Origin of the sequence: Nocardia sp. NPDC049149 (assembly GCF_043197455.1) — a bacterium.
In the GTDB taxonomy this organism is placed as follows: domain Bacteria; phylum Actinomycetota; class Actinomycetes; order Mycobacteriales; family Mycobacteriaceae; genus Nocardia.
Genome location: NZ_JBICTD010000020.1, coordinates 1 through 57,671, shown reverse-complemented (window position 1 = coordinate 57,671; position 57,671 = coordinate 1). Strand labels below are relative to the sequence as shown.

The following is a 57,671-nucleotide window of genomic DNA, read 5'->3' as shown; positions in this document are numbered from 1 at the left end:
CCCGAGCCGCGCCTCGGCATGGTGCCCGTCACGAACAGCACGGTGGTGTGCTCGGTGCCCGACCCGGCGATCGCGGGCAACTTCCTCAAGATCGGCGCGCAGTACAGCGGCAAGGGCAGCATCGAGCAGCACGGGATCTCGACCTTCCTGGTCACCTGCAATCTGGTGGCTGCCGGTGCGATCGCGAGCGCGCTGAAGGCAGGGACCTCACCGCCGTTCACCGTCGCAAACACGCTGCAGGAGGCGTTTTACATCAACGGCGTCACGGTGCAGGTGACGGTCAATATCGCCAAGGTCTACGATTCGTTCTCCGCGGCGGTGTCGGCGGGCTCGATCTTCGGTATCTCCGATATCGAGGCCGAATACGCCTACAGCAGCTGTGTCACCAACGGCGGCATCACCACACACATCACGCAGAACGGTGCTGTGCTCGACGACGAGACCAAGAAGTGGGTCACCGAGAACGTCGAGAACATGAAGAAATCGGCGATGGAACTGGTGAAAAAGGAGATCTTCGACTGGGATCCGTCCAAGGCCGATTCGCGGGCCACCGCGGGCCGCGGCTGGTTCAGCGAACTCTTCGGCGGCGCTTCGGTTTCGCTCAAGAGCCAGCATCATCGGCGCGAGGTCGACGTCACCGACGAACTGATCCTGGACCAGACGATCGCCGTCGGCCATACGGTCAGCGGCGATCTCAACGACCTGCTGCCCGCGGTGCGTGCGCATCTGGACCGGTACCTGTTCGTGATCGATGTCGGCGAGTTCTTCAAGAAGGTTCAGGTCGCGGGCGCCTGCATGATCAACTTCGGGGAAAAACTGCCCGACGGCACCGATCTCGGCGATCCGATCAAGGCCGCACAGCTCGAGGCCGGGTACCCGGACTGGTCGCGGCCGGTGGAGGGCGGTCAGCCGAACCTGGTGATGCGCGCACAGGGCAGTCACTACGTGATCGGCCAGACCGAACCCAAAGGGCCTGCTCGACCGGCCATCTGGACGAAGGAGAATGCGAAGGACTTCGTCGACATCTCGTTCCTGCGCTTGGACAACGAGGTGCCCGGCTGGCCGACGGATCAGGTGAAGCTGCGGCGCAAGCTGATCTTCGACGGGCAGGACCCGCGGGTGAACCTGTCCCCGGCCATCGCACCGCACGATCCCGCGATCGCGGAGATCGAGGAGCTGACCACCAGCCACGGTCCGATCCTCACCGCTAGCGCGGTCGGCTACATCTTCGTCCGCTTCCTCGTGCACCCGATGAAGTTGCCGCCCAACGTCTCCGTCACGATAACGCCGACCATCGGCAGCGACACCTACCCGCCGCTGTCGGTGACTCAAGGCAATCAGACCAACGCGCTCTGGGAAGTGTTCTCGGACAAGTACGTCGGCGCGGAAAAGTTCACCTACACCGTCACCGTGGTGGTGGACGGCCCGACCTTCCTCGACGAGACGGTGATCTACTCCAGCTCGGCGCCGGTGGAAGTGCCGGTGCCGCAGGGCCGGATCAAGTATGTGCCGCAACTACATACGCCGCTGCCCGGCGCACCGGCCGACAAGGCCGCCATCATCCGCGACTACGTGAATCGGGCGGCCGCCGTCGTCGTCTGACGACGGGCCACCGGCTCGAGCGCAGGCCGGGTCGCCATCGGATCCGGCCTGCCATGGAGAAGAACCATGCCTTACGAAGAACTCATACCTCGCGGGGTCGAAGAAATGAACGCCGATATCGACAACGCGTTCGACGCCTACCTCGCGGCGGGACTTGCCCCGTGGATCGTCGAGCGCATCGGCCCGAGCGTCGCCACTACCGAGCCCGGCCACGCGCGCAGACCCGAAGGGAGCCTGGACATTCCGGATCTGTACGGCACGCTGATGCGTGACGTGCTCGGCGTCAGCAACAGCATCAAGGAGTGGTACCGGCCGGATTTCGTGCTGCCCGCCGCCGATCCGGTCTTCTCCTTCGCGGTGGTGCAGACCGGCGAGGTCGACGCGGACGGAAATCCGTTCAACCGCGCTCGGCTGACCATGACGATCAACCCGATCCTGCCCGCGCACCTGGCCAACTATTTCGACAAACCACCGGACAGCGGACCCGGCCATGAGGTTCCTGATCTCGATCCGAAGCTGGTGTTGTTGTTGCCGATCACGGATGAAAACGGCGTGCCGCACGACCTCACCGCGGACGGCACGATCTCGCGGGTCGATGCGCAGACGATGATCGCGACGTTCGATATCCTCGGCGACCGCGTCGAGGCCGCCTACGTGCACCTGGCGGCGCAAGGCGGTGCGTCGATCCTGGTCCGCAGCCGCTACAGCGCCTATCAGATCGCCCGCGTGTGGTCACCGGACTTCGGATTCCCCGTGCACGGGCCGGTTTTCGGCGATTACCAGTTCGAGCTGTACGGCGACGGCGACACCGGCGCGTGGATGCCGGTCGGCGTTCTCGGTGTCTACAAGTTCTTTCCCGTCACCGCCGCGCCCTACGAGCGCACGATCAAGGTCGGGCAGACCTTCATGACCGACGCCTATCGGAGCCGGTTCACCATCACCAGGGGCGGGCTGACCCGGCCGATCATCGACGCCGGCGATCTGTCCGACTTCGCCGGGCCCCGTTCGGAATACCGGGAGCTGACCTCGCTCGGCGTTGTGCAGGAACGCTATCCGTCGTTGCGCCGCTTGTATTTCGGGCAGGTCAGCGGCACGGTGGTCGCGGTGCCCGCTGGTTACGGCATCGTGCGAGGCGCGGGTGGGCTCGCGGCGAGCCTCGATTCGATCGTCGACGACTCGCCGGACTCGGTCACCGGCTGCCGCTTCCACTTCACCTTCACCGTTGCGCCGCTGGCGGATCCGGTGGAGCTGGCGCAGTTGTCGGCGGATCTGACCACGATCCCCGAGGCCGCGGGACGGACACTGCGGCTCACCCTCCCCGTCGCGCTCGATGCGCGCAATCCGGCAACGCTGGACGGATTTCCCGCGGCCACCGCGGTATTCGCCGATGGCGTCGTCAAGCACACTGTCCAGGTCGGGGTCGATCTCACCGACGACCACGGCACCCCGGCGACCACCAACGTCAACCTGTTCCTGCAACAACTGGCGACCAACGGCCCGGCGCCGCTGTTCGCGAACCTGGCCATCCGGCTGGATGATCCGTTCCCGCACCCGGTGCGCACCCAGATCGCGCTGAACCTGTATCAGACCGCAGGCTCCGACGAACTGGAGGTCCTGCTCGGCGCGGACGAGATACCGACCATGCAGCTCGTGAACCGGGGTCCGCACGATCTGGTGCTGCGCAAGCTCGCGGTGCTGCGTGGCGGCCAGCCCACGATCGTCGGGCTGGCGAACCAGGCGCTGCTCGCGGGCCGAACCGCAGACCTGCCAGGGTATCTCGGTGCGTTCGGGGCGGCGGTGTCGCGCAGCATGCCGCTGCCGGTTCCGCTGCCCAAGGCCGCGCTGATGCGCTACCTGACCTTCCGCACGGTCACCGTGCAGCAGGTGCAGCATCCGCTCACCGTGAACGCGGCCGGGGTGAACTTCACCGGTCTCGGTATCACGGCGATCCGGGTGCAGATCACCCTCACCGAGCTGCCCGGCATCGCGGTGCCTGCCCTGACCTTGACCGCGGCACACGCGATCGACTTCGTGCACGCGCTTATCCCGGTGGATGCCGCGGTTACCGGCATGAACTGCACTGTCGCGCTGACGCTGAGCACCGCGGCGGGCGAGCGCACGGTGACCCGCACGCACGACTTCGTCGACCAGCCGATCTTCGTGATCACCGCGCCGACCATCGCCTGAGGAACCCGGAGATGCCACCAACGCTCACCCCCGCAGGGCCGCTGTTCGGGCCCGACGCCGTCGTCTTCGACACTGCCACAATGCAACTGGGCGTCCGGGTCTACCCGGACGCACGCAACGGCGACCTCGCGGCCGCGGCTTTGCCGACCCGGTTCTACGTCGAACCGCCCGCGCTGTTCCTCGCCCGTCGCGACACCGGCGAGCTGGATTTCGCGATGTCGGCGCTCGTCAAACGAGGACCCGCACCCGAGATCGAATACGTCGGCGGGACTTGTACTTTCGCCACCACCAGCGCGTTGCCCGACGCGGTGTTCGCGGAGGTCGGCGACCGGCTCGTCGGCGGGGATCATCCCGAGCCGCCGGCTCGGCTCGCGCCATTGTTCCGGTGCGGGCGCATCGCTCCCGAGCTGCAGCCGATTCCGATCAGCCGCAGCACGATATCGTGCGTGCTGGCCCAGCCACCCGCGGTGGCGGCGCCGCTGCCGGGTTCGATCCAGTTCCAACGGGAGGGCAGCCTCGAATCGGCCGGGCGCAACACCTTTCTCGTCACCTGCGGGCCCGCGACGGCAGCGGAGTTCGTTGACAGTCTGCGCCGCCGCGCCGCGCCGCCGCTGCTGCTCGCCGAGCTGCGCACCGAGCAATTCGACACCGGCGCAGCGACACTCGTCGCACGGGTGAGCGTGGCGGTCGACCGATTGTGCACCGACGATGCGGACCCGGAGGATCGTTACCGGGCAAGCCTGGCCCGCGGCGCCATCGAAGTGGTGGTCACCGACCACACCGGCAAGCAGGTGGAACAAGGGCTGCGCGCCTGGATTTCCCGTAGCGAACCGATCAAACAGGCGGTGTTCGCGTTGGCGGGTCCGCGGCTGCGCGATACCGCGGCGGTCGAGCCCGGCGGTCGGCAACCGGCCGGACTCGTGCTGCGGGATTCGCTGGAATTACACGGCGCGATCGCGTTAGAACACACCGTCACCGCACAATTCGGCGATCTGGTCGCCGCCGTCACCGAATACGGCACCGACAAATACCTGACGGTACTCGACATCGGCGGATACTGAATCGTTCGAAATGGAAGCGTAAACGAGTAGGTACTACGCAGGCGCGCGAACGCCGGACATGAAATCGTTTCACCGAACACAGTTGGATTCACCTGGAGGCTGCGATGCCCTATCTCGTAATCAGCGGAACATTCCGCGCCAAGGGCGCGCAGCCGGACGGGGACTCGGTGCGATTCCGGCCCGACGATCCGGCGCAGTGGGATCTGGTCCCCGGCCCGCACCCCGTCAAGCGCAATGCCGCGGGCGCCGCGCAATTGCGGCTCGACGCAATAGATTCGCTGGAGACCCACTACACGCCCACGCACGGCACCCGCGTGCACCAACCGCTGGCGCAGGCGCGCGCGGCGGCAGACGAGTTGCTGAACTGGCTCGGTTTCACCGGCGTGCTACGGGACGCGAACGAAACCGTGATCGCCTGTGACCAGGCCGAAACCCCGGGCTTCATCCTCACCCGCGGCGCGGACCTGCACGGCCGCTGCGTCGCGATCGCCGGTCGGGGTGCGCCGCCCGCCGCCTCGGGCAGCTCGATCTTCGTCACGCCGAACCTGGTGCGCAGCACCGCGAATCACCATCAGTTGCGCGGCGGTCACGCCTATCCCACCTTTTATCGGAAACTGTTTCCCGAGTTGCGCACCGAATTCACTGCGGCGGCGACCGAAGCGGCCACCGAGCGCCGGGGAATCTGGGAAAACGACGCCACCCTGTCCGGCGCGGTGATCGACACCGATACCGCACTGTCCGATATCGTGCTGCTGCCCAAGCTGTTTCGGCGGCTGGCCGACTATCTGCAGCTGAATCAGGGCAACCTCGACCTGGCCGGTTTCCCCGCGTTCCTCGCCCAGGCGATGGATCAATTCTTCATTCTTTCCACCGGTCATTTCACCACCGGCCTCGACGCTGTGGTCGAGGTCGCCGGAAACAAGGTCAGCATGACAAGACCGGCCACCGATCTCGTATTCGACGAAAAATAGCGACCTGCACGACCAGATAGGCAAGACATATGTCATCGGAATACTACGCACCGGGAAAGGTCGTCGTCGAGCTGACGGCGGACGCGAATTCCATTGTCTCGGAGTACATCACGGACACCGTCGAGGCGGGCGCCTATACCGCGTTCGGTATCGAAGTCGTCGACGGCGCGCTGTCCTGGCTTTCCGTGGAGTCGATCACCCGGCTCTACGCCGCGGTGGAACCGTACGATGTCGACCCGGACCTGTTGGCGAGCATGCTTGCGACCTACGTGATCCGGTTCCCCGAGGACACCGACGTGGACGGCGTGGTGAGCGAGTTGATGGCGCTCGCGGAGGTCGTCAACGCCGAACCGGTCGGCCTGTGCGAGCTCGCGGTGACGACTGCCAATGATCCGAGGCTCGTGGACCAGTGGGGGCTGGACGCCATCAAGGCGCCGCTCGCCTGGGATCGGCAGAAGGGCACCGACAACATCAAGGTCACGGTGATCGACACCGGCTGCGACAGCAACCATCCCGATCTCGCACCGCGACTCGGCACGAGCCTGCGCGGCAAGGGCTGGGATTTCTGTGAGAACCCCACCTGTTACGGCGGAGAACGGCGGGTCGGCGACTACACCTCACCCGACGACGACCCGCAGGACGAGAACGGCCACGGAACCGGCATGGCGGGCATCATCGGCGCCGCCACCGACAACGGCATCGGCATCGCCGGGGTGACCTGGGGCTGCCGGTTGTTCGCGGCCAGAGTGGCGTGTCGTACCGAGCTGCCCGGCGGCGGGGTTGGCGCCGCCTGCAACTCCGACGAAATGGCCAAGGCGATCCAGTGGGCGGGGGAGTGGTCACACGTGGCGAACATCAGCATGGTGAACCTCTACGGTGACAACAAGCACGTGCGGGACGCGGTGAACTATGCGCTGCAGGCGAAGACGACGGTGGTCGCCGCGATGGGTAACGACAACTCGAACATCCTGCGCTACCCGGCCGCCTATCCCGGTGTCATCGCGGTGGGTGCGATCAACAAACTGGGCTACCAATGGGTTGCGGGGCCGAGCAAGGGTTCCAACACCGGCAACCACATGAGCGTGAGCGCACCGGGATCGAAGATCGCGACGCTGGACCTGTACTCGACCTGGGGCTCACCGCAATACACCGAGGCCACCGGTACGTCACCCGCCGCCGCCTTCGTCTCCGGCGTCGTCGCACTGCTGTACTCCTGCAATGTCGGCATCACACCGCGCCAGGTGAAACAGATACTCGAGGAAACCGCAAGCCACGTCGTCCCCGACCCATGGACCTGGCCGAATTCCGTGTACGGCAACGGGATCGTCGACGCCAAGGCCGCCGTCGACCGCGTGCTCGACGGCCCGATGCCCCCGCCCTGAGGTGTGTTCGGCTCGGCGAGCCAACCGGCGCCGCCGCGCATCATGCGTCCGCGCCGGGCCTACGGTTCGCGAGTCCGATCACCACGCACCTAGATCGTTCGGCGTGCGCGTTTGCGATGGCTGGTGTCGCAGAGGGGAAATGTCTTGCTGCGGCGGCACATACAGACGGCGACCAGGAAGCGGTCGGAGCAGATGGCGGTGCCGTCTTCGCGCACCAATTCCACGGGTCCCTCGACCATCGCGGGACCATCCGAGGTGAACGTAACCCGGCGTCGCTCCGAATCCTGTTCGGGCGAGCTGGGTTTCGGTACATGCCCACTCGCTGAACTCATGATTGCCCCGCCGTCGTATCCACGGACGCGACATTGTCGTACAGCGAGCTGCGCCCTGCCTGCCACCTGTTCAGCACGTGGTTGGTGAAGTGGTCCTCGAGCAGGTTCGTCGCCTGGATGCCGAAGACGACCGACTCGGTGAGGTCGGGGTCGCGGGCGAGCAGCGGGCCGATGACGTCATGGCGTAGCACCTGTTCGTGCACCGCGTCGGCCTCCACATGCTCGGTGTAGAACCGCAGGCAGGGAGCGGGTGCATCGAGATCCGCCAATGCGGAAACCATGCGCCGCGCCGAGGGCGAAGAGGTGATCTCGGCGGTGGCGAACTGTCCGACCAGTGCACCACGCAGCTCGCGGTGTAAACCGAACAGCGACATCATGTTGACCACAGCCAGCATCGGAGCTGGCACCACGTCGAGGTAGTGCAGGTATCCGTTGTGCAGACCTGCGGCAGCCAGGAGCTCGGCGTAGAGCTGGGCGTGCAGCCGTTCGCCGCGGCCACCGCCGAACTCGTCGAATTCGACCGCGACCAGCGAGGCCTTCTCTTGTCCGAACAGCCGTGGGATCACCCAGGCGTGTGGGTCACCCTCTTTGTGGTGGTAGATCGAACGGTGTACGAAGAACTCCCGCAGCTGCGACCACTCGCGATGTTCGTGGAGATGGTGTGCGATGTCGGCCGGTTCGGCCGGCTCGACGAGCAGTAGCGCCAGCTCGTCGACGACGTCGTCGCCGCCCTTCACATCGCGGTGCATGGCTGCGAGGAATCGCTGTTCCAGCTGTGCACGCAGACCCAGTAGTTGCGGGTCCCATTCCCACCCGGTCGCCAGGTCCGCGAAGCCGTGATAGTGCAGCTCGTAGCAGACATACAGCGCCAACTGGAGATCTTCCCCGTAGGGATCGGCCCCGCCGATCTCGGGCAGAACCGCGCCCGAACCTGGCGGGTTGCGCAGGGCGTCGATCACCGCCGCCGAGATCTCGCCACGCGGAGCGGGCAAGACCGCGAGCCCGCCCATCAATCAGTGCTCACTGTCTGTTCGCGATACTCGATCATCGGGCACGCTCCTCTCGACGGCCGGATACCCGCGCCTCGGTCAGCTAACCCGAGGTCGCTGTGTCGGTGTTGTGGGCGCTCAGCGCATGGCGCGGCGTCCGGTGACCAGGCCGACCAGGAAGAGCAGGACTACCGCGCCGGCGATGCAGGTGAAGAAGCTGAACCACAGCCCGGCGCCCTCGACGTCGACACCGAACAGCTTCAGCAGGAAGCCGCCGAGCAGACCACCGACGATGCCGACCACAATGTTGAGCACAATGCCTTGCTGGGCGTCTGTCTTCATGATCTTGCTTGCGATCCAACCCGCAAGGCCGCCGATGATGATCCAACCGATGATCCCGAGACCGAGCATGGTGTTCTCCTTCGTTAGTAGCCGACCCGCCACCGGGGCGATCGCCGTGCTTGACGGTGCTTACCCCCGCTGCGGCAAAAGATGCGCCGCAGCATGGGTCGAGTAATCGGCGGCAGGCCGAACCAATCGGACGCGGATGCGCTGTTTCCGTCGGGGTTGCCCGGGTATCACGCCCACTGACCGAGTCGCCGGGAGCGACTGCCGAAGCGCTCGACTCGCCGACTGTGGCGTTCGGGCTGGGACACCGGCTGTGCTGAACTGAGTTGACTGATGGTTTGAGCTGCGGACGCCGCTCGCGATCAGTATGCTCGGACGCGCTTTATCGAAACATGTTGTAGTCGAACATATTTGGATGTACCGGTCGGTTTGTCTCGGGCCGGGCAGGCATAGGCGCACGAGCAGGGAGGCGTAACGTGTCACGGTCTCGCCGACCATGCGTATCGGATCGACCCTTGCACCTCCTACGGTTTCGCCTGCTACCTGCGCGCTGACCCCGCTGCCTTGCCGGTCCAGTGCTTGACAGTCGATCCGGTCTCGTTCGCGAACGACTTCCAGGCATGAAAACCCTGCTGCTGTGCGTATCTCGTCAGCTGACCCTTTTCGAGGAGTAATTGTCATGGCCATGTTGGATGCCCCCGCACGACCGACGACCGAGCACGCTTGCCCGCTAGGTGATCAGTTGGCGGCGCCTCCCTCCGATGACCCTCGCGAGTGACGCTCCACACGCCGGAGTTCGCGGCGGATCCACACAGCGCCTATCAAGTCATGCGCGACAATCACGGTCCGCTCGTTCCAGTGGAACTGGCGCCCGGGGTACCCGCGACGTTGATTATCGGCTACCGGGAAGCGTTGCAAGTTTTGAGCGACCCGCTGCATTTTCCCGCCGACCCGCGGGCATGGCAGTCCGGTCGCGCAGCGGGTTGTCCAGTGTTGCCCACCATGGGGTGGCAACCCGGCGCGCAGACCACCGATGCGGACTACGCGCGATACCGCAGTGCCACAACGGCTTGTCTGAACCAGGTCGATCTGTACGCGCTGCGTACCGTGGTCGAACGCACCGCGTCGGAACTGATCGACAGCTTCTGCGAGGCAGGCTCGGCTGACCTGCTCGGCCAGTACGCCATTCCGCTGACCGTCGAGGTGCTCCACGATGTGCTGGGATTCGGGCCCGAGAGCGGCCGCTACGCGTTCTCGGCGCTGATCGCGTTGCGCAACGCCGCCGACGCGGCGTCAGCGGAATTGGGCGAAAAGATGTTGAGAGCGGCGATCGCGGAGACGGTGGCCGCGAAGCGGGTCGAGCCGAGCGCAGACGTCACATCGTGGCTGCTCCAGCACGGCGCGGGTGTGGACGAGAAAGAGTTGGTGGATCAGGTGGCCACGCTGTATGTGACGGGCACCGAACCGACCTGGAATCTGATCGCGAACACAGTACTGCTGCTGGCAACCGATGACCGGTTCGGTGGCGAACTACTCGGCGGAGCCCTGTCCATCCGAGACGCGATCGATGAGGTCCTCTTCACCGACCCTCCGGTAGCGAATTCGTGCTTCAGCTATCCGCGTCAACCGCAGATCGTGGGGAACACCTGGCTGCCGGTGGACCAACCGGTACTCATCAGCCTGGCTGCTTGCAACAACGATCCCGCCGCGGCCAACGGTGACCGCACGGGCAACCGTTCGCATCTATCCTGGGGTTCGGGCGCGCATTCATGCCCGGCCCAATCAGTGGCGGTGGTCATCGTTCAGGAAGCGCTTGACCAGTTGCTCGATGCGCTACCGGAAGTCCGGTTGGCTGTACCGGACACCCAGTTGCAGTGGCGGACAGGCGGTTTCCACCGCGCACTGGCTGCTCTTCCAGTGCGTTTTCCGCCGTCGCCGCCACTGAATCTCCGCTGAGGCACGCCGAGCAGAAGGGTTCGCTGAGCCGACGCCGGTCGGCTCAACGAGTTGATCTACCGCGAAAGTCGTCTCCGCCCAACGGCTTTCGACTTATCCGGGGCATGTCGGCGACCACCTTCACAGCGGCAACGGCGCAGAAGGCGGGAACACCACCGGCAACGCTGTCAATGCTCGATGGAAGGGGCCCGGGCGCCACACGAGTTCCTCTGTGGCAACCGCCAACGTCAACTCCGGGAGTACGTCCAGGAGTTGGTCGATGACCTCCTGTGCGAGCAGCAGCCCGTACGGCCGGGCCTGCGCGGGGCAGGCATGCGGGCCCGTGCTGAACGCCAGATTCCAGCCGTTGTCCAGAAATTCTCCGGTGTTCATCTCTGGATCGGTGTTGCAGGCGGCCATGCTCACGATGATCGGCTGATTCGCGGGCAGCCACACGCCGTCGATGATGATCGGCTGACGAGGATAGGTGATGCAGTAGTTCGCCATCGGCGGGTCGGTGGCCAGCCGCTCATCGAGCGCGGTCCTGGTCGACAGCGGACAGCCTTTGTCGACGGTGGTGAACCGGGAGTCGGTCAGCATCAACAGCAGGGTATTGGCCACCAGGTTCAGTGGTGGTTCGACACCGGCGGCGAACAGCAGGACCAACTGATGCACCATCTCCTCGTCGGTCAGTCCGGCGGAATGCTGGACCAGCCTCGTGGTTACGTCGTCCGCGGGGTGCGCGCGCTTCAATGCGGTGAGGTCGAGCAACGCGGCGCCCATTATCGCGTTCACTGTTTCGGTGTCCACACCGTCGAACATCGCCGCGCTGGCCTTCGCGACGCGCTCGCCGATGTCCGGCGGGCATCCGAGGACCTGGCAGAAAACCGAAAAGACCAGCGGGAGTACGTACTGGCTCAAGACATCGGCGTTCCCGTCCCGGCAGAACGTGTTGATGATCGGGACAGCGGATCTTTCGACTATGGATCGCAGGAAGTTGAGGTCCATGCCGGCTAGTGCGTCGTTCAAAGCATTGCGGTAACGAGCGTGCGCCGCACCACTGGTACGTATCGCGTTGGGTCGGTACTCGATCATCGGCATGATCGGGATATCGGCGGGCGCTGTTTTCTGCCAGATGCTCGGATCGGCGGGAAAATGTTCGGGGTCGTTGAGGATTCGGACGGCGGTGCGATATTTGATAACCAGGGTTGCAGGTACTCCCGGCCACATCTCGACTGGGACCAGGGGTCCGTAGTCCTTACGCATCCGGCGGTAGAACTTGTGCGGATCGGCGGCAAACTCTTCGCTGCAAATCGCGATTCGAGGACCTGCGAACTCGATCGACGGGGTTGAGGCGGTGGTGGAGCCATGAAGCGTGTGCTGGGGATGCACTGACGTCTCCTTGGTATCGGTTTCGCCAGCATCGTACCCGCAACGTGCCAGAAAATACATCGCTATCTTGTTACCTGCCAACAAGATTCCGACGTCAGAGTAGATTCAGACATACCTCATCAGGCGGATCCAGCTGCGGGGCCCGTACAGGCGCCGCAGCCGCATCCGGTGTCCTGGTTACCGCTGGATCAGTGCCGTTGGGAGCTTTCGCACCGTGAGTCCCACGCGGCAGGTAGATCCTCGGACAACGCTGGTGCACCGAGGATCTCGTCGTCGAGCTCGAACGCGTCCAGCACCGCCGATAGATTGTCGGCCAGATGATCGATGGCGCGTCGGAGTTGTTGTTTCGTGGCTTCGATCGCGGCGATATCGAGCAGGCCGTGAATGAGATACCACGTGGCATGCTCTAGTATGTAGTGCAACGCGAAAACGCTACGTACGGCAGCTATTTCAGGATGATCGGCGTGTTCATCGAGCAACCGCGACGCTGCTTCGGTGCAGTACGCTTCGGCGAGGGCGAGTGCGTCGGGAATGACTGCCAAACGGTCCGCGAGCGCCGGTGTCGCCAAATGTCGCTGCGCCTCATGTGCGATCGTCAGGGTACGCGCGCTGAGCAAGCGCGCGCGGTCGTCGGGGTCGTCGGGGTCGTGCAATCGGACTTCGTGGGGCAACGTACCGGCGAGTTGCTTGGCTAATACCCGGCCGGCGACGGAACCCAGGACGTGACAGTCGCCTTCGCCGGTGATGGCGGCGTGGCAGACGCCGAGGTAATCGGCGACGCGGTTGGCGCTGAACATGCCCTGCGCGCCCATCTTGATACGACAGTGCGTGACCGTTTCCAGTGCGTGGAGTTGAATGAAGTGCTTAGCCAACATGACCGACACAACCGTGTCGCGATCAGTGAGATCGCTACCGGCGAGGGAGGTTTTGATCGCGTTGCCGTAGACGGTCCTGGCAACGGTACCGGCCAAATCGATGAGCAAGGTGTCGCGTACATGCGGAATATCGACCATCAACGGGCTATCGACCAGAGTCAACGGCACTACCCGCTTGGCGGCGTAACGTAGCGCGATGTACAGCGCCGCGCGTGCCGTGGCGTTCAAGCAGGACGAGAGCGCCAAACGCCCGACAGTCAGCTGGCTTATCGCCGAAGAGAACGCCCGACGTCGACTGGTCTCATCGCGCCACGTCAGCACGCCTCGCTCGTCGATAGTAGCCAAGTCATTGCTCAACCAGGCGCTGCGCTCGACCCGCAGGCCATCGAAGCTGATGACCGAGTTGTCCATGATGACCAGCGGCTGATGATCGAGCTGGGTGATCCGCACGCCAGCGCACGGCTCGCCGTTAGCGTCGCGTAACCGCGCAGTGAACAGATGCACGCCCTGATCGACGCCGGCCGCATCGATGAACCGTGCACCGATGACACAGACCCGAGCGACCGGAATACCGACGCTTGGCATGAACTTCCGTGCCCGCGGGTTCGGGGTGTCGAGCACGAACCCGTTGCCGTCCCACGTCGCGGTGGTCTGCATGAAGCCGATGTTGGAGCCACACCCGTACTCGGTCAGCAGCATCACACCGATGCTGGACGCGTCATCCAAGTCGTGCAGATACGGTGCGGCGGAGTCGGAATCGGTCAAGGTGGCCAGGCTGCCGGAGGCCAGGTTGTAGTGACCGGAGATCAGCGGGATCAGGTCCGTCGCCAGCACCGCGGACCAATCGAACACCGCGAACAGCTCAGGGAGGTCGGTCGCGACAGCACGGGTGCTGCCGATTCCCTTGACCAGGTCCCGGAGTTGATCATATGCGTTCTGGCGCCGCTGTTCCTGGCTCTGCCTATCCGTGACGGCGAAGTCCGGGTTGCCCAGAATCCGCTGCAGTTGTTGGTGGAACTCTCGGTCGCCGTGCCGAAGAAGCTCAGCTAGCGATGTACTCTCCCGGAGCATTTGCGTGACCACTACCGCCTCCTACTTCATCCGATCCCAGCGGTCGCTTGTCCACCGTTGGGCATACCGGGGCCATCGCTGCCGAGCTGAGACGCTCCAGTACCGCCGTTGCCGCACAGTTGCGCGGACGCCGTCGGGGACCGGGACAGGGGAGCCGGAACGATCACCTGCCAAAGTTCACTGAGCCACACACCTTCTCGTAAGGTTTCGTTTACCTGATCATCGAATTCGCTTGCGGCGCTGCGAACTCTATTGTCCGATCCAGCCCCACCAGCGGATCACGTACTGGGGAAACGGTCGCGGCAGGACCGGATTCATATGGCTACAAGTGTAGAGCGCTGGCTCGTGAGTTATCAATAGGGAGAACGCATTTCGGCGTTTTCGCTGAATGTTTGCGTGGGGTCGCCGAAATGCCCCACTCAGTCGAACCGGGCGGTCACATCCTGAAAACGTTGGACGCCAGGAGATGTGATCATCGTCGGCGCAGAACTCGGTGCGGAGGACGGTATTCGACCGGGCATGCTTGCCTCGGCTTCGGGTGCGGCCCGCCTACGGCAGGCAGAAATGGTCGGTGTTCGTCTAGCCATCACCAACCTCTCCCAACAGATCCAGAGTACGATCGCTCGTCCGGGAAATGGTGTGTTCGGCCGGAGTGGGACCCACGCGCTGGCCGGCAAGCGCACGGAACTCGATGTCGGTATCCCGCTGCTTGCAGACCCCCAAGAGAAGTCGAGGATCGAGGACGGCGCACAGGGCGAGGTCACGGTTGAAGCAGTGCCATCGATGGGCCGGGCAGCCAGGCTCCGCCCGATCATCTCGGCTGGGCCTATGGCCTACCGCACGGGCGTGCGTCGACATCCTCGTATCAATCGAGATCTGTTGTGCTCCAGATCATTCTGAGATTCCGAATCGGCTGGCTGGTGGGCCAGTCTCATGGTTCGGGTACGTGGGGTTGCGTCGTACGTGGCGTCGGTGCGGCTGACAAAGGTGGCGTTCGTTCCCCGGATCAGTGAGCTGATCTATCCGCATTTCGTGGCGAGGTCACGCGACGGGCGGCGGGTCGTGTTCGAGCAGCGGGTGAAAGTCGAACTGCAGGAACAGCTTCTGGACGGATCGGTATATCGGTGGCTGGTTGCAGGTCAGGGCGCCGACATCTGGCTCAGCACAAAGGGGCTTACAGTGAGTTCGTGGACATTGCCGAACAGATCGTGGGGAGTCCGCGTGGACGGCGGGTATGCGCCAATCTGGTGGCGGAGTGTAATAGCGATTTTCTGAGTGCGGTGTGGGACGCAACGGAGGTGTCCACCGGCGATCGGTCGGCGCGGGTCGTGGCGGCTGTCGCAACCGCAGGACCGGATGTTATCGGTGCGTTGTCGGAGGAGGCGATGATGCGGGCGGTCGCGGAAGCCGCTGCATTCGCCAGGTATTGGCAGGAGCCCGACGACATCGATCGGGTGTACGCGCATCGATCTGTCGTGGCGGCACTGCGACCCATCGCTGCTGCGTTGCTTGCGGCACCGGGGATCGACTGGCTGGCCAGCCCGGCGGATCGAACGAATCAGCGGTGGGTTCAGTGGTGGCACCGCAACGAGTGGTATCCGAAACATCCACAACCGCCGGACAGCGCGGACCTGAGGCAGTGGCGCGATCGTGCGGTCGCGGATGAAGAGCGGGCACGGTGGGAGCGCCCGGTTGATCCGAGCGCGAATGTGAGCGGGGAATGGTGGTCGACGCCTGCGACGACGCAACGCCTGGCTACGTCGCGGGCGTTGCCCTTGCTGGGTGCGGTGCAGTTGGCGCTGATGGAGGACTCCATGGGGTGGGATCGAGCCCGGGTGTGGCCCGGATCGGTTGCCGCATCGGTGCGGGTATTCGAGATCGACGCTCCCGACGACTGGGCCCGGTTGGTGGAGGCATATCCGTTGTGTGTGAGTGCTTCTCGTCGCCATGACTGGTATCGGACGGTAGGGCGCGACGGGGACTGGTTCATTCCGGACTGGGCGGCCGTCGCCGCGGACTACGCCGCAGTACACCTGAGCCTACTCGGCTATCTGACCACGCCCGGTCGCGCCATCGAGGTTGCCGACGGGGCGACGATGCTGGCTGGATGGGATCCGGATGTGACGTATTGGCTGCGCGATGGCTGTATCACCGTGGGAGACAAGGAGATCGAGTGGCTGCGCGAAGACGATCGCTGGCGCAGCCGAGCATGATCGTCGGCCGCCCGGCGCAGCGGGAAGATGGATCTGGAACCCTCAGGGGCGCAGGCACTTCGGCGACCAGAACGCGAGTTGGTCAGCCGTCGGCGGGGATTCGCGGCGCACTATGGCGACGGGCGAGCCGGTACCTGGTGGGTGTGCCGACCGCTCAGTCCGCGGCGTTTCGCCGCATACATATCGGCGTCGGCCCGGTGCATCAACTCGTCCGCACTGACCCGGTCGAGCCCGCTCAGCTGCGCGGCTCCGACGCTGATCGTGATCGCCACCTCGATGCCGCGGATGCGGCACCGGGAGTGGCAGGCGCGCTGCACCTGTCGGCGCAGTTCCTCTAGATGGACATCACCATGTCGGAGCAGCATCGCGTACTCGTCTCCGCCCATGCGGGCCACCGTGTCGATATCGCGCGCGCATGACTGCAGCCGCTGCGCGATCGTATGCAGCACCTCATCGCCGACCACATGGCCGTGGGAATCGTTGACGCTCTTGAAGTCATCGATATCGATGAACAACACTGTCACCGGCTCCACTGCCGAGGTTTCCAGCGCTCGGTTCAGGCGATCCAGGAAGAGCGTCCGGTTGGCCAAGCCGGTCAGCGGATCATGCAGAGCTTGATACTCGAGCAGTTCCCTGTGGTGCGAAAGTTCGTGCAGTAGACGGTGGTTATAGGCAAGTGTCACCGATTGCCGCATGATCAACAGGATCACCAGCGCCAGCATCAGCCCGATCTCTATGGGGGTGAACGCAATCCGTGCCGGAATCTGAATCGCCACCACTACGCCAGCCAATACCACCGGTATGTGCGGCACGATCAGCCACACCAGATCGGCGGTCGAATAGGCAGTGCGACTGCGCGGACGTTGACCGCGATCGGGGATGAACGCCGCGAGGGCGAACAGCAGCGGCGATGTCGCGTAAACGAGCGAAAGCGCCGCCGGGTACATCTGCTGCGACTGGGTGAGGTAGCCGACGACCACCAAATTCTCGACGACCTCTGTCGCGCAGGCGCACGCGATGAGCAGCAGCGCCCGATGGTCGAGCAGTTGCCGCGGACCGTAGACCATGAGTATCAGGGCGGGGACGGAGGCGTACATCAGGGCCAACAGCACGGTGGCGATGAGTACCGGCGTGACGGTGTTCATCCCGTCGACGGTGTCGCTCTGCTGGACAGCGACCCACACGATGAGTGACATGGCCACCACCACCGTTGCCGCATCGAACCACCGCGCCCATCGGCCACTCGTCGAGACGGATCGACAGTGCCGGATGAGCGAGGTGTCGTCGTCCATCGCCAAGACCGCCATGAAGACCACTATCGGCACGGCATAGAAGCCTGCGCCGCCTGCCGCCGACACAGGGATCGGTATGCCGGCGAACAGCTGATTCCAGCTCCAGCTCGCCAGCGCGAGTGTCAGAACAGCCATCGCGATGGCCGCCCAGCGCCGCCAACGAAGTGCGGGCACGGACTCTCGGCGGCCATAGCGGGCGAAACCGACCGTCGCCGCAGTGGCGCCGGACAGTGCCAGCCCATCACCGATCACCAATGTGGTCCTGCTGTCGAGGACGCCGGTGAAGCCGAGCACGCACAGCACCGCAACCGCCGGCAACAGCACGGCGGCAACCAGACACCATAATTTCGGCATGTACCTCAGCTCGGGTGGCATGAGAAAAGCGAACTCACAGCTACAACTGGATACAGAGGGTCTACCACCTGCTCACCTGGAAGGGTAACCCGCGTGCACTGTGCGTCGCGGCACACGCAGGATCTACTCCGCCGGGATGGTCGGCACTGCCCGCTGCTCGGTCCGGCACTGTGCAGCGTGGCCCGCCTGCCCTCGTCAACCTTTGACACGTCCGGACACCTTCCCACCAGCGGTGGTAGCGATGATCGGCCAGGATCTGGCGGCCCATACGGTGGGCTGGTGGAGTTTCTGCCCGGCCACCGGTTCGCCGGTTTCATCGTGCAGGCGCGGCTGGGCGATGGCGGTAGCAGCGTGGTGTATCTGGCCGAGGATCCTGAAGCCGAGCGACACGTCGCGCTGAAGATCATGTGCGAGGAGGAGAGTCGATCGCCTGCGGCGCGCGCCCGCTTCGTGCACGAATTCGACGTGCTCGACACGTTGCGGCACCCGGATATCGTGCGCATGTACGCGCACGGCGAGTCCGGCGGCATGCTGTGGTCGGCGCACGAGTACGTGGCGGGCACCAGCGGGACGGCGCTGGTACCGCAGAAATTGCCCGATCTCCGCCGGGTGCTGCGGATGCTCACGCACACCGCGGCGGGGTTGGATTACGCGCACGCCAACAACGTCGTCCATCTCGACGTCAAGCCCGGCAATGTGTTGGTCGGCACCGGCGAGCCCGCCATCGTGAAGGTCTCGGATTTCGATCAGGCTCGCTGGCTCGACCGGCCCGAACCACCTTTGGCCACTGACGGTTTCGTCGTCGTCTCGCTCTCGTACGCCGCTCCCGAACTGTTGCGGGCGGGCACGGTGTCGCCTGCGACGGACCAGTATGCACTGGCGTGCACGGCCGTCGAACTGCTGACCGGCCATCCGCCGTACCGACGTGCCAATCTCCTGGCAATCGCGCAGGCCCACTTGCATGATCAGCCCCCACGGATCGCCGAACAACATCGGTGGATGCCACCGGAGGTCGACACGATCCTGCACCGATCCCTCGCAAAGGATCCCGGTGCTCGCTATTCCTCGTGCGCCGAGCCGATCCGCCTGCTCAGCGAGGCGCTCGCCGGCCACGAGCCCTTTCCCGATTCGGCACTGTTCCAGCTGCGGACCACGCTGTCGCGCTTGCCGCTGCTGCGTCGACGGCACGCAGCGACGCCGCGGATAGCAGTCCCGCGCCCCGGCGAACACCCTGGCCAGCCCAGTCATCAACCGTGATCGACACGGAAAGAGGCCGAGCCGTGTCACCGCCCTCGACGTCGATACAACTACAGTCAGAGCCCACCTGAGAGAGCGTTCACACCGTTCGCTTGTCGTGTGTCCGCGGCGGGTTGGCGGCGCGCTGTGGCCGCCGGGCCGCCTCCTCGGTGACTTGGGAACGCACCTCGGATGGCAACAGAGCGGCGATGCGAGCGCGGGAGTTGATCTGCAGCTTGCCGAAGATCGACGCTATCTGCGCGTCAACGGTCTTGGTCGCGCTGCCGCGACGGGCCGCGATCGCGGTGTTGGTCCACCCTGCTGCCGCGAGGATGGCAACCTGTTGTTCGGCTGCGGTCAGTTCCTGGAACTGCGTGTAGGGCACGTCCCGGGCGGAGGAGGTGGTCGGTGGCGGGTCGAGGGAAATGTCGCCGAGGGCCAGATACGCCGCCTCGTGGAGTTCACGCCGCAGCGTCGCACCCTCGCGCTCTGCCGCGGCGAAGCGCTTGCCAAGCACGGAACGGGCGGCGTCGGTGGCCGCGTCGGTCGCGGCTGCGAAGGGGCCGAGGTGGGTGTGTGTGGCGGGGGTGCGTTTGCGCAGTTCGATCCCACTGCCGATCAGATGGGCAATCTCGGTTGCCCATTCGACCCGCTGTCCCGAACGGCTCTCAGCGCCGGTGTTCTCGATCAACTTGGCAAGCGACCAGACGCGTAGGTGGGTGCCGAGCAGTACACCCCACCGGTCATCGAAACGGAGGTGATCTCGCAGAGCCAGGCGACCCGTCGTCAACGCTTCGCGCGGATCGCCGTGAAAGGTGAGAGCGAGTGCCAACACGAACCGTGCCCACGATGTCGCCCACTGTGCCCCGGCGCGGGTGGCTCGGTCCAAGCAGCTGCGGGCGATGCCGACCGATTGTGCGGCCGCACCGAGCAAGGCCGCCGCTAGCGCCTCGGTCAGCTCGCTTACCGCCGCGCCGCCGAGATCGCCTGCCGCAGTGAACTTTTCCCGCGCGCGCCCGAGAGCCGCGACAGCTCGCGCGTCCCCGCTCGTCAGCAGCAGCTCGCCGCCGTGCACGAGTTCTACCCACGCGGGCAGTCCCTGATCATGTTCGGGGCGCGTGCGCCACTGATCACGATCCGCCGATTCCGGCAGGCACAGCGCGACACATTCGTCCAGTAACTGCGCGGCATCCGTGCTCGCGCCGCGCATCAGACTGAGCCACGCCATCAGCGCCTTGGCCTCGATCTGGCACGACACCGGCAAGTGTGCCGAACGCTGGGCGACCGCCAACGTCCGTTCGAGCAGTGTGCGTGCCTCGCGCAGCGATCCGTTCAGAATCGGCAGGCGAATCGTGACAATGCCGATGGCGATTTGCAGGCCCTCGATGGCAGTTTCGGGAGAATGCAGGCTTTCATCGATAGCGCGCAGCAAGTTGGGCCAGGCGGCCCGGCCCCACCGCAACAGTTCCTGCTCGGCCGGGCTGAACCATTCGGCTTGCGCTCGAACGATCTTGGCGCGGTAGTAGTTTCGGTGCCGAGTGGCCAGTCGCTCCCGCTCCGTGGGCGAGCGCTCCCGCATCCGCTCTGCCGCGAAGACCCGCAAGCTCTCCACCAGCGAGTAGCGAACCGACGTGGGTGTCAGATGCCTCGAAACCAGCGAGTTGTCGACCAGCCGCTCGAGCAGATCTGCTACCTCTGCCCGGGTGACGACCTCGGTGGCACCGTCGGAAGACGTATCGGCACAAACCATTTCGATCGCCTCCAGGTCGGCACCCGCCCGATCGGCGGAACCCGCGTCATTCTCGGACGCGGTGTCATCACCGACAGCGAAGATCGAGAGCCGCTCGAAGAGCAGCCGCTCGTTGGCGTCGCAGAGATCGTAGGACCAGGCGATGACGTCGACGATGCGGCGATGTCGTTGCTCGGTGCCCAAGCGGGGCCCGTCCGACCAACGCAGGCGACGATCACCCGGTTCGCCAGTCAACTCGCGCAGCAGCATCCCCAGCGGCTGCTGGCGAAGCCGCGCCGTGGCGAGTCGGATATAAAGCGGATTGTTGTGCACTCGCGAGCAGACTGACATGGCCAGTTGAATCTGTTCGCGGTCGGTGATCGGCTGGCCGGCCAACTCGGCGCGACGGCGAAAGTACGCGAGCGCCTGCATGCCCGTGAACGGCGGAACGGAGAGTATCCGCTCATCTGCCCAGTTGATAGGCGTGCGGCTGGTCGCCAGGATTTTCACTCCCCGCACCGCATCCAGTAGATCCGCGATCACCTGGCCCGCCGTGGACAGTACGTGCTCGCAGTTGTCCACCACAACGATTGCGTGCCCGGATCGGCTCTCGCCCGCTCGATCGTCCAACGTCTCGACCAGGGCGTCCCAGGCGGACCGCCCCGAGAAGTCCGTGTCCACCACGGCTCGGGCGAATTCCTCCTCGACCGCGTTCACATCGCAGCCCTTGGACAGCCGCGCCAGCGGGACCCAAAAGAAGGGAACCCGCCGTGCTTTCCGATACCTGCGGACCGCTTCGTACGCCAGAGTGGTCTTGCCGATGCCGCCGGCTCCGACGAGGGTAATCAGGCGAGTGGGGCCCAGCAGAGAGGTTGCGATCGTTGCAAGCTCGTGCTCCCGACCGACGAAATCAAATCTGGCTGCGCGCAACTGACCGGGAGAATGCGGCTGGCGAGCTCCCGCGAGCTCGGCAGAGACCTCATCCGCACCATCGATCGAGTTCACCGAGACTCCTCGCTGTGCTCAGTCGAGCAACCCACGGATCGCATGCCTGGTGAGGCACAGCTCACCCAAAGGTCGCTGGATCCGTCGCACATCCTAATTGACGCGACATTCATGCCAACCTCCCCAACCGAGGGAACCACGTTGGGCAGCCACTCGCTACGGAATACTCACCGAATGATCGAATACCATCCGGTCGGTCCCTTTTTTGTTCAACTGCCCAACCGAGAACCACGCAGGGTCGGGTTGCGGTGCCCATTTCCAGTGCTGGGAAGGTGATCATTGGGATGTAGCATTTTGCTCGATTCCAGGGATTGCACAAGGCCGAGGGCTGGTCTCGAACAAGCGAACCCGGCCGCGATCGAGACTGAAGGAATTCGCAGGAAGCTGTTCACTGGCCGTCGGCCGGTAAACGGGAGTTCGACCGAGGAGAGCCGAAGGTGCCGCAACCGCTGGGCAAAATCGAGGCCGCTGTTATCTCCTTCGATCCGGGTGACCCGGGCACGGTCGAAACCGCCCGGGGAGCGTTGCCGGTGCGGGTCGCATGCAGCGATCCCCACCTGACCGGAGTTGGAGTTGCTTTGACTATTGCCTATCCGAAATCAGTTGTCCGGCAGGGAGATTGCAACCGGCTCGCTTACTGACAATGGATATTCCTGCTCTGCAAGCAAGTTGGCGCAACGTGGAAGTGATCGGCGCCGAGGCCATTCTCTACTTCTACTCGCATCTGTTCATGGCACATCCCGAGGTACGGGTCATGTTTCCGGTGTCGATGTCGGATCAGCGGGGCCGATTCTTCACCGCCCTCGGGCACATTGTCACCAATGTCGACAGAATTGGTGATGATCCGCGTTTCGTCGAGCAACTCGGCCGCGACCATCGCCGTTTCGGTGTCGTCGCCGACCACTACCCCGCCGCGGGCGCTTCATTTCTGGCTACCCTGCAGTACTTCCTGGGCGAGGCCTGGACCGATAGCCTTGCCGCCGATTGGGCCGAGGCGTTCGGGACCATCGCGACCCTCATGGTGCAGTCCGCCGAAGCCGACGAACGGACCTCGCCGGCCTGGTGGGAGGCGGAGGTGATCGGCACCGAACGCCGCAGTATCGATATGGCGGTGGTGCGGATCAGGCCGTCGCAGCCGTACTCGTACCTGCCCGGTCAGTCGATGGCCATAGAGATCCCGCAGCGCCCGCGACTGTGGCGCTACTACTCACCCGCTGGCGTCCCGCACGCCGACGGCACGATCGAACTGCACGTGCAAATCGTCGCGGGGGGACAGGTCAGCCCGGTGCTGGCCCGCTCGCTCGAGCCCGGCGAGTGGATCCGGCTCGGTGCCCCCATCGGCACCGCGCTCACACTCGCCGAAGACGACAGCGATCTGTTGATGGTGGCCGGCGGCTCCGGTCTTGCACCGCTGCGGGCGGTGATCGAGCAGATCGACGCCCGCCGTTACGAATCCCGCAGCGGAGGAAACGTGCATCTCTTCCACGGCGTGCGCACTCAGTGGCACCTTTACGACCACCGGCTGCTCTCGGAGTGGGCGGAGACCCGGCCGTGGTTCCGATACACCCCAGCCGTTTCCGAGGATCCCACCTTCCCCGGCGCGCGTGGTCTCGTCGGCACCATCGCCGCCCAGACACACCACTGGGCCGGATACACAGCGCTGGTTTGCGGTTCGCCCGGGATGGTCGAACACACGGCAAACGAACTCGTCGCGGCAGGCATGGCCCGCATGGCGGTCCGATTCGAGCAGTTCCACCAACAGGCGCCGACGCGGCTTTCGTAGACGCCAGACACGAGGTACCCCCATGGCGATGAACCCCTCCGAGATCACACCCGAGAGCATCAGAGACACACAGTTCAAGCGCTCCGCCCTCGGCCGTCGCGGCTACGACGAAGCCCAAGTGGATCAATTTCTTCGCCGAGTCTCTACCGTGATGGGCCAGGTCGTCGCCGCCAACGACCGGCTGACCAGCCAACTCCAACGCGGGGGCAGGGCGGACCTGGTCGCCGCCAACAACTATCTCCAGGAGCAGGTCGCGGAACTGGAGCGCCAGCTCCTCGATCGCGATGCGAACCCGATCGGTGGCGGACCGACCGTCGCGATGCTGTGGGACGAGGTCGAGTCTCTGCGCCGCGAGAACGAGCGGCTACACGAGGAGGCGCACGACGATGTGCTCGGCGTGAATATCCGCGCGGTCAATATGCTCAGCCAAGCTCAGACAGCCGCGGAGGCAACGGTCAACGAGGCCGAGCGGTACGCAACCGAACTCGTCATCGAGGCCAGACAGCATTATGCCGAAATCCTCCGTCAGGCACAGGATTCCGCGGGACAGGCCGTCGGCGAGCTAGCCGCGCTCACCCGGGCGCCGGCGCCCGGGACCACGGTGTCGCAGGCCGAGGTCGACTATGTCCGTGCCTACACGCAGATCGCTCAGAAACAGCTGCAGTCGATCGTCGATGCAATGTGCTCCGAAGTCGACAAGCTCGGTCGCAGCGCTCCACCGGGAATCCGTGGCCAGCCGATATCGACTGCGGCACAGTACCCTTCGCCGATCCCATCGCTGCCGGGTGAGTCGGAGCAGCAGCCGTGGAATGAGCCGAGGCCTTCCGGCGGCGGCGAAGTGGACCACTATCACCACGCCGCGTCCTAGCCGTCCAACTGCGCGCGCAGCGCAGCGCTGGAATCGCCGCCCTCGCTCGGAGTCGCGGCGGATGAATCACTATGAGAGGGAAGTCGTTGTCCATATATGAGAAGCTCGGCGGAGCCGAGGCCATCGAGGCCGTTGTCGCCGACTTCTACGTCCGCGTCCTTGCCGACGACCGATTGGCCGGTTTCTTCACCGGCGTCAATCTGGCCCGGCTACAGGGAAAGCAAACCGAATTCTTCTGCGCGGCCCTCGGCGGACCGGAGTCGTACACGGGCGTATCGATGAGACAGGTCCATAAAGGCCGCGGCATCCTGCAGAGCCATTTCGACTTGGTCGCAGGCTATCTCAACGATGCCCTGCTTGGCGCCGGGGTGCCGGCAGACCTGGCCGCGCAGGTACTCGAGTCCATAGCTCCCCTGGCAGACGACATCGTCAGCGTTCGTGCCTGACGCACCCGACGCTGCGGACCCTGGTGAGCACGCTGACTGGGGCGCATAACCGACTGGAAACGATTCTGACTCCGGCACAACGCAGTTGGCAGGCGAGGCCGCGCGGGGAATCCGCGCGGAGCAGAAGGCCCGGTGCCGACAGGTCGTGCCGGAGTATCGGATTCAGACCAATCCGCCTGCGCTGCCGCGTCGAATAGTTCTTCGGCTCCATGCGGCGAGAGAGTTTGCGCCGCAAGGAGTTCGCTGTCCGCGTGGACGTCGATGTCCACGCGTCCGCTGGTGGTCACTCACCGGAGACCACGCCGTAATTCCCTGATGGAGGTGAGGTTCAAATATGGGGTTGTTCAGCGCTGCGCCGTGGATACCCATCGATGTTGTGTCCGGCCTCGGTGGTGTCCTCGGCCGCCGGTTATGACCGGCCGGGCAAGGTAGCCGGTTCGATCGTCGTGCATGAGAAGACCGGCTTGGCTGTCGTCGCAGGAACCGCGCCCCGTTGTCCTCGAGCACTGGAGTTCAGCGTTGGGCGAGATAGCGGCGGCCGACGTCACGCAGCCGCTGATGCACTCCGTCGTAGGGACGCTTGGCGCCGAGGATCGAGGTGGGAAGCTTGGCGATCATCGTGTAGTTGGTGTCGACCACATTGCCGACCGGAGCCAATCCCGCCTGACTCACCAGCTGCAGTGCATCGAGTGGATCGAGGTCGAGCAATTCCGCCGTCCAGCCGATGAGGTCGTGCTGGCTGACCCGGAAGGCATCCTCCAACGGCCGAACGGAGCCGGTGGAGATGATGAAGTCGTCGCTCTGAATTCTGGGCCAGGCCGGCGCCGCGCCTCGAACGACGTCGACAACGATGGTGGTCTGCATAGCGGCCTCCACCGCCGTGCCGCAGACTTCTCCCTCACCCTGGCGGCAATGACCGTCGCCGATGGCGAGCATGCCACCGTCCACATTGACCGGCAGGTAGACGGTCGTGCCTGCCCGAAGTTCGGGTGTGTCCATGTTTCCACCGTGCGCGCCCGGCGTGATCGACATGATGACCTCGTCGGCTGCCGGAGCGACACCGACGGTGCCGTGCATGGGATCGAGCGGGAGTTCAACGGTGAAGTTGCTGCGGCGCGCGTGGTAGCGCACCACACCGCGGTCGACATCGACGTCGTATTTCCACACGACCTCCTCGAGCGGTGGATGCAGCATGGCCGTGCTGTGGGTCGTGGTGAGCGCACCGAAATGGGGGAAGGTGGATGAGATCGCCCAATCGCGCCGCGGGCGGATATCGATGAAGTGCACCGCGAGCAGGTCTCCTGGGCGTGCGCCCGCAACGTGAATGGGCCCGGTGACCGGATTGAGTTTGGGAAAGTTGCAGACTTGGCTGGGGAGATCGTGGATCCCCTGGACTCGTCCGCCGTAACAGTCCTCGGTGGTGAGTTCGATGACGGTGCCCGGCGCAACGCTCACCAGTGGCTCGTGGCCGCCGAAGGTGTAGACGAGCTGGTCGGCGGCCGGGTCGATCCGCACGACGTCGAAGTCGTTCATACCGTTTCGCTTTCGGAGGTGTCGGCCGGCGCGAACTTGCGTCCGGTCAGAGTGGAGATGACGAGTATGACCACGCCGATGGCAAGCCACACGAAGCCGAGCTCCTGGGCCGCGATATTGGCGTTGACGACGACGTACAGCAGGATGGCGAAGCCGATGATCGGGCAGAGCAGGTGCCGGAACCAGTCGCGGCTGCGCGTGCGGACCACATAATGCGCGACCACCGATACATGCAACACCAGGAATGCCGCCAAGGCACCGAAATTGACCAGTGAGGTCATGACGGGGATACCGTCGTCCTTCAGGCTCATGGCAATCCCCAGGACCAGCGAGACGCCTGCGACCAGGAAGGTGGCGTTGACGGGCACCTTGCGGGTGGGATGTATGCGGGCGAGGAACGAGGGTAGTTTCCGATCGCGGGCCATGGCGTACAGCAGTCGGGCGGTCGCGGCCTGCGCCACAAGGGAATTGGCGAATCCCCAGGCGACGGCGGTGGACAACGCGGTGAGCACGGCCAGCCACGCGCCACCCGCTGTGCGGGCGGTGTCATAGAACGCGGTCCCGTCGGGGTCACCGTCCGCGACGAGCCCGCCGGGGTCGGACACCAGCAGGGAGGCCACCCAGGTCTGAACGACGAACAGTGTGCCGGCCAGCAGTAGCGCGGCCACCATCGACCGGCCGATGGAACGGATCGAGTCCTTGTTCTCCTCGGCCAGCATCGAGATTCCGTCGAAGCCGAGGAACGACAGCACGGCAAGAGAGACCGCGCCGAACACCAACCCCCACGAGAACGTGGCGCTGTCATAAAGCGGAGTCAGGTTGAACCCGTGGCCCTTCCCGTTGGCCAACGCGATGATGCCGACGATGAGGTAGATCGCCAACACGATCAGCTCACCGACAAGCATGAATTTGTTGATGCGGGCAGTCATTTCGATGCCGAGGTAGTTGACCACGGTGTTCAGCACGACGAAAGCGATCAGCCACGCCCAGACCGGTATGGCAGGCACCAGCGAATTCGTTGCCACGCTGGCGATCAGATACAGCAGCCCCGGGACCAGGACGTAGTCGAGGATGATCACCCAGCCCGCCAGGAATCCGACCGGCGCGGCGATCCCACGACTCGCGTAGGTATACACCGATCCGGCCATGGGGTACGCCCGTGACATCTGCGCGTAGGAGTTCGCGGTGAACATCATCGCGATCATGCCGATGATGTACGCGAGGGCTACCATGCCGCCCGAGCCCTGGAACACACTGCCGAAGATGCCGAATGGCGCGATCGGCACCATGAAGATCAACCCATACACCAGCAGATCCCCGAATCGCAGGGATCGCTCGAGCTCCTGTTTATACCCGAACCGCTCTAGATCTTCGCTCACGTGCCACTCCAGCGTTCTGGCTCTGCCTGGTCACCGGAGACTACGAGAAGATCGTTCCGGGTGGAAGCGGATCAGTAAGCTCACCCAACAATGACCAGCAAAGCAATCGTGATCGCCGCCGGAGGCGGTGGTGATGCCGTCACCGCGTCGGTATTGGCGGGGAAGCTGCGCGACCGGTCTGGCCGCCCAGTTCTGCGCCGCATCCAAGGTGTTCGAAGCCGACACCCTGGTTGTCATCGACGTCGGAGGAGACGTTCTCGCCCAAGGACACGAACCTGGACTACGCAGCCCGCTGGCCGACTCGCTCACCCTCGCCGCCGCCATCCTGACCGGGCTGAAGGTGCACCTTCTCATCGCCGGAATCGGGCTCGACGGAGAGCTGACACCACCAGAGTTGTACGCACTGCTGCGCCGGCACCGGTCGACCGTGGTCGCCGAGCTCGGCAGTGCCGACGTGTCCATGGTTGCCGAGGTGTGGGGATGGCATCCTTCCGAGGCCAACGGATTGCTTTGTGCTGCTGCGCAAGGGTGGCGTGGCACAGTTGAAACCCAGCGCGATGCGCTCATCGACATCACCGACGATGCCGCAAAGGTTTACGAGGTCGACGCCACCGCCGTCGCGGCTCACTCTCTGGCAGCCGAACTGACCGACACCCTCTCGCTGGAGCAATCCGAGCAGCGCATCCGCACTCACCGGGGCTACAGCGATATCGACATCGAACGCAAACGCCTTGCTACACAACACGAACCGCGAATCCCGACCGGCGACACCATCGGCGACATCGACCGCTACACGCAGGGTGCACGCATTCGAGGCGTCAACGCCCTGACGCTCCGTCGAGTCATCGAGTTGACCGGCGCCACCGGCGCAGAGGCGGGAAACGCACTCCGCGGCATGCTCGGACGCGAGCGGCCGGACAACATGCGGCCACCCGTGTACCTGGTATGACCTCCAAGTAAGGTGCCCGCAACAGCTAAAATCCCTTGCACTGCATAGGATTTGACTCTTGCCTAGGTACTCGTCCGCCCCGGCGGTCACGTCGGCGTGATCAGCAAATCCGTCGGGGCCGTCGAGGAATACGTCACCCGCTGAACCTGAATCGGCGGGTCGGTCAGCTCACCGTGTAATGGCTTCGTGCGATCTGGAAGCGATGTTGGTCGTTGACGCACTGGATGCCGACTTCGCGGGACAGGCCGGAGCAGACGACGGTGCCGTTGCTGAGGACCTTGTGGAATGGGAGGACCTCCCCGTCCTCGACAACCATCCGGCAGTCGTTGGTGAGTTCAACCTGTCCGGTGTTGCGGAGGACGAATGTGGGGAATTTGTAGCCGGGGGCGCAGTGGGCGGGCGGCGGCGGGTTGCCGGGGACGGTCCAGGGGACCTGGCCGACAATGACACAGAGAACTTGCTCGGCGTTCATGTTGCAGCGGACGTTCTCCTTTTTCGGGTCGGTATCGGTGAAGTTCCCCTCGTACGCGGCGGCGGGCATCGCCGCGAGGGCGATCAGCGATACTCCCATCAGACCTAGGAGCAGAGCGCGGCAAACACGGGTGAGAATCATCGGCCCAGCATCGAAGCCGCGCCTTTCACGAGGGTTTCACACCGATCTCGAGCAACTGGAAGTTGTGCACCACAAGGTATTCCAGCGGTCCCCGCCGATGAAGCGCTGTCGGATGGGCATTTGGTTCAATACCGGATTCCACTGAGCTGACCGCGCACTGTACGAAGGAGGGTTCGCGTCGGAGAGTGGTGGTTGGCACGGAAGCGTGGCCAAATGTCCTGCGCCCCAGTGCGAGAGCGAAACCCGGAGGAAGTGTGACAACCTCAGCTCGGCTACACGTCAGCAAAGAGTTCCCTGCGATGCTGGAACGGATCGACGCGCTCGGCGCATCCGTCGAGGCAAACGCGGACGCGGCCGACAAACTCGGCAGGCTCACCGACGACACCGCGCAGTCGCTGCTGGCCACGGGGATCGTCCGCGCCAGTCTGCCGGCGAATCTCGGCGGTGACGAATTCGCTCCGCGCCAGTTGATTCAGACGATTGAGCGGCTCAGCTACTACGACGCCGCGGCAGGCTGGACGATGATGGCGCTGCAGATGACCGGCGCCACTGCGGCCTATCTCGGTGCGGTGGCGGTGGCTGAGCTGTTCCCCGACGTCATCGGGGGTAATCACGCATTGCTTTCTGGTCAAGGCACCCAGCCTGGCCGGGCGGTCCCGGTGGACGGCGGCTATCTGGTGAGTGGGGAATGGCAGTTCGCTTCCGGTGTCGCGCTGGCCACCCACATCCACAGTGCGACCCTGGTTGAGGGCACGGGCGAGCCTCGGGTCGTGGCGATGCCCAAGTCGAAGGTGCATCTCGTCGACAACTGGGATGTGCTCGGGCTTCGCGCGACGAGCAGCATCGACTATCACTGCACCGATGTGTTTGTCCCGCATACGTATACGTACCCCGCGACGACCATGGTCCCGGTCAACGGCGGCGCGGTTTATGGCCTCGGCATCGTGAACATGTCCACGATCATGCATACCGGCTGGGCGCTCGGTGTCGGCAGGCGGCTGCTCGACGAATTGAAGCTCTACGCTTCGAAGAAGTCCGGCACGTTCAACGCCGCCGTCGATACCGCGCAGTTCTACGCCGAGTATGCGAACGCCGAAGCCAGGCTGCGCGCGGCACGCGCATGGGCGATGCAGGTCTGGCAGGGGAGCGAAGAAACGCTGGACGCGGGTGAGCTACTGAGCACCGAGCAAGAAACGCTGATCCGGCTGGTGCTCAACCACGTGACATGGACCGTGCACGATGTCGGCCAGACGGTGCACCGGTGGGCAGCGACGACAGCGATCCGGCGTGGTCTGATCGACCGGTTCCTTCGGGATCTCGGCACCGGCACCCAGCACATCACGTCGGGCCCGTTGGTCTTGCAGAACTGCGGAAAGTGGCTCAGCGGAGCACATCCCGAGGCGCACTGGGAGTTCCTCGACCTGGCTGGGTGAGCACCACTGCCGTCTAGTGTCAATCCCGGTCCGAAGCATCTGGCGAGCGATGACGCGAGCGACGACCCAGGGGGCTTGCGCTGCATCGATCGGCTCGACGCCGAGTTCGGTGAGTACTTGCCGGACCAGCGGCAGCGCGTCGGCCGCAACACACGTTCGCGCAGCTCGTCAGGCCCGGCAATTCCCTTGAAGGAATTGCCCGCCCGGTGTTCTTGCCGGGGTTCTGAACATTACGAATCAGGACTGTTTTCCTTTTCGGAGAAACGCGGAACCGGTGTCGACCGTATATAACCATACCCACGGTTTCCGCAGGCCGGGAGTTGTCCGCTCGCAATGGCGCGAGTGCTCCCGGCGCGCGGAGTGGGTAGAGGTGTACGTCATGGCTCTCGTCTGTACCGAGATCACCGAATGGATCGAGGAAGAGGTTTCCAAGCCCGTCGAGGAGTGGGAAGAAAGACAGGAAAAGAAGTGTAAGGATTATCCATGGTATGACCCGCGCGGGTGGGTGTGCTGGTTCGTCACATATTTTGTGAAGGTGATCCGGTGGGTGATCGTGAAGGTCGGCAAGTGGGTCACCCGGACCGTATGCAAGCTGGTCGCGGTCGTCTGGGGCATCATCAAAGACGTCGCGAGCGGTCTGTGGGACGTCGTCGCGGGGATATTCACCCTCGACTGGCGGCGCATTCTCGACGGGCTGCTCCAGATCGGGATCGGGATCGTTCTCGGAGCGATCGGGTTGGGCCGCATCATTTTGCTCGGTGACACCATCGCCTACATCATCGAGGAGATCAATCGCTGGCGTCTGCGGAACTATGTCCGCGGACTGCTGGAGAAGAAGTACTCGGGCGCGACGCTCGAACAGATCGAGGAAGCGATTCGGCTCGACCACGGCGCGTTCGGCCTGCGCATGGATGCAACGGCGTACCGCACGGTACTGGACTCCGAGGCGCCCTCACCGACAGATCCCACGGCGCCCAATCTGGTTGTGCTGCATGAAACCGGCGCCATCAACCTGCGTGCATTGTGCGGCTTCGAATTCGACGAGGGCTTCTGGAATCGCAAGAGCTACAAAACGTTGAAGAAAGGAATCGTCGTCGGCGGCGGTGGCGGAGGGGAATTCGACAATCCGATCTCCGAAGATGAACTCGACACCTACCTTTCCTCGCGTGGACGGCAGGGACCGCCGTTCATCGTGCTGCCGATGCGCGACGGCGCCCTCGATGAGCGGGTGAGCACCACCGAGGAGAAGGGCCGTGAACTCGGATTGATGATGAGCTTCAACACCGACCGGGTATTGATCACCTCGGCGGGCCACATCGTCCAGCACGGCTTCGACACCCCAGACGCCAACAGTGCGCTGGCCAGATTCCTGATCGATAAGATCGGGCGCATAGATAAGACGGTTGATCGCCCCGGGGCGGATCACCAACTGTGTCATCCGGTGGTGGTTGGCATCTTCCGCTACACCGATGGCCTGCGCGGTTTGACGGCCACGCTGGAGCGCACGGCTTGCGGACTGTCGGGGAGCATCGCCTCCGGTGCGACATTCATCGACAACCGGCCCAACCAGATCTGGAAGTACGTGCCGATCCACGAACTCGGCCATTACTTCGGGCTCTGCCATACCGACGGCGTCAACCGAATCATGTACTCCCCCAAGAAGAACAGTTGGTGGGACTGGTGGCTGGTCCCGGATATCTATCTCACCGGCGAACCCAGCTTCGTCTTCGACGAGGCCAAGGCCGCCTGGGACTACATCGTCGCCAACTTCCCGCCCCACTGCTTGGGCGCCGAGTCGACGGACTCTCCCATTGAGTGAGGCCATGCCGAGTAAGGACATGCACGCCGAGATCGATCGGCTGGGACGCGAATGCGGTTGTGGCACCGGCACTGTCGTAGCCGCGCTCGCGGGCCTGGGTTATCCGCTCACGCTGCTGGCCGGGCTCGCACCGCCCGGATCCGGCTCCATCCTCGGCATGATCGTCGGCGGTGTCGCAGCAGTCCTGTCCGGCGGCTTGGTCGGCAAAGGCCTCGGCATCGGGTACGCCCGCTACCGACGCACTCGCCTGATTCGGCATCGTCGGCGAGCTGGTAGCGCCGAAAGGTTCGGCTGGGCCTGAGAACGAACCGGCGATCAGGACGCCGAGCCCGAGCCGGTGTCGGGTCGTGGTGGTGGATCGCGGGTCGGTAGGGTCGCGGGCAATCCGAAAACCTTTGTCCCGTCGAGGTAGATGCCCCATCGTTCGGGAAGCTGCACCGGCAGGAGTTGACTCGAGAGCAGATAGTCCGTCGGAACGAGATTGTCGACGACCGAAACTCCCGCGATCTCGAAATCCGCCGTGGCCCTGCGAATGTGGTCTGCCGAGCTGACCAACACGGCGTCATCGGCGCCGAGCGCGTGGATGATCGGGGCCGAGAACAAGGCATTCTGGACCGTTGAAGTCGCCTCGGTTTCGGGGGGAATACGGCTCGGGTCGATGTGTTGACCGACCAGCCACGCCGCCATCGCCTGCCCTTCGGTGATGTCGTGTTGTGGATTGCCGCCGGTCGTGATGATCGGCGACGAGGGGGCGACGGCCGCTGCACGCAAGCCGACCTGCAATCGGTCGATCAGCTCCGGTCGCATCGAGCCGTCGGGCAACAATCCGAAGCCCAGGATCACGATTGCCGTCTCGGGGCCGTGTGGGGTCGGGGTGAGATTGATACGAGTCGTCAATGCTTTGTCGATGGCCCGCAGGGCATCGAGCACTGCCGCTCGCACGGTAGGTGCGAGCTCACCGAGCCGGTTCACCGAGTCGTCGCGAGCGACGACATTTCCCGCTTCGTCGGCCCAGAATGCCCGCAACACAAGGACGTCGGTATTTCCGGGATCGACAGCTACCGCCTGTTCGAGTGCGGCCAGCCCGCCTGCCACGTCGCCATGGACGAAGTAGTTCTGCGCGGCGTTATAGAGCGGAGCTACATCGTCGGCGGCATGCACAACGGGTGCCCGCGCACCGACGAACACCAAGGCGACACAACTTACGGCAATGGCGAAGGCGGATCTTCCAGCCATACGAACACAATAGACTGCTCCGGCGCCAAATGCGCTGTGCAGACGCCGCTTTGGGACGATGTCTGCGCGGCGGACTCCCGGCTCGCCAACGCAACCGCCGGGCCCGCACTGACCTTGGTCAGTTCATCCTCGATCCACCTGCTGACCGCCGACCGCAGCAGCACTTCCCCGAACATGCGGCCGCGTTGTCGAGGAACTGCGGGCCGGGTTCGCCGCCGCGGGGCGCAACATCCCACGCCGCGACCCGGGCGGTCGAGCCGATCGACTTCCTCACGGACGCGGTATCACTCCCAGTCCGAGCAAGATCCCGATGATGCTGGCTGGAATCCCGACAACATTGGCCGCTATCCCGGCCATGATGCCTGCCGCGACCAACGCCGCCGAGCCGGTGGCGAGGAGCGCTGGTCCGCCCAGCGCGGTGAAAGCCGCAGAGCCGAGGCCGATCAGCGCTGATCCTAGTTCGGAGCCCATCGATGCGCCTTTCTGAAGCGGTAGCGGGCCACTGGTCTTAGTTCCTGGCAATAGAAAGATGATAGAGAGGGTATTGGCCATAACGCCGCATTCCTGCGTGTGTCGCCGGAGCCCTGCTCGACTCGATCCTGTGGCCGGATGTCGAGCGCTCGTTGCCGGTGATCGACGAGTGACGCGGCAATGGAAATTCACCGTGCTGGAGTTTCTAGCGTTGTGCGATCACTACTGCGACGGTGCGCTCCCGCCGCCGCTGCTGTTCGTCAGCGACGAGCTGATCAGCATCGATGAGATGGCGCGGCGCAAACGTGTCGGTACGTGCTGGCGCGGACCGCGGCACCGGTCGCCGTCGGCACCAGCAGACAGATGCTGATCGAAAGAATTCAGCAGGAGATCGACATTGTGCTGGCGCGCGTCGAATCCCATTGGGAATCGGGACGTCCCGAGGACCAGTACCTGAGGTTCGAGCAAGAACAAGCCAGGTGAGGATAGTTCCTGACCTGACTTGTCGCCGAAAGCTGTTGTGCGCCATGGGTAAGTGCTTATGTCGAACCGCCGGCCGGTCCCGCTGAGACGGTGCGGAAGCCGGCATGCACGGCATCGAGCCGCCGTAGCAGTTGTCGAACCGTACGGTGTGCGCGGCGAGCCGGGTGAAGTTCGGTGCGTGCACCCACTCGGCGCCATAGGGTGGCAGTAACCGGCGGTTGAGACTGTCGAACATCAGCAGAACCGCGCGCATCAGCTGCCCGCCTCGAGCGGCGCAGCAGTCCCGGATTCGACAGTGGCCGTGCGGGTCTGCAATTTCTCCAGCAACTCCTCGAGCCACGCGATCCAGCCGTCGATCTGCCGTTCGCCCTGGCGGCGTATCTGCCGAGCGATGAAATCCAAGGCCTCCGCGTCAATTTCGGCGCGTTCGTCGTCGGTCTCCGTGTCGTACGGGCGGTTTCGATTGAGCCGCACCTGCTCGCGCCGCGCCGCCAGCTCCTCCCGCACGAGATCGATCGTGCCGGGCTCGCCGAGCATCATGCTCACGCGGAGCCGGAACGCGAACTCCGGATCCTGGAACCGGCGCGGTGGCATATACGAAGAGCGCACCCAGCGCCGCAGCCGCGCCATCCCGGCCTCGGTGACGGTGTAGATCTTCGCGTCCGGCCCACCGTCGCGGGGATCGGTCCGCCACACCACGGACCCCTCGACCTGCATGCGGTTCAGCTCACGATAGATCTGGCTGGCATGGCGGTCCAGGCCGACGAACTTGCCTTCCACATAGCACCACCGCTTGATGTCGTAGCCGCTCATCGCCCGCGCCGCCAGCAGCCCCAGCAGGGGATATTCGAGCTTCATCGAGCCCTTCCTGATAGGTGCAAAATCACTAGGTGCAAAAGCATATAGCTAGAGCGCCGGGTTGTCAGCCGCTAGGGTGCGAAATCTCTTACCGCCCAACACATCACCCATGCTCGCGCCTCGGCTGAGGCACTGTCGGTCTCCGCCCGTCCAGCGCAGTCCGCGCATCCGTCCGACCACGAGTGGCACATGGCTGTGGCAAAACGATCATCGACGGCCAGGCAACCCGACGCCGTGATCCGGTGGGAGCCTTATTGGTATGACCGACAAGAAAGTGGCCACCGAGCCGAACGACCTGGGCAGATATTTCATCGAACGCGTCAATGCGGGCGACGTCGACGGGCTGGTGGCGTTATACGAGGCGGACGCGGTGCTGGCGTTCCCGCCCGGCAACCTCGCGACCGGGCATGCGGAGATCCGGAAGGTGTTCGAGCAGTTCGTCGCGGCCGCGCCGGTGCTCTCGCCGGGTAAACAGCATCCGGCGCTGGTGAGCGGCGACCTGGCGCTGACAACGACCACGCTGGCCACCGGCGAGGTGACCGCCGAAGTCGCCCGCCGCCAGCCGGACGGGTCGTGGTTGCTGGTAGTGGACCAGCCGGTGCTCGTACCGTAACCGGGGGGCGGTGGGCCGGTGCTATCCCGGCCCACCACCATCCCATCACCCCACCGTGCCCTTCTACGCCGGGCTGCGCCACACCATCGCCGACTCCCGGTGCTGGAGACTTCCGTCGGACGCGTGGACGGCGCCGTCGTGGGGGAGCATGGGCGTGTACAGCGCGGAATGATCTCCTGCGGAACACCTTCCAGCACGGACAGCCGCAGGACCAGGGATTCGATCTCCACTCGCGGTTCGAATCGCTGCCCGAACAGGCCGGAATTGTGGAGTCCTGCCACGCGTGCCGTCGAGCAATTGCAGTGGTATCGGGAACTGCCGTGACCGTACTCGGTAACCCTCTATCGTCGCAGGCTGTCGCGTTCCTCGATGACACACATGATCCGTTGCGTCAGAGTCTTTTCCAAGTTCCAGGCAACCAGGCACTCGAAGATATTGGCGCCAAGATCGGTGGTGTGACCGGCGTTGTAGTGGATCAATACCGGTGTTCCGTCGTCGAAGACGCCGAAATGTAGGCCGCTGATAGAGGATTGTGCGGGTAGATTTGGACGTAGTATCGGATCCGGCGAGTTGAACTTGTAACCGGCGGGATTGTCGCGGTCTCTGGCGCGCTGATTGGCTTGCACTGCCTGATTGAATCCATTGAAGGTGGGGTCGGGCACCCCGTGATCCCAGCCGTCTTGGATGAGTGGAACGATCTGTCGTGCATGGGGATTCAGCATCCGTTTCACGTCCCAAGCGGTGGCGAAGTAACGTGCGCCCATACTGAGACCGAGTTTGTGAAGCAGTTGCCAACGGGCTTCGGCTGCGGATAGTTCGATGGTTTCATACTCGAGCTCGGCTGCCGAAAACGATCGATGGTGGGGTCTCGGCGCGACCTCTCCTGGGGTTTGAACTTCTGCTACCGACGCGTAGGCGATGGTGCCGTCCTCGGTCAGAATCATCTGCTGGGTACCGTGCCAGGCAGTGCCGATGCACCAGGCGCGACCAAGGCGTTTCGCTAGCACCGGCAAGTGGTCCTCGAACTCGAACGCGACTGCGGGGAGCCTCCAGAATCGGACCCCGTGGTGTCCGTCCGATCGTTGGTAGTGGTAGGGGCGCAGGACATCGATCGCTTCACCGATGAGTTCGGCCGCTGCGGCGGCCGCAGCAGGGGCGGCTCGTCCAGCAGCGGAGTAGCGAGCTTGTATCTCGTTGCGTCGCCGATTGATGTCGTCCTCGAAGCTACCGAGGCTGGCCTTGATGCCCATCGAACCAGGATGCATCGTGTGGTCGTGTGCGTGAGGTGATTCCGATGCATAGTCGTTCGGCTGGTGTACACGTCCGTGGCGACGAAACCCTCACCCGTGTGCTCACAAGGGAGCGTTGCGCCACCACCGCTCATAGAGGTCTTGGCCCGAGGTGCCGCCGGATACTCCCATGGCGCAGTTCACCCGTGGGCCGTCACCGAATCGGAGCAGTAATTGCCCGGTGGGCCCTCCTACGTCGATGGTGTCGCTCCAGCTGGCGTGCCCGTGTCCCGTCGGCCGTTCCCAGTCCTCTTCACCGACCAGGGTGGAGCCGGCGGACGGCTCGAATCCCTGGACCGGCGTGTCTATCCCGCATCGCACCTGCAGCACGGAAACTGGAGCTCGATTTCCGTTGCAGGACAACGCGTGCGTCGAATCCCGGGTTTGTCTCACGTCGATCGGTCGCCGGTCGCCGTCGATCGCGACGCAGCGCAAGCCCTGGTAACCGCTGTCCGTCTGCGTTCTTGGTAGCAATTGCGGGAATGCCTTGATCACCCATTCGTGCGCAGCCCAAGAATTGGGATCAACGGGACCCGGTGAAGACGGCACACTCGACGCGTCACCCGGGGGAGACGTGCGATGGTCGGTCGAATTCAGTTTCAGGACAAAGATACTCGCGGCCACCAAGGCCGCCGCGACCGCCAGCGCGCCGCCCCCGATCGCGATGTTCCTGCGCCGAGACGGTCGGTGGCCCTGCACCGGGATCGGATCCTGCTCGACGCCGAAAGCCGTTGCCGCCGCAGCGGCGAGCGCACCGCAGCTCTGGTAGCGCCGCTGCGGATCCTTGGCCAGTGCACGGGCGATCACGTCATCGATCTGCCCTGGCAGTCCCGGGGCGGTCGCGGTCGGTCGCGGCGGCGGATCGTGCAGGTGCGCCGTGATCATCGCGTCGGTTGTCGCACGCTGGAATGGTTTTGCGCCGGTCAGGAGTTCGTAGAGGGTGCAGCCCAGCGAGTAGACGTCGGCGCGGTGATCGACCGCCGCCCCGGTCAGCTGCTCCGGCGAGGCGTAGGGAATGGTCGCGAGGACCGTTCCCGCCTGGGTCAGCGCCGTCGTCGCGGCCGCGGCCTTGCCGATACCGAAATCGGTGATGGCGACCCGATCCGGTTGCCCTGGAATCGATTCGACCAAAATATTGGCGGGCTTCACGTCGCGGTGCAGCATGCCTGCCCGATGCGCGTGATCGAGGCCGCGGCCGACAGCACCGACGATATGCACTACCCGATGCGGGGACAGCGTTGCCGCACTGTGGCGGATCAGTGCGGCGGCGTCGGGGCCGTCCATGAACCGCATCGCGATCCACAGCTGTCCGTGCTCGACGCCGCGGTCGTAGACGCTGATGATGTTCGGATGGTCGAGCCGGGCGGCGAGCTCGGCCTCGCGGATGAAGCGGGCCCGGAATTCGGGATCGGTGCTGTACTCCGACGACAGCACTTTCAGTGCGTCCCGGCGTGGCAGCCGAGGATGCGCCGCGACATAGACCGTGCCCATGCCACCACTGCCGAGTACTCGCTCGATCCGGTACCCCGCGAAAACCGTACCCGGCAGCAACTTTCGGTGCAGGTTGCTATTCACCGTGCACCAGCAGCGCGTATTGGGCGGCGATCCGCTGGTGCGCGTCCTTCGGATTCAGGCCGACGACAGCCGCCGTGTACCGGCCGTAGAGGACATGGCAGCGTACCTGGAAAGGGTTTTCCGGCTGCGTGGTGATGCCGTTTTCGCAGTACACGTCCGGGACGCCGGCCGGGGTGGCGATCGCCGTTGCTGGGTTCTGCGCGCGCATTTCCTCGGTGAACACCCGCCGCGCGCGCACTGCGTCCGGGAACCGCTCGAGCAAGTTGTGCCCGTTCATGGCGACGAGTTCGATCGGTTCCTTGAAGCCGTGGTGCTTCAGGAGCCGGGTGGCCCGCGGGCCGAATACGATCCCGCTGACGCGGATGGTCGACGACCAGCCCGCATTCTGGTCGACGTCTGAGGTGAACACCGTCGGATATGACCAGTGCCCGGCACCGTAGGGCAGCAGCCGCGACAGCATGCCCTCCCGGTCGAGCGGTAGGTCGTCGAACCGGTCCGGTGCGGTCGCCTGGAAGGCGCGCAACCTCGGCAGCTGGACGTCGAATGCCTTGCGTACCAGCCCGGTCAGCACCGCTTGATCCGGTGCGGTGTGCCCAACGAGCACGTTCACGACGAACGGTCCGTGTGCGATCGTCGCGGCCATGGTCGGCACCGTCGGGCGCCAGTGTAGGAACGCCGCCGGATACTCCGCGATCCGTACCGGCACGTTATCCGGGCTGACAGCCGCATCGGTGGCGTTCATCTGTCTGGCCGTCAACTGCGCGGCCAGCTCGTCGGGAAAGCGCAGCAGGACAACCGTCAGCAGTCGCGCGGTGCCGATGGCCGGTCGCTGGTTGCCGAAGTCGACATCGCTGCCACCGACCGCGAATCCCGCTAGCATGCGGTGCGATTCGAGCACGGCGCGGACCGGCTCGGCCAGGATGCCCGCCGCCTTCAGCGGGGTCGGCAACGGCGTGGTCCGGTTCGCGTCACCCTTGGTCAACGCTGGATCGACCTCGGCAGGGTCGAGCACGGCTTCGCCCATCCGCACCGATTCCAGCACCCGCCCGTACTTGTCGGTGCTGGTGCGCGGCGGCAACAGCGGATCGACACTGTGCGCTCCGACGTCGAGCGTTGCCAGGTCGAGGCGGTGGGGTGCCGGCTCGCCGGACCGCACACATCCGGACAGCACCGTGAGCGCCGCTGCGAGCACAACGACGGCTCGGAGAGCTCGAGTGCGCGAAAACATCGGTACCCCTGTCATAGTGGCGCACCCGGCCACCAACGTTCCCGGAGCACGGAGCCGGATATGGCGCCGGCTACCCGCAGGCGGCAGAAGTTGCGATCCGGCCCGTCGAACGTCACGTCGAGTCTGCCCGTGGTCATGCCGTCGACCGTCGTGAAACTGCCCCACTGCATCCGCCCGGCGGCGGCGCCGCGAGTCCACAACTCCTCCCCTTCCAGCTGCAGGATCATGGGCCACGCGGGAATCGGCGCACGGTCCGAATTGCACGCGACCAGAACCACTTCGGCTGGGTCGCGATCGCCGACACAGAGCAACCCACTCATCGGGACCCGCTGTTCGAAGGGGATGAACTTGTTGTTCCCGTCGGTGCGCAGGCAACTGTGCATTTCCTGATACCCGACAGCGCCCGGTGCGACCGGCAGCAAGTTCGGAAAAGTCTCGGCGATAAGGGCGGCCGCGCCCCAGCCAGCCGAATCCGTGGCGACCCGAGTAGGTTGGCTCTCCGACGATCCCGCGGCGTCGTCGCGAACGGCGCCGACCGCGAGCGAAACCCCCACCGCCGTCAGCACAATCGCCGCGATCGCCGCACCGGCCAGCAGCCAGGGGCGACGCAGCGCACCCGTGGCTGCCCTGCCCGCGCTATGGGCCGCCCATACGGCGTTCGCCGCCGCCGCCAACGCGCCACAGCTCTGATAGCGCTCCGCCGGGTCCTTGGCCAACGCGGTGGCGATGACGGAATCCAATCCTGTTGGTACCCAACCTTTGTCAAGGGACGGGCGAGGCGGTTCCTCGTGCAGATGCGCGTACATCACGGCCGCCGGGCTGCTGCGCATGTACGGGACCGACCCGGTGAGCAACTGATACAGCGTGCAACCGAGCGAGTACACGTCGGCCCGGTGATCGACGGCGCCACCGCTGATCAGCTCCGGTGCCGCATAGGCCAGCGTGGCGGTGAATCCCGTGCCTTCGGAAAGGGTTCCCTGCGCACCGGCGGCGCGCGCGATACCGAAGTCGGTGACCAGCACCCGATCCGGCTGTCCTGGCTCTTCGGCCAGCAGCAAATTCGCGGGCTTCACATCCCGATGCTGCAGGCCGACCCGATGGATCTCGTCGAGCCCCTGCGCCGCCTCGGCCACGATCCGGAGCGCGCGTTCGACCGGGACCGCCGCGTCGCGCCGGATCAGGTCGGCGACATCGCCGCCGTCGATGTACTGCATCGCGATCCACAATCGGCCGTCGTGCTCGCCACGGTCGCGCACCGCGACAACATTCGGATGCTGCAGGCGCACCGCGACTTCGGCCTCGCGCAGGAACCGAGCCCGGAATTCCGCGTCACTCGCGTGCCGGTCGGACAGAATCTTCAGCGCATCGTGCCGGGGCAGCCGGGGATGCTGCGCGAGGTACACCTCGCCCATACCTCCGGCGCCGAGCCTGCGTTCGATCCGATACCCGGCGAAATCCATGCCGTCCGCGACAGTCACCGGTGCCGCTCTCCTTCTCCTGCGCGATCAGAACGGTGCACTCGGCCACCAACGGTCGTAGAGGTCCTGACCCGAACTGCCACCGATCACGACGACCATGCAGAAGTTACGGGTCGGTTCCTCGAATTCGAGACCGACAACGCCGATTTGGCCGGGCTGATCGGGAATGTTCGACCAGATCACCCGGCCGCGACCAGAGGCACGTTCCCATCGCTGATCGCCGATGTGGACGAACCCTTCCTCGTCAACCAGGTAATAAGGGGTCCGATCCGAGGCGCACTGAATGTCGATGTCCCGGACCGGGTTCTGGTTGCCGGTGCACCGCATGTGGGCGACGCGTCCCGGCACCCGATTCAGATCGGCCGCCTTACCTTTGTCCTCGATTGCGGCGCACCGGATTCCCTGATGACCGGTCCGCGTTGGCGTAGCGGGCAGCAGCTGCGGTAACGCCTCGACGATGAAGGCGTACCTGCCCCAGGTCAATCCGGCGGCGCTGCTGGTCGGTGCGACGGGACCCGCCGTGGGTTCGCTCGAATGACGGTTCCACACAACGACACCCGTGATCGCTACCGCCACCGTGATGACCGTTGCGGCAATCGCGGCGCGCCGCGGCCACTGTCGGTGCGGTGGACTCCACGGTGGCGGTGGCTCTTTCGGTCGCGATGGCGCCTTCGACGCGGACGAACGGGAGGCGGCCGGAGGCTCGACCAGTGGCGCGGACAGCACCGGCGGCCGAACCGCGACAGCGGTCTGATCCACCGGAGATCCGAAGGCACTCGCTGTCGCCGCCGCCAGCGCCCCACAGGACGAATAGCGGTCGTCCGGGTTCTTCGCCAGCGCCCTGGCGATCACCGCGTCGATCGCGGGCGGTAGCTCCGGGCGCATCGCGCGGGTCCGCGGCGGCGGCTCCATCTGATGGGCCCGCATCACCGCGACCACCGAGTCGCGCGGGTACGGCTTTGTGCCGGTGAGCAGTTCGAACAAGGTACAGCCGAGGGCGTACACGTCGGCGCGATGGTCGACCTGCTGGTCTGTCAGCAGTTCCGGCGCAGCATAGGCGAGCGTCGCCACGACCGTGCCGACCTCGGTCAGCGCCGTGCCGTCGCCGGCGGCCCGCGCGATCCCGAAGTCGGCTACCAGCACTCGATCCGGAGCGTCGTCGAGGCGCTCGATCAGGATGTTCGCCGGTTTGACGTCGCGGTGCAGCATCCCGCAACGGTGCGCCTCGTCCAGACCCCGTGCCGCCTCGGTGACGATGTGCATCACCTGCGGCGGTGCCACGACGCCGTCGCGGCGGAGCAGCTGGGCCGCGTCGACACCGTTCACGAATTCCGTCGCTATCCAGAGGCGACCGTGCTCGATGCCCCGGTCGTGCACTGCGACGACATTCGGATGGTCCAGCCGGGCGGCGAACTCCGCCTCCCGCAGGAACCGGGCACGGAACTCGTCGGCGGTGCCGACGTGCTCGGGCAGCACCTTCAGCGCGTCGTGGCGCGGCAGTCGAGGATGTCTGGCGGCATACACCGTGCCCATGCCGCCGGTGCCGAGCACCCGCTCGATTCGATATCCGGCGAATACTGTTCCGGGGGTGAGCATTCCAACCATGCGCCTACTCGCTGTCCACCAGTAGCGCGTATTGCGCCGCGGTTCGTTGCTGTACATCCCGGTAGTCCCGGCTGGCTACCAAAGCGACATAACGGCCGTGCCGGAGCAGACAGAGGAACTGGGTAAAAGACACCTCCGAGGTCGGCTTCTCCGAACAGTCGACGTCCACGAGGCCGGCCGGTGCCGGAACCTTCACTCGGTCTGCGGGGCTCCGCAGACCGGCGAAGTACTTCCGCGCGCCCGCGGCGTCGGCGAAGCGCAGGAGCCGGTCGAAACGGTTGATGCTGAGCAGCTCGAGCGACTCGTCGGTGGGTCCGTTGAAGAGTTCGGCGCCGCGGGGTCCGTACACGATGCCGCGGGCCTGGACCAGGCTGCCCCAGCCCGCGTTCTCCGCCAAGTCACCGAGGATCACCACCGGAAACGGCCATCGCCCCGGCGCTTCCGGCACCATTCGGCCCAGCATCCCGTCACGATCCAAAGGCAGTTCCGCGAACCGGTCCGGCGGGGTCGGCGCGAAGTCGCGCAGCAGCGGCAACTGGAGATCGAAGGCCTTGCGCGCCAGCGTGGTCAGGGCGCCGAGGTCTGGCGACGTATGTCCGGCGAGAATGCTGACGACAAACGCGTCCCGCGCCACCGTGGCGGCGACAGTCGGCACCGTCGGACGCCAATGCCCGTGTGCCGTGGGGTGTTCGGGGATCGAGACGGCCACATTGTCCGGGCTCACGGCGGCATCGACGGCATCGATCTCGTGCGCGGCCCGCTGTGCTGCCGCAGCATCCGGGAAACGCAGTACCAACACCTGGAGCAGTCGGCCGCCCCCGATCGCTAATTTTCCAGGTGTGTCGGAGGCACCGACGCTGAAGCCGGCGAGCATGCCATGCCGTTCGAGCACCGGCCGCACCGGATTGGCCAGCAGTGCAGCGGCTTTCGCGGCGGTGGGTAGCGGAACGGCTCGGGTGCTGAGCGGGACCCGCAATGCCGGATCCACGTCGACCGGAGTCAGCATGACCTCCGCTATGCGTACCGATTCGAGCACCCTGCCGTAATATTCGCTGCCGTGCGCGGGCGCGAGCAGTGGGTTGCGGCTGTGCGGTCCGACATCGAGAGTGCTCGGGTCCGGTCCGGGAACCGGGTTCCCCGGCACCGCGCATCCGGCAGTGCAGGCCAGCGCCACACCGAGCGCCACAGCCAGGTTCGCGAGCCTCACAGCGGGGCCTCCGCCCACCATCGAGCCCGCAATTCGGCCCCGCTCGGAGACCCAACGACGACCATGTAGCAGAAATTGCGGCTCGGGTCATCGAAGTACAGCCGAAGATGCCCCAGCACCTTGCCCCCTCGGCTGAGGTAGGTGCTCCAGTGCAGATTTCCGGTGCCCGACGGCCGGGTCCAGTGCTCGTCGCCTTCGGCTCGGTCGAAGGTGACCGGCGGGGCGATGGGCGAGCGATCCGCGTTGCACACCACATCCAGCGTTTCCACCGGATCGCCATTGCCCTGGCAGAAGATGTCGGCGGTCGGCGCGAAAACGTCGACCGCGACCTCCTTCAACCGTTCATCGACCGGGCGACAGGCGAAGATCTCCTGGTAACCGGTGCCGAACTGGGAGGCAGGCAACAACTCGGGAAATGCTTGCGCGACATAGGCATACGCTCCCCAGGACACCGCGTCCACACTGGTCTGTGGGCCGAGGACGGTAGCGCTCGATGCGGGCCCCGCGGAATCGCCACCGCCGAATCCGACCAGCACAGCCGTCGTCACCGCGACCAGAACCACAGCGGCCAAGGCGGCACCGGTCAGCAGTCGGCGCCGGGTTGCCGGGCGGGGCGGCGCGATGGCCGCGATCCGCACCGTCGCCTGCGCGGCCGCGTGCACCGCGGCCGCCAACGCGCCGCAGCTCGCGAACCGCTCGGCGGGGTCCTTGGCGAGCGCGGTGGCGATCACCTCGTCGAATCCGGGTGGTGTCCCGGGGTTTTCCAGCGCTGGCGGCGGCTCGTGCAGGTGCGCGTACAGCAGTGCCGCCGGGGTGTCGCGGACGAACGGGACCGATCCCGTCAAAAGCTCATGCAGCACACAGCCGAGCGCGTACACGTCGGCCCGGTGATCTATCTGCCCACCGCTGATCTGCTCGGGTGCGGCGTAATCCAGCGTCGCGCTGAACTCGGCCGCTGCCGACATCGTCGGCTCGTCGACGGGCCTGGCGATGCCGAAGTCGGTGACCAGCACCCGATCCGGGCGGCCATCCTGCTCGGCGACGAGAATGTTGGCCGGCTTCACATCCCGATGCAGCAGGCCCGCGCGGTGCAGCGCGTCCAATCCCTTGGCGACCTCGGTGATGATCCGGACGACCCGGTCAAGCGGTAGCGCCGCGGGTCCGCGCCGGATCAGCTCGGCGAGGTCGACGCCGTCGACAAACCGCATCGCGATCCACAACCGGCCGTCGTACTGGCCGCGGTCGCGCACCGCGACCAGGTTCGGATGCGCCAGCCGCGCCGCGACCGATGCCTCGCGCAAGAATCGCGCGCGGAACACCGGATCGCCAGTGTGCGCGTCCGACAACACCTTCAGCGCGTCTTTGCGGGGTAAGCGCGGATGCTGGGCGAGAAACACGGTTCCCATGCCACCCGTGCCGAGGCGTCGCTCTATGCGATACCCGGCAAAGTTCATGCCCTCAGTGACAGTCAACCGCACTGCCTTCCAAAACCGAACAGCGCCAGGACCCTTCCGGCGCGTGTGGGCTGACCATCCCGAGGACGCGCGCGAGGCACGACTGATTCAGTACAGGAGCAACCGACGTGGCGACTATAACAACTATGTGGCGCTTGCCAAGCCCCCGATTCTCGGGACCGATGTCGCGTCCGCGCCGCGAGGGCGGAATCGAAATGGCTACCGAGAACGGGAATGTCGCTTCCGGGGGTAGCCGGGCTCAAGAAAGAGTCGGCGGAGTATGGAAGCGCTCGTGATTGTGGAAGCGGCCGTGGTCATGAATGCAAGTGGGGTCACTGACGCGCAACCCGTTGCGCACGCGCGTCTTCTCATCGATGCAGAAGCCGTCAGCCCGGGTCAGCGGCGCCTCCGCAGTCGCTGTCATCGCGCTCGGGGCAGCGATCGCCGCGCCAATCAGCGCGACAACCAGGATTCGGCGTACTGGCGCGGCAGTCGCGGGAATTATTCGCACCATCGGGTTCCTTCCGTCGCGGGATCTCACACCGTTCTATCAGCGCACACAGCATGGCAACACCCGCCGATTCCAGGGCTGACCCGACGATCATCGACGGCGGCCATTCGACGCCGAGACCGAGACCCTCCACGCGGACCTCACCGACTCCCCTGCCTACCCAGTCCTACGCCATCATCTCGCCACCATCGCGCTGTCCGGGCGTGACCCAATCACCGCACTGCACACCGCGAAGAACATGCGCGAACTCGACACAGCCGACGATCCTGCTGCCGTGCTGGACTGGCGCCTGGACCCCACCGGCACCCACTCCACCGGACACGGGCCACTACCGAAAGTCGGACAGAGCCAGAACAACGGTGTAACTCCGAATCAAGGAGTGGCACATGGACTCTGATGTGATGGCGGTCGAGGTGGCCGATACTGACGCGATGGCCAGACCGAGGAAACCGAAGACGTCAGCGGTGGATGCGCAGCTGGTGGGCCAGCTCGTGGCTCAGGCCCGCGCCAGAACTGGACCGACCCGCAGGATCCGCAGGTTCGGGGTCCGGCCACTCATGCCTGGGAAAGGGAGCGCCATGTCGCGGTCGGCGAGGTCGAGGATCCCGGTCGAGGGACAAGCTGTGGATCGTCCTATCGGTGCTCAGGGGCGAGATGAGCGTCTCCGAGGCTACGCGGGTTCAGGTGGATGTGGCGGCCCGGAGTGCCGGAGCTGCTGGGTGAGTGTCCCACCGAGTTGCGGGGTGAGTGGCCCGGTGTGGCCGATACCGAGCTGCGCTGCCAATGTTGTGGCGTAAGCGCGGGTGGTGACTTCCAAAAGCGTTGCATAGCTGTCGATACCGCTGCGCAGGCGATGACGGGCTGTGAAGGTCAAGACGACGGCGAGTGGAGCGGCGGGCCACCACCGGCTCGACAGGGCCAGATATAGCACAGCCCACCCAGCCAGAGTGGCGGCTCGGGTAATCGCGGTCCGGGTCCGGGTGATGTCGGCCTGTGTTTCGCTGGGCAACACGAGCCAGGTGAACGGCCATACGGTGGCGAGGTCGAGGTGATGGTCGCGGTCGAGCCGGAGGGCGGCCGCGTGCACACGGTCTCCGCTCCAGGTCGGCCGCTCAGGCCGTTCGACGGCGATTCTGGAACGTGCGTGTGCGGCCCGGTGCCGGGCCGCCGGGTCCGGTCGATCGGCCGGGTCCGGCGCAAGTGCTGCCTGGTATTGATGGCGAAACCGGTTGTGCGCCTTGTCCCATCGCGCTTGGCGCCGATGTACCCAGGTGCTGGTCACCGCCGCCAGTGGTCGTGGCCATGCCCGCCATCCGGTGGCCAGGACGGCCCGTTCAACGAATGCGCCTATGCCTTGTGCCACGAGCCCGACCGCGGCCGCTGCCGCGAGTACCGCCAGCAGCACCACAATTTGGCCGCTGGCGTTGGTGACGGCAGGGTTCTTCGCCTGGGCGGTGATCTGCCGGACGAGTAGACCCAGGTCCAGTGCGTGTGTGTGCCCGAGAGTCACCGCAATCACGGTGACGGCCACGTACAGCGCGCCGGGCAGGACGAGCAACGACAACCATTGCTCGGCCAGCTTTTTTCCGAGTTCGTTCCACAGTCCGCTCATTACGGCAGCAGGTCTCGGTTCAGTTCCTGGCCGTTGACGCTGCACAGTGGTGGTTCGGAGTCCACTTCCGCGCTGGTCCGGCCATGGCATCGCTTGATCGGGCACCGGTACACGACCTCGAGGCCTTGCACTCCGAGGACTTGGAAGTTACGCACATTGCCGTAGATCCCGAGCGCGTCCGCCGCTGCCTGGAGGGCGTTGTGCACCTCATCGAGGCACACGGCCATGGTCGGCTCGTCCCCGTTGTGCACAGCCGCCAGCAATCGCTGCAGCGGGGTGGAGGGGTCGGTTCCGTCGTCGCCGAGCGTGCTGCGGATTTCATCGAGGGCTCGGCACACGTATGCCATGCCGGCCCACACGCGCGCGGTTGCTGAGGATGGCGGCATACCAAGTCCCCCTGGTTCTACGTTGGCCACGAATCCGCGAAATACTCTGCGAGAATGCAGTTTCGACGGTGGTAACGCTACCGTCCGCCGTTCCTGGACGTGGCGCGAAGCGCTGAATTATCCTGATGCCACGTAGCTGCCAGGGGGCATCCGATGCGGTCCAGAGATAGTCAGATCGCCGAACTTCATGCCATCCTGCAGGATTCGCTCGATCGTGTAGCGAATGTCCAGGACCCGGCACCGGTCATGGAGGCTCGGGTGTACCGGGCGGCGCAGCGACTCGCTGACCTTCTGGGTGCTGAAAACGATCCGGCCGAGCTGCCTTCCCGGTGGCTGCTGGGGTGGGTGTACTGGCATCGCGCTCGCGGTAGTACCGGGGACGAGGCCTCCGCGGAGCTCGAGGAGGCCGTCCACATGCATGCCTACTGCCTGGCGGCCGGATACGGCCCGCTGCCCGAGGAGCTACTGGGCCGCATCGCGGACGCCATGGTTCCGCAGGCTTCGCAGGTGCTGGCCGAGGCCATGCAGGCGCGTGAGGAATTCGCCGTCCAGGTCGCAGCAATCGTCTGGGGCCAGATCGTCGAAGCGACAGCGCGTGAGGATGTTCGATGGCCCCAGCGCAGCGCCAATGCCGGCCTCGCGGCCTTCGTCCGATTCGAGTCCTACGGTCAACGAGATGACCTGGACCGCGCCGAAGCCTACCTGCGCGCGGCACTGGATGCCGACGACAGTGCCGACGTTGTCACGCTGCTCAACCTCGGCAACGTCCTGACCACTCGAGTCCAATTCGACCCCGAGCACGCGGATCTCGATGAGCCGATAACAGTCCTGCGGCGCGCGGCCGGGCTGGCGGACAGCGGTGAGGTGCGCGCGGCGTGCGCGGGTGCATTGACGACGGCGTTGCGGATTCGGTTCGAGCGCACCGGCGATCCGGTCAGCCTCGACGAAGCGATCTGTGCCGGCACCGACGCGGTGGCGATGGTGACATCCGAGCATCCCAGCCACGCCGAGTACACATCGAATCTCGCGGCGGCCATTCTGCGTCGATACGACCTCTCCGGCGATATGACGGACGTGGATCACGCCATCGAGCTGTTTCGCGAGTCCACGATTGCCATCGCGGAGGAGAACCCGCGCCGAACCACCAGCCTGTCGAATCTCGGTATCGCCCTGGCCAAGCGGTATCGCCTGACCGGGGCCACAGACGACCTGGACGAAGCGATCGAGGCCGGCTGGGCCGCGGTCAACTATCTCGATTCCGAACCGCACGGTGTCGGACGGCTGGAGGCGCTGGCGGCCGCCCTCCACACCAGATACGAATCCTCCAGGGCAGCAGCCGATTTGGACGACCTGCGCACCATTCACAGCGCCCTCGTCGCGGTGCTGCCCGACGATCACCCCGAACGGCCCCGGCGCCTGCTCCAACTGGCCGCCGTTTATCACGACAGATTCCAGCGTGACCAGGCACTGGACGATTTGGATCGAGCGATCCTGCAATGTGAGCAGGCGGTGGACGAATTCCCGCTCGACAGTCCGGGCCGATCGCATGCTGTGCGGCTTCTCGGCTCGCTGCTGCTCGAACGGTACCATCGAATCGGGGATCCGGGCGATCTCGAGCGCTCCATCGAGTTGCTGCGCAGCACGACGGACACGGCATCGGCCGAGCCGGTGGCCTGGACGCGCGGCGTGGCAAGCTTGGTGGAGGCGCTGTTCGAGCGCTTCCACGGCACCGGGGACCAAGGCGATCTCGACGAGTCGATCCGCTTGGTCCGCGCCGCAGCCGGCACAGAAGATGACTTCGAGTCGATGTCGCTCGCGACATCGCTCAGTGCTGTGCTGCGGGCGCGATTCCAGCTGTGCGGCGATCCCGCAGATCTCGATGAGGCAATCGACTACGCCGAGCGTGTGCTGCGCAGCAACACCAACGAATCCGACACGGCCGCACTTGAATTCAATCTCGGTTCGGCACTGGCGAGCCGCCACCGACTCTCGGGATCGACTCATGATCGTGACTGCGCGCTTACCGTCTTGGAATCGGTTGCAGTGCAGGCTGATCACGATCTCACCCTCCGAATTCAGGCTGCTCATGCCAGCGGGGTCCTGCTTGCCAGGGAAGATCCGGGCCGGGCGGCGCAACTGCTCGCATTCGCCGTACATCTACTCGACAACCTGGCGCCACGCCATCTCGAAGCCGCCGATCAGCAAAGACAACTCCACGACGTCGGCGCGGTCGCCGCCGATGCGGCAGCCTTCGCCCTGCAAGACCCCGGCCGCCCCGTCGAAGCTCGGGCCGGTCAGGCACTCGAGTTGATCGAAGCAGGCCGTGCCATCTTGTTCGGCCAGGGCATCGAAATGCGCAGCGACACCCGAGAACTCGCCGCGCAGCATCCCGACCTCGCAGAACAGTTGGACGCCTTGCGCCACACTCTGCGCTGGATGCGCGAAGGCAGCCCTCGTGGCTTGTACATGCTCGGCGATTTTCCCGATCCGACGCTCAGATCATTTCCCGATGCCGTTCGCGAACGCCGGACGCTAGGGGAGCGGTACGTCGCATTACTGGACGAGATCCGTTCCCGCCCGGGCTTCACTCATTTCGCCAAGGCTGCACCGGATATAGACATTCCCGCGCTGGAACTGCCCGGCGCCGTGGTGGTATTCAATATCAGTGAATTCCGCAGTGACGCGATGCTTGTCAACAAAGGTACAGTCAGCCACGTCTCCTTACCTACGTTGACCATCGACGCCGTCGCCGACCAGGTCGCCGCCTTCGATCAAGCTTTGCGCGATGCTGCAGATCCGACCAGCACGTCCGCGCGCCGTGCTGCCGCACAGCGCACCTTCAGCCAGATACTGCAGTGGCTGTGGCACCACGCGGCCGGACCGGTACTCGAGGCACTCGGTCATCACGCTCCGCCCGAACCCGGACAACCGTGGCCGCGAATCTGGTGGGCGCCGGGCGGGTTACTCGGCAATCTCCCGATACATGCTGCGGGCCACCACAATTCGGATCCCGGCGCCCGAGCGGTGCTGGATCGGGTCATCTCGTCCTACACCCCGACATTGCGTGCCCTGACCTACGCCCGCCAGCGTATGCGGGTGCCGCGCCACGACACCCGCGCTCTGATCGTTTCCATGCCGACCACCCCGGGCATCCCCGGGCGTCTGCACTTCGTACCGGAGGAGGTCGACTCGATCAAGCAATACCTGAATACGCCCTGGATCCTGCACGAACCCGAAACCGATTCCGCCGAAACTGATCTCGTCATGCCCTACGGCATCGACGAACTACTGGACCTAGCGGATTCCGGGTCCGACCTGCCGCGGCAGGTGCCGCCAACCGCCTCCGCCGTCCTGACCTTCCTGCCGGCCTGCACCCTGGTCCACTTCGCGTGCCATGCCTACCGGCACCCCACCGAACCCGCCCTGAGCGCCCTACTTCTGCACGACGAGGCCCTCACCGTCGGTGCCATCGCCACCACATACCCCCAGTACGCCGACCTCGCATACCTGTCCGCCTGCCAAACCGCACAGAGTCCCGACGACCAGCTCGCCGACGAAGGCATCAATCTCGTCTCCGCGTTCCAGCTCGCCGGATACACCAACGTCATCGGAACGCTCTGGGAAGTCAACGACGACATCGCCGCAACCATCGCCGCGAACCTCTACCAGCGCATCACCACGCCTGACGGAAACCTGGACACCACCTCCACAGCAGAGGTACTCCACCACGTCATCCGTGACATCCGCCGCGCCAAGACCGCCACCCCAACGCTGTGGGCGGCACACATTCACGCTGGGGCGTAGCGGCATCTGCCGACGGTGCCACTTGGCTCGGACGAGAGAACCGTAGAACTCGCCTGACGGAACGAGGGTCCACGGGTCCGTGCAAGTCGACGACCGGCCCGCATCGAGCCCGATGAGGTCGCCTTAGCCACGAAACAGGTTCTGGCCCAACAGGTATTGGGCAACTAGAGGTGCGACTCGGCGTCTCTTCCCACCGCTGGAGAGAGTGCTCCTCTGTCGCAGACGGCGCCGAAGGAGGCTGAGCCGACGAGTTGGGTGCCGATGTCTGGTGACGCCACGGTGCTGCGCAGGCATGTCGCCGCGATGACGTGATACAGAGAACCGCCCGGTGATCATTCGCCGGGCGGTTCTCGTGTGTTCGGCAGTCTTGTCTTGGTGCGTCAGGGGCGTACGCGGTAGCGCAGGTGAGTAACGGTGGGGGAGGCAATGACATCCACCGGCTCGAACCCGACGCCGTCGACGCCATCGAGGAGCCGTTCACCCCCACCGAGCACGGTGGGCACCAGGTGCAGGACCAGCTCATCCAGTAGTCCGGCCGCGAGGTACTGCCGGACGGCTGCGGCGCCACCGGCGATCTCGACATCCTTGTCGCCTGCGGCGGCTCGCGCCTGTTCGAGCGCGGACTCGATGCCGTCGTCGACGAAGGTGAAGGTGGTACCGCCTTCCATCGTCACCGACGCACGCGGGTAATGCGTAAGCACGAATACCGGTGCGTGGTAAGGCGGTTCAGGACCCCACCATCCCGTCCAGTCCAAGTCCCATTCGCCTCGGCCGGGACCGAACATGTTGCGGCCCATAATGTGCGCACCAGTTCCAGCATGCAGGTCGTTCAGCAGTTTTCCGTCCTGTTCTCGTCCCGGTTCGCCGGTTTCGAACATCCATGCGGTCAAAGCTTCCGCTCCGACACCGAACGGATGGTCGGCATCTTGCCCAGGACCAGCAGTGAAGCCGTCGAGAGAAATGGCCATATTTGCGGTCACGATACCCATAACGCGAGCCTCCTTCGTTTCATTACCGCGCCGGATATTCCCGGCACGGCCCACCGCCACACGGCTATCCACAAACGCCGTCAACGGAAAGTTCGATCAATGTCAAGTATTTGTGCATGCAAACCACGACGTAGTCCGGCTGCAATCGTTGGACCGCGGTCCGCGCTCGCAGCGAACTATGGTCCGTAGGAAGAACACCGTCATCAGTAGCTCTTCGACCACTCCAGCCGGTGTCGGTGCCCAGCCCCTGCCATGCTCGGCCACTGCGAGTCGTCGCGTGGTGGCGGGCGCTGATGCGTAAAACCTGCGCGGTTCCGCATGGACGATTCCTTCGGATAGACGTTGCTTTCAGCTGTTTCGCCGGGAACCGCGCCCGGCGAACCGTCATTCTGCGGTACAACCCTGGCCTTGCGGCAAGCCCCCCGGTCCGATATAAATTGAAGAGGGGATCAAATCACTGCGTTTTCAACCCCTCGTCATGCAGGTCTTTGCCTGCATCTCCGATATCAGCGGCCTGTGACATTGACAGCCCGACACCCCAAATCCAAGCTTGAAGCGCCCGCCGACAGGAGCGTCGAGCGGATCCCAACGTCTTGGCCGCCACCTCCGGTATTCGGCAAACCGGACATCTGTGTAGGTGGCTGTGGTAGGTCGGCTCCCAGACGAGAAGGGCCGACGCAACTGTCGGAAGAGGTGCGTGCGGGGAGCTTGGAGCCCGTGTTGCGTGGCGTGTTCTGGTGTGCCGGGCGAGGTAATGGTGCGTTCGAGACCGAGTCGTCGACGTCCCACCCGTCGGGCGAGACGATGTGCTTGTCTATGTCATGGCCGCGGGTGTCAACTACAACAGCGTGTGGGCCGCGCTGGGAAGGCCGGTCGACGTCATCGCCGCCCGGCGACGGGAGGGCTCAGGCGAGAACTTCCACGTCGGCGGTTCCGAAGCATCGGGCATCGTCTGGGCGGTCGGCGATGGAGTTCACCGAGTCGAGGTCGGCGACCATGTTGTCGTGGCCGGTTGCCAGTGGGACGAAACAGCGCCCGACATCCGCGCTGGTACCGACCCGATCAGTTCCCGTACGCAAAAGGCATGGGGGTACGAACTGAACCACGGTTCATACGCCCAGTTCACCGCGGTCCTGATCGCCGGTTCGCCCTCGACATTCGCGTCGCCGACGTCCTCGGCGACCCGCGCCTTCCCGCGAATAAGTGGGCACCTCTCGCGCAACAGATCGCACCACGGGTCGTGACCGACCCGTGGTGGCCCAACATTGCCACCAAAATCGCAACCGCTCACCGCACCGGAACCGACATCGCAACCCACCTCATCACCAGAGCTTGAACGCGGCCATTGCCCGACGAGATGCCCGCACCCGCACTCTGGTCCCGACTCGAACTCAGCCCTGCCCTACCGACGAGCACACCATCAACCCCGCAGCTGAGACCTCGAAAGTCCACGACACTGCCACATTCACGCCACCAGAACCACGAACCGCCTTGTTCGACAACGAGGAAATCCTCGACGGCCCGGTACGCGAAACACGCAGTAGCGACACCGAGAACGACGATGGCGCATACATTCAGGTGGCGGTAGATGCAGCCGACCTAGAGGATCAGGGCGACTGGGGCCCCGAGGACAATCTCGGGTTCGATGTCGAGGATGACCGGACCACCCGGCGACCAAACATCGACTTGGGACTGTAATCCGGTCAAGTCGGTGAAATGAGTCGAGGTCGCGTTAAGCGAGGTCGTTGATCAGAACGTCGAACGGCGGAGCGTCTGGCCAGCTTGGTCGAAGCGTTCCAACGCGATACCAGCCCCATTTGCGGTAGGTGTCGTAGGCGCGAACGTTGTCGGGACGCACGAGCAACGTCGCGCGGCGTTCAAGTCTGTTCCCGAGTAGTTCGTCGTGGAGAGCGCGCGCGATACCCCGCCCGGTGAACTCGGAGAGCACCATGATCTCGCTGAGTGCGAATGTGCGTGCACCATCCTCAGTGGTGAATGCCGCGGCATCACCTCCATCCAGTCGCAGCCCACCCCACCATGCGGCTTCCGGCGGCAAAGGCCAGCCCCATGTCTGGCCACACGGCTTCCCATCGAATCGGGCCATCACGAGCTCGAATTCGCCATTACGACCCGGATCGGTGTAGGCGTCGAACCGCCGCATGAACACCTCGGGCGTATTGAACGCGCTACTAGAGTGAGCGTACGACCCTCGAAAGATCGCCTCGATCACGTCTCGCTCCTCGCGCGCCTGCTCGGCGGTGTAGTGCTGAAACTCGATGCCGTGCAACGCCTCTGCTCGACCGATGCTCATACGGATATCGCTGCCTTCCTCACCAACTCGTCGAAACGTTCCCGGAATTCGTCGCCGAGCCGGTCGTCAACAGCGACACGGACCGGTTCGAGGAGTCGCAAAGTGCGGGTGGATGACACCGAGCCCTCGAGGTCATCAACGACCGAAAGCCCCTGTGTAACAGCACCGTTGACATCGCCAACATTTGCCAGGGAGGCCGCCCAGCCCGCTCGGTAGTTCGCTGCGTTCCGCACACCTGCTTGATCGAGCGCCAGTCCGGCCGACAGATCGGCGGACTTCCTAAACTGCCCGAGTTCACCGAACCCGCGAGCCTCATGGCATCGAACCTCGGCCGAGTTCACGAACCGTAACCACTCCGGGCATTCATCAATCGACTCGTGCTCCAGCGCAAAATCCAACTCACGCCACGCTCTCGACACTGCCCGGCTGAACCCGATTCGGTCGCACAAGACCGCGTATGCCTGGGCTTCTCGCGTTGCGATCAGTGTGTGAACCCGGCCCGGAGGATCACTGCGGACTAAATCGCGCGCACGGGTGACCAGGCTGAGCGCACGGTACGGGTTTCCCTGACCTCTGTGACTGAGGGTGATCAGCTGGCTTGCGGCATTGAGGCACGCGTGCACGGTGAGATCGTTGTCACCGGCTTGATTGGCCAGTGAGAATGCATCGGCGTAGCAACGTCGCGCGAGGCCATGCATGTCGGCATCGTAGGCAAGCCATCCGGTCGTCGTGGCAAGATTCCCCACCGCACTCATGAACGCTCTACCGGCCGCCTCGTCAAAAGTGCAGGTATCGAGCCAATTCTTCGCGAGTTCAAGGCGTCCAACGGCCTCCTCTACAAGAGTGACACCGCCAATCGCCTGCTCCCGGCTCCTCAGCCTCGCAACGGCTTCGATGACTCGCCGCGCATCGCCCAGTCCGACACGACTTCCCGCGGGGACAGAGCTGTCAACCAGCGCTGCCGTGAGAAGAACCCCGAATTGTCGCCGCTTCACTACGTCGTCCTCGGCTCCTTGTGCATCGAGCATTCCGGCATCTGGGTTTGCGCTCTCCAGGGCTGCGGTGCGATCGGCGGTTATGGGCACGACTACGACGCGCTCAACCGTCGCCGCACGGAACCGCGCTCGCTGATCGTCGTCAAGCCGCGCAAGCCAGGTATCCAGCGCCTGTGCGGACTCTCCTCGGACGGGTCGGTCCTTCGTCGCACGTTCCCACTTCCGGATCGTAGGCGGTTTGAAGCCGATCCTTTCGGCGAACTGTTCTTGCGTCAGCCGCAGCGCATCAACACGTAAGGCCAAGACCTCGACGCGTGTCCACAAGTTGTTGATCATCTCTGCCCCCGCTCCCGCCAACAACGAGCCGTGTCGCAAGCGTATCGCTCGCGTGCGGTTCCGTGGCTGGGATCGAAACTCCTGGTCAGCGACGCTCGAATAGTCCCCGACGCCCAGGTTTACGGCGTTCTCCGGTTCGGCACACCGACTCGCATTGAGCCGCCCGTCGGTGTGCGCGCTTCCTCGGCGTCGGGGGTCCTTACAGCCCGACGAGCGACCAGGAGGCACAAGCGATGAGTTGGGACAACACAAAAGCCGACGACGTCGAACGGGTTCGAGCCTGCGACAAGCAACGGCCGAAACCAAGTGGCCGGTCATGAAGAACATCGAGGTTCTGGCGGGTTGCGTCCAATAGCGTGGTGTAGCAGCTGTCGCTCGGCCGATGAGGTCGAATCTCGGACGTGAGGGTGGCCATCGCGTGATCCTTCAAGAG

Annotated in this window: 49 protein-coding genes (1 of these 49 running past the window's edge); 23 read left to right on the top strand and 26 right to left on the bottom strand. The window is 64.8% G+C overall.

The genetic code is table 11. The features are described 5' to 3' along the window. The 5 genes from ACGFNJ_RS43235 to ACGFNJ_RS43215 all read left to right on the top strand — a co-directional run. Window positions 1-1,602, top strand: partial view of a hypothetical protein gene (locus tag ACGFNJ_RS43235; protein WP_393462344.1) — the 3' portion only. 432 nt of this gene lie to the left of the window's left edge; only the last 1,602 of its 2,034 coding nucleotides appear in the window; its start codon lies off the left edge, out of view; the stop codon is at window positions 1,600-1,602. A 66-nt stretch (window positions 1,603-1,668) separates the two neighbouring features. Next, window positions 1,669-3,789: a hypothetical protein gene (locus ACGFNJ_RS43230; protein WP_393462342.1), complete on the top strand. Its 2,121-nt coding sequence runs from the start codon at window positions 1,669-1,671 to the stop codon at window positions 3,787-3,789. Window positions 3,790-3,800: 11 nt separating this feature from the next. Beyond that, on the top strand, window positions 3,801-4,850 hold the full coding sequence (locus ACGFNJ_RS43225; RefSeq protein ID WP_393462340.1) for a hypothetical protein: 1,050 nt from the start codon (window positions 3,801-3,803) through the stop codon (window positions 4,848-4,850). A gap of 104 nt (window positions 4,851-4,954) precedes the next feature. Then, a complete protein-coding gene (locus ACGFNJ_RS43220) occupies window positions 4,955-5,821 on the top strand; it encodes a hypothetical protein (RefSeq protein WP_393462338.1) in 867 nt (288 codons plus the stop codon). Window positions 5,822-5,850: 29 nt separating this feature from the next. After that, a complete protein-coding gene (locus ACGFNJ_RS43215; protein ID WP_393462336.1) occupies window positions 5,851-7,203 on the top strand; it encodes a S8 family serine peptidase in 1,353 nt (450 codons plus the stop codon). Window positions 7,204-7,292: 89 nt separating this feature from the next. Here ACGFNJ_RS43215 and ACGFNJ_RS43210 read toward each other — a convergent pair whose 3' ends face one another. From ACGFNJ_RS43210 to ACGFNJ_RS43200, 3 genes are all read right to left on the bottom strand, one after another. Further along, entirely contained in the window at window positions 7,293-7,442 is a 150-nt protein-coding gene (locus ACGFNJ_RS43210) for a CDGSH iron-sulfur domain-containing protein (protein ID WP_393462334.1), read from the bottom strand. A gap of 89 nt (window positions 7,443-7,531) precedes the next feature. Next, on the bottom strand, window positions 7,532-8,545 hold the full coding sequence (locus ACGFNJ_RS43205) for an iron-containing redox enzyme family protein (protein WP_393462332.1): 1,014 nt from the start codon (window positions 8,543-8,545) through the stop codon (window positions 7,532-7,534). Window positions 8,546-8,662: 117 nt separating this feature from the next. After that, a complete protein-coding gene (locus tag ACGFNJ_RS43200; RefSeq protein ID WP_393462330.1) occupies window positions 8,663-8,935 on the bottom strand; it encodes a GlsB/YeaQ/YmgE family stress response membrane protein in 273 nt (90 codons plus the stop codon). A 711-nt stretch (window positions 8,936-9,646) separates the two neighbouring features. On the opposite strand from ACGFNJ_RS43200, the gene ACGFNJ_RS43195 reads away from it, so the two are divergent. Further along, window positions 9,647-10,828, top strand: a complete 1,182-nt coding sequence (locus tag ACGFNJ_RS43195) for a cytochrome P450 (RefSeq protein WP_393462328.1) — start codon at window positions 9,647-9,649, stop codon at window positions 10,826-10,828. A gap of 120 nt (window positions 10,829-10,948) precedes the next feature. Here the strand turns inward: ACGFNJ_RS43195 and ACGFNJ_RS43190 are convergent, their stop codons facing one another. Then, complete coding sequence (locus ACGFNJ_RS43190; RefSeq protein WP_393462326.1) at window positions 10,949-12,199, bottom strand: cytochrome P450; 1,251 nt, start codon at window positions 12,197-12,199, stop codon at window positions 10,949-10,951. Between the two features lie 188 nt (window positions 12,200-12,387). Next, a complete protein-coding gene (locus tag ACGFNJ_RS43185) occupies window positions 12,388-13,773 on the bottom strand; it encodes a hypothetical protein (protein WP_393462324.1) in 1,386 nt (461 codons plus the stop codon). Between the two features lie 96 nt (window positions 13,774-13,869). Between ACGFNJ_RS43185 and ACGFNJ_RS43180 the strand changes: the two genes are divergently transcribed. The 3 genes from ACGFNJ_RS43180 to ACGFNJ_RS43170 all read left to right on the top strand — a co-directional run bounded on the left by ACGFNJ_RS43180 (window position 13,870) and on the right by ACGFNJ_RS43170 (window position 16,358). Further along, entirely contained in the window at window positions 13,870-14,124 is a 255-nt protein-coding gene (locus tag ACGFNJ_RS43180) for a hypothetical protein (RefSeq protein WP_393462322.1), read from the top strand. 489 nt (window positions 14,125-14,613) lie between these two features. Then, window positions 14,614-15,045: a hypothetical protein gene (locus tag ACGFNJ_RS43175; RefSeq protein ID WP_393462320.1), complete on the top strand. Its 432-nt coding sequence runs from the start codon at window positions 14,614-14,616 to the stop codon at window positions 15,043-15,045. A gap of 287 nt (window positions 15,046-15,332) precedes the next feature. After that, window positions 15,333-16,358, top strand: a complete 1,026-nt coding sequence (locus ACGFNJ_RS43170; RefSeq protein ID WP_393462318.1) for a hypothetical protein — start codon at window positions 15,333-15,335, stop codon at window positions 16,356-16,358. 110 nt (window positions 16,359-16,468) lie between these two features. Here ACGFNJ_RS43170 and ACGFNJ_RS43165 read toward each other — a convergent pair whose 3' ends face one another. Continuing rightward, entirely contained in the window at window positions 16,469-18,004 is a 1,536-nt protein-coding gene (locus ACGFNJ_RS43165) for a diguanylate cyclase domain-containing protein (protein WP_393462316.1), read from the bottom strand. Between the two features lie 279 nt (window positions 18,005-18,283). Here ACGFNJ_RS43165 and ACGFNJ_RS43160 point away from each other — a divergent pair, with 279 nt between their 5' ends. Beyond that, complete coding sequence (locus ACGFNJ_RS43160) at window positions 18,284-19,261, top strand: serine/threonine-protein kinase (protein WP_393462314.1); 978 nt, start codon at window positions 18,284-18,286, stop codon at window positions 19,259-19,261. A 79-nt stretch (window positions 19,262-19,340) separates the two neighbouring features. Here the strand turns inward: ACGFNJ_RS43160 and ACGFNJ_RS43155 are convergent, their stop codons facing one another. Then, the gene (locus ACGFNJ_RS43155; protein ID WP_393462312.1) at window positions 19,341-21,974 is read right to left on the bottom strand and encodes an ATP-binding protein; all 2,634 of its coding nucleotides are present in this window, start codon (window positions 21,972-21,974) and stop codon (window positions 19,341-19,343) included. A gap of 437 nt (window positions 21,975-22,411) precedes the next feature. On the opposite strand from ACGFNJ_RS43155, the gene ACGFNJ_RS43150 reads away from it, so the two are divergent. The 4 genes from ACGFNJ_RS43150 (at window position 22,412) to ACGFNJ_RS43135 (ending at window position 25,071) form a co-directional block, all read left to right on the top strand. After that, window positions 22,412-22,615, top strand: a complete 204-nt coding sequence (locus ACGFNJ_RS43150) for a hypothetical protein (protein WP_393462310.1) — start codon at window positions 22,412-22,414, stop codon at window positions 22,613-22,615. A gap of 2 nt (window positions 22,616-22,617) precedes the next feature. Continuing rightward, window positions 22,618-23,757 carry an FAD-binding oxidoreductase gene (locus tag ACGFNJ_RS43145; protein WP_393462308.1) on the top strand — a complete coding sequence of 380 codons (1,140 nt, stop codon included), beginning with the start codon at window positions 22,618-22,620 and terminating at the stop codon, window positions 23,755-23,757. Window positions 23,758-23,779: 22 nt separating this feature from the next. Continuing rightward, on the top strand, window positions 23,780-24,625 hold the full coding sequence (locus ACGFNJ_RS43140; RefSeq protein ID WP_393462306.1) for a DivIVA domain-containing protein: 846 nt from the start codon (window positions 23,780-23,782) through the stop codon (window positions 24,623-24,625). Window positions 24,626-24,696: 71 nt separating this feature from the next. Further along, window positions 24,697-25,071, top strand: a complete 375-nt coding sequence (locus tag ACGFNJ_RS43135; protein WP_393462304.1) for a group 1 truncated hemoglobin — start codon at window positions 24,697-24,699, stop codon at window positions 25,069-25,071. A gap of 513 nt (window positions 25,072-25,584) precedes the next feature. Here ACGFNJ_RS43135 and ACGFNJ_RS43130 read toward each other — a convergent pair. Then, the gene (locus tag ACGFNJ_RS43130) at window positions 25,585-26,604 is read right to left on the bottom strand and encodes an acetamidase/formamidase family protein (protein ID WP_393462302.1); all 1,020 of its coding nucleotides are present in this window, start codon (window positions 26,602-26,604) and stop codon (window positions 25,585-25,587) included. Further along, entirely contained in the window at window positions 26,601-27,983 is a 1,383-nt protein-coding gene (locus ACGFNJ_RS43125; protein ID WP_393462300.1) for an APC family permease, read from the bottom strand. The genes ACGFNJ_RS43130 and ACGFNJ_RS43125 overlap by 4 nt, the downstream gene beginning before the upstream one ends. A 133-nt stretch (window positions 27,984-28,116) precedes the next feature. Here ACGFNJ_RS43125 and ACGFNJ_RS43120 point away from each other — a divergent pair, with 133 nt between their 5' ends. Then, a complete protein-coding gene (locus ACGFNJ_RS43120; RefSeq protein ID WP_393462298.1) occupies window positions 28,117-28,932 on the top strand; it encodes a DUF1152 domain-containing protein in 816 nt (271 codons plus the stop codon). A gap of 163 nt (window positions 28,933-29,095) precedes the next feature. Here the strand turns inward: ACGFNJ_RS43120 and ACGFNJ_RS43115 are convergent, their stop codons facing one another. Further along, window positions 29,096-29,503 (bottom strand): hypothetical protein, encoded by a 408-nt coding sequence (locus ACGFNJ_RS43115; RefSeq protein WP_393462296.1) that lies wholly within the window; start codon window positions 29,501-29,503, stop codon window positions 29,096-29,098. Window positions 29,504-29,799: 296 nt separating this feature from the next. On the opposite strand from ACGFNJ_RS43115, the gene ACGFNJ_RS43110 reads away from it, so the two are divergent. The 3 genes from ACGFNJ_RS43110 (at window position 29,800) to ACGFNJ_RS43100 (ending at window position 33,098) form a co-directional block, all read left to right on the top strand. Further along, the gene (locus ACGFNJ_RS43110; protein ID WP_393462294.1) at window positions 29,800-30,978 is read left to right on the top strand and encodes an acyl-CoA dehydrogenase; all 1,179 of its coding nucleotides are present in this window, start codon (window positions 29,800-29,802) and stop codon (window positions 30,976-30,978) included. A 379-nt stretch (window positions 30,979-31,357) separates the two neighbouring features. Beyond that, window positions 31,358-32,797: a hypothetical protein gene (locus ACGFNJ_RS43105; protein ID WP_393462292.1), complete on the top strand. Its 1,440-nt coding sequence runs from the start codon at window positions 31,358-31,360 to the stop codon at window positions 32,795-32,797. Window positions 32,798-32,801: 4 nt separating this feature from the next. Then, window positions 32,802-33,098: a hypothetical protein gene (locus tag ACGFNJ_RS43100; protein WP_393462290.1), complete on the top strand. Its 297-nt coding sequence runs from the start codon at window positions 32,802-32,804 to the stop codon at window positions 33,096-33,098. A 14-nt stretch (window positions 33,099-33,112) separates the two neighbouring features. On the opposite strand, the gene ACGFNJ_RS43095 is transcribed toward ACGFNJ_RS43100, so the two are convergent. Then, window positions 33,113-34,033 carry an ElyC/SanA/YdcF family protein gene (locus ACGFNJ_RS43095; RefSeq protein ID WP_393462289.1) on the bottom strand — a complete coding sequence of 307 codons (921 nt, stop codon included), beginning with the start codon at window positions 34,031-34,033 and terminating at the stop codon, window positions 33,113-33,115. A 270-nt stretch (window positions 34,034-34,303) separates the two neighbouring features. After that, on the bottom strand, window positions 34,304-34,504 hold the full coding sequence (locus tag ACGFNJ_RS43090) for a hypothetical protein (protein WP_393462287.1): 201 nt from the start codon (window positions 34,502-34,504) through the stop codon (window positions 34,304-34,306). 315 nt (window positions 34,505-34,819) lie between these two features. Here ACGFNJ_RS43090 and ACGFNJ_RS43085 point away from each other — a divergent pair, with 315 nt between their 5' ends. Further along, the gene (locus tag ACGFNJ_RS43085; protein ID WP_393462285.1) at window positions 34,820-34,987 is read left to right on the top strand and encodes a hypothetical protein; all 168 of its coding nucleotides are present in this window, start codon (window positions 34,820-34,822) and stop codon (window positions 34,985-34,987) included. A 252-nt stretch (window positions 34,988-35,239) separates the two neighbouring features. On the opposite strand, the gene ACGFNJ_RS43080 is transcribed toward ACGFNJ_RS43085, so the two are convergent. Next, on the bottom strand, window positions 35,240-35,845 hold the full coding sequence (locus ACGFNJ_RS43080) for a PadR family transcriptional regulator (RefSeq protein ID WP_393462283.1): 606 nt from the start codon (window positions 35,843-35,845) through the stop codon (window positions 35,240-35,242). Between the two features lie 259 nt (window positions 35,846-36,104). Here ACGFNJ_RS43080 and ACGFNJ_RS43075 point away from each other — a divergent pair, with 259 nt between their 5' ends. Continuing rightward, on the top strand, window positions 36,105-36,458 hold the full coding sequence (locus tag ACGFNJ_RS43075) for a YybH family protein (protein WP_393462281.1): 354 nt from the start codon (window positions 36,105-36,107) through the stop codon (window positions 36,456-36,458). Window positions 36,459-36,799: 341 nt separating this feature from the next. Here the strand turns inward: ACGFNJ_RS43075 and ACGFNJ_RS43070 are convergent, their stop codons facing one another. From ACGFNJ_RS43070 to ACGFNJ_RS43030, 9 genes are all read right to left on the bottom strand, one after another. Continuing rightward, a complete protein-coding gene (locus ACGFNJ_RS43070; protein ID WP_393462279.1) occupies window positions 36,800-37,708 on the bottom strand; it encodes a hypothetical protein in 909 nt (302 codons plus the stop codon). A gap of 102 nt (window positions 37,709-37,810) precedes the next feature. Then, a complete protein-coding gene (locus ACGFNJ_RS43065; RefSeq protein WP_393462277.1) occupies window positions 37,811-39,322 on the bottom strand; it encodes a serine/threonine-protein kinase in 1,512 nt (503 codons plus the stop codon). Then, window positions 39,315-40,550 (bottom strand): hypothetical protein, encoded by a 1,236-nt coding sequence (locus ACGFNJ_RS43060; RefSeq protein WP_393462275.1) that lies wholly within the window; start codon window positions 40,548-40,550, stop codon window positions 39,315-39,317. The genes ACGFNJ_RS43065 and ACGFNJ_RS43060 overlap by 8 nt, the downstream gene beginning before the upstream one ends. Window positions 40,551-40,561: 11 nt before the next feature. After that, the gene (locus tag ACGFNJ_RS43055; RefSeq protein WP_393462273.1) at window positions 40,562-42,028 is read right to left on the bottom strand and encodes a serine/threonine-protein kinase; all 1,467 of its coding nucleotides are present in this window, start codon (window positions 42,026-42,028) and stop codon (window positions 40,562-40,564) included. Window positions 42,029-42,055: 27 nt separating this feature from the next. After that, window positions 42,056-43,633, bottom strand: coding sequence for a serine/threonine-protein kinase (locus ACGFNJ_RS43050; protein WP_393462271.1), 1,578 nt, complete (start codon window positions 43,631-43,633; stop codon window positions 42,056-42,058). 4 nt (window positions 43,634-43,637) lie between these two features. Further along, on the bottom strand, window positions 43,638-44,840 hold the full coding sequence (locus ACGFNJ_RS43045; protein WP_393462269.1) for a hypothetical protein: 1,203 nt from the start codon (window positions 44,838-44,840) through the stop codon (window positions 43,638-43,640). Next, window positions 44,837-46,312: a serine/threonine-protein kinase gene (locus tag ACGFNJ_RS43040; RefSeq protein ID WP_393462267.1), complete on the bottom strand. Its 1,476-nt coding sequence runs from the start codon at window positions 46,310-46,312 to the stop codon at window positions 44,837-44,839. Before ACGFNJ_RS43040 ends, ACGFNJ_RS43045 begins: the two co-directional genes overlap by 4 nt. A gap of 1,163 nt (window positions 46,313-47,475) precedes the next feature. Next, entirely contained in the window at window positions 47,476-48,417 is a 942-nt protein-coding gene (locus ACGFNJ_RS43035; protein ID WP_393462266.1) for a hypothetical protein, read from the bottom strand. Then, window positions 48,417-48,764, bottom strand: a complete 348-nt coding sequence (locus ACGFNJ_RS43030) for a hypothetical protein (RefSeq protein ID WP_393462264.1) — start codon at window positions 48,762-48,764, stop codon at window positions 48,417-48,419. Before ACGFNJ_RS43030 ends, ACGFNJ_RS43035 begins: the two co-directional genes overlap by 1 nt. 192 nt (window positions 48,765-48,956) lie before the next feature. Here ACGFNJ_RS43030 and ACGFNJ_RS43025 point away from each other — a divergent pair, with 192 nt between their 5' ends. After that, window positions 48,957-52,607 (top strand): CHAT domain-containing protein, encoded by a 3,651-nt coding sequence (locus tag ACGFNJ_RS43025; protein WP_393462262.1) that lies wholly within the window; start codon window positions 48,957-48,959, stop codon window positions 52,605-52,607. Window positions 52,608-52,987: 380 nt separating this feature from the next. Here the strand turns inward: ACGFNJ_RS43025 and ACGFNJ_RS43020 are convergent, their stop codons facing one another. Next, window positions 52,988-53,596 carry a dihydrofolate reductase family protein gene (locus ACGFNJ_RS43020; protein ID WP_393462260.1) on the bottom strand — a complete coding sequence of 203 codons (609 nt, stop codon included), beginning with the start codon at window positions 53,594-53,596 and terminating at the stop codon, window positions 52,988-52,990. A gap of 806 nt (window positions 53,597-54,402) precedes the next feature. Here ACGFNJ_RS43020 and ACGFNJ_RS43015 point away from each other — a divergent pair. Further along, window positions 54,403-54,840, top strand: a complete 438-nt coding sequence (locus ACGFNJ_RS43015; RefSeq protein WP_393462258.1) for an alcohol dehydrogenase catalytic domain-containing protein — start codon at window positions 54,403-54,405, stop codon at window positions 54,838-54,840. 247 nt (window positions 54,841-55,087) lie between these two features. Then, window positions 55,088-55,294: a hypothetical protein gene (locus ACGFNJ_RS43010; protein ID WP_393462256.1), complete on the top strand. Its 207-nt coding sequence runs from the start codon at window positions 55,088-55,090 to the stop codon at window positions 55,292-55,294. Window positions 55,295-55,328: 34 nt separating this feature from the next. Here the strand turns inward: ACGFNJ_RS43010 and ACGFNJ_RS43005 are convergent, their stop codons facing one another. The 3 genes from ACGFNJ_RS43005 to ACGFNJ_RS42995 all read right to left on the bottom strand — a co-directional run. Beyond that, the gene (locus ACGFNJ_RS43005) at window positions 55,329-55,907 is read right to left on the bottom strand and encodes a GNAT family N-acetyltransferase (protein ID WP_393462254.1); all 579 of its coding nucleotides are present in this window, start codon (window positions 55,905-55,907) and stop codon (window positions 55,329-55,331) included. After that, window positions 55,904-57,238, bottom strand: coding sequence for a helix-turn-helix domain-containing protein (locus tag ACGFNJ_RS43000; RefSeq protein WP_393462252.1), 1,335 nt, complete (start codon window positions 57,236-57,238; stop codon window positions 55,904-55,906). Before ACGFNJ_RS43000 ends, ACGFNJ_RS43005 begins: the two co-directional genes overlap by 4 nt. Window positions 57,239-57,437: 199 nt before the next feature. Then, window positions 57,438-57,671, bottom strand: a 234-nt coding sequence (locus ACGFNJ_RS42995; RefSeq protein WP_393462250.1) for a hypothetical protein, incomplete at its 5' end; no start/stop codon positions are given.

What these genes read in the sequence shown, in the direction of transcription:
- ACGFNJ_RS43230 (WP_393462342.1), top strand. Translation starts at nt 1,669, where the DNA reads ATGCCTTACGAAGAACTCATACCTCGCGGGGTCGAAGAAATGAACGCC.
- ACGFNJ_RS43210 (WP_393462334.1), bottom strand. Translation starts at nt 7,442, where the DNA reads ATGGTCGAGGGACCCGTGGAATTGGTGCGCGAAGACGGCACCGCCATC.
- ACGFNJ_RS43030 (WP_393462264.1), bottom strand. Translation starts at nt 48,764, where the DNA reads ATGGCATACGTGTGCCGAGCCCTCGATGAAATCCGCAGCACGCTCGGC.
- ACGFNJ_RS43135 (WP_393462304.1), top strand. Translation starts at nt 24,697, where the DNA reads ATGAGAGGGAAGTCGTTGTCCATATATGAGAAGCTCGGCGGAGCCGAG.
- ACGFNJ_RS43000 (WP_393462252.1), bottom strand. Translation starts at nt 57,238, where the DNA reads ATGATCAACAACTTGTGGACACGCGTCGAGGTCTTGGCCTTACGTGTT.
- ACGFNJ_RS43060 (WP_393462275.1), bottom strand. Translation starts at nt 40,550, where the DNA reads ATGTTTTCGCGCACTCGAGCTCTCCGAGCCGTCGTTGTGCTCGCAGCG.
- ACGFNJ_RS43140 (WP_393462306.1), top strand. Translation starts at nt 23,780, where the DNA reads ATGGCGATGAACCCCTCCGAGATCACACCCGAGAGCATCAGAGACACA.
- ACGFNJ_RS43070 (WP_393462279.1), bottom strand. Translation starts at nt 37,708, where the DNA reads ATGGGCATCAAGGCCAGCCTCGGTAGCTTCGAGGACGACATCAATCGG.
- ACGFNJ_RS43075 (WP_393462281.1), top strand. Translation starts at nt 36,105, where the DNA reads ATGACCGACAAGAAAGTGGCCACCGAGCCGAACGACCTGGGCAGATAT.
- ACGFNJ_RS43220 (WP_393462338.1), top strand. Translation starts at nt 4,955, where the DNA reads ATGCCCTATCTCGTAATCAGCGGAACATTCCGCGCCAAGGGCGCGCAG.
- ACGFNJ_RS43050 (WP_393462271.1), bottom strand. Translation starts at nt 43,633, where the DNA reads ATGGTTGGAATGCTCACCCCCGGAACAGTATTCGCCGGATATCGAATC.
- ACGFNJ_RS43020 (WP_393462260.1), bottom strand. Translation starts at nt 53,596, where the DNA reads ATGGGTATCGTGACCGCAAATATGGCCATTTCTCTCGACGGCTTCACT.
- ACGFNJ_RS43105 (WP_393462292.1), top strand. Translation starts at nt 31,358, where the DNA reads ATGGCTCTCGTCTGTACCGAGATCACCGAATGGATCGAGGAAGAGGTT.
- ACGFNJ_RS43200 (WP_393462330.1), bottom strand. Translation starts at nt 8,935, where the DNA reads ATGCTCGGTCTCGGGATCATCGGTTGGATCATCATCGGCGGCCTTGCG.
- ACGFNJ_RS43080 (WP_393462283.1), bottom strand. Translation starts at nt 35,845, where the DNA reads ATGAAGCTCGAATATCCCCTGCTGGGGCTGCTGGCGGCGCGGGCGATG.
- ACGFNJ_RS43120 (WP_393462298.1), top strand. Translation starts at nt 28,117, where the DNA reads ATGCCGTCACCGCGTCGGTATTGGCGGGGAAGCTGCGCGACCGGTCTG.
- ACGFNJ_RS43145 (WP_393462308.1), top strand. Translation starts at nt 22,618, where the DNA reads ATGGATATTCCTGCTCTGCAAGCAAGTTGGCGCAACGTGGAAGTGATC.
- ACGFNJ_RS43165 (WP_393462316.1), bottom strand. Translation starts at nt 18,004, where the DNA reads ATGCCGAAATTATGGTGTCTGGTTGCCGCCGTGCTGTTGCCGGCGGTT.
- ACGFNJ_RS43005 (WP_393462254.1), bottom strand. Translation starts at nt 55,907, where the DNA reads ATGAGCATCGGTCGAGCAGAGGCGTTGCACGGCATCGAGTTTCAGCAC.
- ACGFNJ_RS43130 (WP_393462302.1), bottom strand. Translation starts at nt 26,604, where the DNA reads ATGAACGACTTCGACGTCGTGCGGATCGACCCGGCCGCCGACCAGCTC.
- ACGFNJ_RS43095 (WP_393462289.1), bottom strand. Translation starts at nt 34,033, where the DNA reads ATGGCTGGAAGATCCGCCTTCGCCATTGCCGTAAGTTGTGTCGCCTTG.
- ACGFNJ_RS43100 (WP_393462290.1), top strand. Translation starts at nt 32,802, where the DNA reads ATGCCGAGTAAGGACATGCACGCCGAGATCGATCGGCTGGGACGCGAA.
- ACGFNJ_RS43205 (WP_393462332.1), bottom strand. Translation starts at nt 8,545, where the DNA reads ATGGGCGGGCTCGCGGTCTTGCCCGCTCCGCGTGGCGAGATCTCGGCG.
- ACGFNJ_RS43090 (WP_393462287.1), bottom strand. Translation starts at nt 34,504, where the DNA reads ATGGGCTCCGAACTAGGATCAGCGCTGATCGGCCTCGGCTCTGCGGCT.
- ACGFNJ_RS43025 (WP_393462262.1), top strand. Translation starts at nt 48,957, where the DNA reads ATGCGGTCCAGAGATAGTCAGATCGCCGAACTTCATGCCATCCTGCAG.
- ACGFNJ_RS43115 (WP_393462296.1), bottom strand. Translation starts at nt 29,503, where the DNA reads ATGGGAGTATCGCTGATCGCCCTCGCGGCGATGCCCGCCGCCGCGTAC.
- ACGFNJ_RS43185 (WP_393462324.1), bottom strand. Translation starts at nt 13,773, where the DNA reads ATGCTGCTGACCGAGTACGGGTGTGGCTCCAACATCGGCTTCATGCAG.
- ACGFNJ_RS43215 (WP_393462336.1), top strand. Translation starts at nt 5,851, where the DNA reads ATGTCATCGGAATACTACGCACCGGGAAAGGTCGTCGTCGAGCTGACG.
- ACGFNJ_RS43225 (WP_393462340.1), top strand. Translation starts at nt 3,801, where the DNA reads ATGCCACCAACGCTCACCCCCGCAGGGCCGCTGTTCGGGCCCGACGCC.
- ACGFNJ_RS43035 (WP_393462266.1), bottom strand. Translation starts at nt 48,417, where the DNA reads ATGAGCGGACTGTGGAACGAACTCGGAAAAAAGCTGGCCGAGCAATGG.